Consider the following 46,275-nt stretch of genomic DNA (forward strand, 5'->3'; position numbering starts at 1 on the left):
AGACCGACATGACGAAGCGCCCGCGCGACGGGGCGCGTCCTGATGCCACTGCGTAGTCCCTAATGTGTATCGGTCTCCAAGGTCTCATCTGCTTGAAAAGGATACCCAGAATACGGTACACTATCCCTATGAGAGCTTTTCTTGCGTTTGTCCTGCTCACACTGTTGCTGACTGGTTGTGCTCAAGCTGAGGTTCAACCCTCGCCTGCACCGTCACCAACAAGTGCCGTTCGTCCAACCGACCCGGTGCCCGGGCCGCCGCCGCCCGAGGAGCCGGTTGGTACCGCGCAGTTGTTGCCGGCCCCGCTCTATGTGTTGGAAAGCGGTCAGATTGCCCGTATCGAGCGCGATATGGTTACACGGGCGGTGGTGACGGCTGAACGTGTTGAGCTTCCTGGGGTCGAAGCTGTTGCTGAATTTACTGTTGCGAGTGATGGCACCCTGGCGTATATTGTGGGTGATGTGACTGCCGACCGCCTAGTTTTGACCGATGGCCGCGGCGAAGATCTGCGCGTCATCTATGAAGAGGTGCAGCACGAACTGAGCGACCTGCTCTTTACGCCTGATAGCAGCGCAATCATCTTCCGCCTGCTCAATAATCGGCAGCCTGCCGATCCCAATATGCCGAGTGGCATCTATCGTTTGCCGCGTGAGGGTGGTTCGCTTGAACTGTTACGCCCTGATGACCCAGTTGATGATCCGGTCAATCCGGCGCGTACGGTCAGTGGCTATCGTCCGGTCGCCTTTGCGCCTGATCGCACGGCGTTGCTCGTCGAGGTCTTTGCCCTCTTTTATGATGATTGTACGCTGGGCGTGATGGCTAGTGACGGCGGTGAGGTGACGCGCATCACTGTGCCTGAGGGGGTGCAGGTGCTTTGTGATGAAGCCGTCTGGACCACCGCGAGTGATGCGGTGCTCTTGCTTGCTGTGCGGGTGGATGGCGACCAGGGCCAGGATGGCCCGACCCTCTGGCGTGCACAACGCGGTGATGGGGTGGCCGTGCCTTGGCTGACCCAGGCGGATATCTTTGCGCGTGCGCCGCTGAGTTTGCCTGGACAAGCTGTGCAATTTTTTCTGGCGCAGCTTCAACGTGATCTGGCCGGTTCGATTACGGGGGCGACCTTTACCCCGGTGCGGCTTGATTCCCCCGAGGCAAGCCCGACGCCGTTTGGACCTTCGTTTGCGCGTCGGCTGGATGGGGTGCTCTGGGCACCTGATGGGTCAGGTGCGCTTGTGGCGCTTGGCTCCTTTGTCGAGGGCGAGGATAACCGCCCGCTGCTGCGCTGGTTGCCGCGAGAAGGATCGCCGGTCGATCTGCCGACGGCACGGATGTTTATCAATGGCCTTGCCTGGGCCCCAGAAGAATAGATGCAACACCTCTATCTCCATATTCCCTTTTGCCATCGTCGTTGCAGCTATTGCGATTTTAATACGTATGCCAATATGGAGCACCGGATCGAGGCCTATGTCGAGGCGCTCTGCACTGAGTTGCGGATGCGTGCCGCGCAGGATCACGTTCCGGTGCCCTGTTCGACTGAGGCGGCGGCTTTGCCACCGACCATCTTTTTTGGTGGCGGCACCCCGACGATGCTCTCGTTGGCTCAGTTTGAGCGCATCCTTGAAGCTGCGTCGGCCCTCGTGCCGCTAGAGGGGGCCGAGATTACGAGTGAGGCGAATCCGGGCACGGTGCTCGGGCGTGACTATTTGCGCGGGTTGCGCAGCCTCGGGGTCAACCGGCTCAGCATGGGCGTGCAGAGCCTGCACGATCCGACGCTGCGGGTGCTCGGGCGGATTCATACAGCAGTCGAGGCGCGGCAAAGCTTTGAAGAGGCGCGGGAGGCTGGCTTCACTAATCTGAATCTCGATTTCATCTTTGGTCTGCCAGGGCAAGATCTGGTGCAATGGGAAGCGACGCTCGCTGCGCTTACCACCTGGGGTGCCGAGCACTTCTCGCTCTACTCACTGATCCTTGAAGAGCAGACGCCGCTCTTTGCGCAAGTCACGGCCGGCAATGTGGTGGTGCCTGACGACGATGCGGCCGCCGCGATGTATGAAGCGGCGATGACGCAATTTGCTGCGGCGGGCTATCAGCAGTACGAGATTAGCAACTGGGCACGCATCACACCCGAGGATGGCCGCTTGCCCCGGTATGCCTGTGACCACAACCTGGCTTACTGGCTCAACAGCGACTATCTTGCGGTGGGTGCCGGTGCGCATGGACATCTCTATCCCCGGCGGTATGCCAACATCCTTGGCATTGATGCCTATATCAAGGCGGTTGTGCAGGGCACCTTGCCTGTGGCGACGGTGACAGCATTGACGCCTGAAGATCTGCGGGCCGAAACAGTGATGATGAATTTGCGTCTGAACCAGGGGATCAGCCAGGCGCATTTTATGGCTCGGTGCGGCCTTACGCTTGACGAGGCTTACGGCCCCACCATTGCGCACCTGATCGATCTGGGCGTGCTCGAACGCCACACTGATCGGATCAGACTCACGGCCCGCGGGCGCATGGTCGGCAACCAGGTCTTTGCCAAGTTTGTATGAACTGCCCCACGTTGCAAATCTGCGATCCTTGTGCTAGACTACACGCGGCGGGGGCCGGTAGCTCAGGGGATAGAGCTGCAGTCTTCGGAACTGCGAGTCGGGGGTTCGAATCCCTCCCGGCCCGCCATCACCTCTTTTTGTAGAGACCTCACAGGTCTTGATGATGCCGTCCCAATGCGGACGAGCAGACCTGTGAGGTCTTCTTGGCAAGGTAGTGGCCCTAAAACCTCACAGGCGTCAAAGGGGGGCACCAGAGGGCGTCAAACCGCCCTGATGCCCGGGAGGGCGTCTGAATGACGGGCAGTTTCATCGCGCCATAGGAAACCTGCCAGGTGTGCGCCGGGACACCGCTCCGTTCCCCCAAGGAGTGCGGCGGCGCACACCTGGCAGGTTTGATGGGTTGGCCGCCGCCATGTGGCAATTGCAGGGGAACGCCCGTGACCGAGCAGGTGAAACCCTTTGCCACCTCACAGGTCGCCAAGACCTGTGAGGTCTGACTCAACTGGCCGACCGCCCATGTGATGCTCAGGGTGACAAGGCGGCCTACTCAATGGCGGCTCTTGCTAATCCGCATACACGACCCGCTCTTCCCTCCCTCTTTGATACACTCAAGCAGAATCTGCTGCGTTGCTTGTGCCGTTGCTTGCCAGGTGAAGGTGGCAGCGCGGGCAAACCCACGTTCGCGCAGGCTCGCCCGTAGTGCGGAATCCTGCACAAGTTGGACGATACCTGCGGCCATTGCTTCGGTCGCGGTCGGATCGACCAAGAGCGCGCCATCGCCAGCGACTTCGGGCAGGGCGCTGCTGGTGGAGGTGAGCACCGGCGCCCCGCAGGCCATCGCTTCGAGCACGGGCATGCCAAAGCCTTCGTAGAGCGAGGGGAAGAGAAAGGCCGTGGCCCCGGTCAAGAGGGCGTTCAGGTCGCCGTCGGGTACGTAGCCAGGGAAGCGTACCAACTCGCCGAGATCGAGTTCAGTGACGCGCCGTTCGATCGCCTCGCTGAGCCAACCGCGCTGCCCGGCAAGCACGAGCAGCGGCGGGCCACTCACGCCTGGCTGGGCAAGGTGCGGCAAGGCGCGGGCAAAGGCATCGAGCAGGCGTACGAGATTTTTGCGGGGCTGAATGGTGCCGAGATAGAGCAGGTAGGGCCGGATCTGGTGTGTGCCCGGCACCAGCAAATTGTATCGCGCACATGTCGCCGCCACTTGCGCCGGATCGTCAACCGGCTGAAACGCTTTGCTCAAGCCGTGAGGCACCACATGGATGCGCGACGGATCGGCCCCATAGGTGCGCACCAGATCGGCCCTGGTCGCCTGCGAGATCGCGATCACCTGCCGGGCCGCCCGCAGACTCCAGCGCGTCGTCAGAGCGAGTTCGAGTCGTCGTCGTGCCGTATGTGCCTCGGGGAAGGCGAGGTAGCCAAGGTCGTGGATCGTCACGACGCTCGGGCGGGCGGCGACGAGCGGCACCACATGGGCGGGCACAAAGAGCACATCGGGTTGCTTGATGAGCGTCGTCGGCCCGAGCCGGGCATGGGTCCAGAGCCGTCGCAAGGGAATATCCCGTAGGCCAAAATTAGCCCCGAGCGGAGGCAGGTCGACTGGAATGCCATTGGTGTAGAGCAGATAGTGATGCCACTGGTCAAGCTGCGCCAGGGCCGCGATGACCTCATAGCTATAACGCTCGGTACCTGTGCGATGAGTCGCACTAAGCCGACTGGCATCAACGGCAATGGTTGGCACCTTCATTGAGCAAAAGCTTCCCATCCGCGTTGCAGAACTTCGGCAGACGGATCAGGCTGCGCCGGGTCGAGCCCGAGGCCGCTGATGAGTTGGGCAACCAGCGTCTCTTGCGCCCCGTTGGCCTGAGCCGCCTGGCGCAACGCTGCGGCGACGAGGTGTTTTTGATGGAGACTCAGCAGTTGGCGGGCCTCAGCGAGAAACTGCGTGCAACTGACCTCGCCGAGATAATGCTCGACGCGATCGCGCAACTCACGATCAGACGCCAGACCCTTGGGCCAGAACGGGGCGACCTGCCCGTTGACATAAACACTGCGTGCCCCGGCGAGATGACCGAGCGCCGTCACCAACGCTGCTGCCGGAGAGAGACGCCCCGGTGGATAGATGGCGTCAAGTTCGGTCCATGAACCCATAGTTTCTCCTTTGAGCGCGACACTACATAAAAACCTATGTAGATGCTGGCGAAAACGAGCAGCGCAGCGGCTCGTTTTCGCCAGCATCCATCAACTACCGTAACACCCGTTCGATATGGAGATTCATCTGGGCGAGGCGCGGGACAACATCACCGTAGCCTCGTTCGAGCAAGTGAATACCACGAATATACGAAGTGCCACGTGCAATCGCCGCAGCAATGATATAGGCCAACCCGGCGCGGAGATCGGGGATGGTAATCATTGTTTCGTCTGAAGCGAGGGGTGTTGGCCCGACGATAATCGCGCTATGTTCGTGGTTCTGATTGCTAAAACGGCAGGCCAACCCACCCAGACAGTGGGTAGTTAGCTGGGTATTAGCCCCCAGTTCGTTCAACGCCTTGAGGTAGCCAAAGCGATTCTCGTAGACAGTCTCGTGGATGATCGAAATACCGTGCGCCTGGGTAAGCATGATCGCAAAAGGCTGTTGCCAATCGGTCGAAAACCCAGGGTAGACATCAGTTTCAACCACGGTGGGCGTCAAGGCCCGGCGACGAAAGAAGCGCACCTTGCGCGGTTCGAGCAATTCAAAGCCGCCTCCAACCTGCTGAAAATGGGCCAGGAAATTGCCCAGATGGTTCGGATCAATGCCACTCACTGTAATATCGCCGTCCGACGCGCCGGCGAGGCAAGCCCACGAGGCGGCCTCGATCCGGTCGCCGAGGATCGCCATGCGGGTACCAAGCAACTGCGGCACCCCCTCGATCACGATCTCGCGCCCAGCGGAGGTGAAGATGACCGCCCCCATTGAACGCAGCATCGTAATCAACTCGATAATCTCGGGTTCAATCGCGGCATTAGCAATCAGGCTGCGCCCCTCGGCCATCACACCGAGGAAAAGACAGGTCTCGGTGGCACCGACACTTGGGTAGGGCAGACGGATCTGGGTGCCGCGGAGACGCCCGTGGCGACGGGCCACATACCCTTCTTTCGTAGTTGTCACGGTGCCGCCAAAGTGTTCGATTGCCATCAGGTGAAAATCAACCGGGCGTTCCCCGATTCGGCAGCCACCGACAACCGGCACCGCGACCTCGTCAAAACGGTGCAACAGCGCACCGAGCAACAGGATCGGAATCCGATTGCTACCCGAGTCGGGAATCGGCACCTGTGACGACGTCATGCCAGTCGGATCAATCGTCAACGTCGTGCCATCGGCGTGAATCTTCGCGCCAATCGCTTCAAGCATACTGTGGGTAATCACCACATCACCAATCGGTGGACAATTCAAGAGTTGGGTTGGGGTATCAGCCAGCAGCGCGGCCACCATCGCCTTGGTCGCAAAATTCTTGGCCCCAAGCGCCGTCAGATGGCCCACGACCGGCTCGCCACCACGGATGCGATAGACAAACTCATCACCAGCCATATGGTGTATCTCCTCATATGCAGGCTCGCAACATAGCCTGTCATACCTCTGATCATACACCATTTTGCGCTGAGAACAACTGGTATGCAGTCGCTTAACAGGGCAATTGCAACGTCCACCTGACCGGAGCACCGTCGGGCTGAAGCCCTCGGCGACGGGTCGCGAAGGCCGCCTGCGCGGCCTCATCCAGCCCACGCAGGCGGGCTTGGCACGGAGTAGCCGAGCCGTTGACGGCGACGGTGACCCCGGAGAGCTGACGTTGCATCAGCCCTGAGTCGCCTAAAGCCTACGCCGTTGGCGTTGGGCGACCGCAAGACCGCCCCCATCAGCAAGTCCTTTTTGCTCAATAATAGGGCAACTGTTCATCAAAGCAGGTTCCCTGGTTGCGATGCCAGGCTACGACATGTTTGATGGCTTCGAACGCCTTGGTTCTGGCAGCACGATCTGAATTGAAGCCCTGGTGAGGTTGCACATAGATGTTGGCACTGCGATCGAGCGCCTTGCGTACCATATGGCGGGCCGCCGCATGATCATCGCTAGCGATGTGATCGCCACTCACAACGGTCGCAAATTCTGCCTCTGACGAAAAGACATCGAGCCCCAGGCCCATGATCTTTCCTGCACGATAGAGATCCCACAGGCCTGCCTCGGGCGCAATTTCGCCTCGGGTCACATTGATCAAGATGAGTCCATCACGCGCCTTGGAGAGATAGTCCTTGGAGAAATAGCCAACATTATAAAAAGGACTCGCCTGGTTTCTGGTGAGGTTCATCGCATTCACGATGATATCGCTCGACATGATTGCTTCGTCCTTGGAAACAAACGTGAAACCCTTACCGTACACGGTTTTTAGGGTAGTTTGGCGGAGATCAACGCCCTGAACCGACAAGCCATTGGCGGCGGCCAGTTCATAGACGCGCTTGCCGATCTTGCCAACACCATAGACCGTCAGTATTTTGTGTGGGCCTAGCTCGACGAACGCACGTGAACGCTTGCGGTCGAAGGTCGCCGTCTGATGCATATAATGGTTGAGTTCGCCTGCTGCAGCGTAGAGCAATTTCATGACGGTTTGGGCAACCGCCGTGACACAGTACTCGCGGAGGGAGGCGAGATTGACCGTCGCAGCCAGATGTTCGAGGTGATCATAGCCTGCACTTCGCGTAATCACGCTCTTCTTGGTGCCTGCCAGATAGTTTGCGGGCAGAACCGAGTGGGTTTTGAGCGTGATGAGCCTGGGAAGCCGTGTTTCAGGATGCTCTTCCAGGTAGTCTTGCACCGTGCGTGGCGTCATCAAAGAGGTGTGCGTGGGTGGAAGTTCGCCACGTTCCATTGCCACGAGGGTCGCTTCCCTCAAATGATCGGCCTCGGGGCCAAGCGCCTCGAAGTGGATCAGGTCATAGTCAGTTGCTCGGGCATCATGTTCCTGGAATACGCTCATAAGCACCTCATCAAAGCATAGCTTGGCCGTGCGTCTGGGAGTTGGTTGGCTCCTTACGCCATCAGACACCTTTTTCCACGCTGGTATAGTAGCGGTTTGCTTTGTCCCACGCAAGCGATGCCATCCCCCTGGCTAGGGCGCTTGCAGCTTCCGTGTATGTACCCGCCAGGGCCCCCGCCAGGGCACCCCGCCAGGGGTGGGCCCCCGCGAGGGGTGCCCCTACAGGGCCGAGCGTACGGGCACCCCTCGCGGGGGCCCCTGGCGTGGCTGAACGGACGGTTGCAAAGCCAGACAGAGTGTGGTATTATCTCGCTTGTGCGAAGGCGGGTAGCTCAATTGGCAGAGCAGCGGCCTCCAAATCCGCAGGTTGCAGGTTCGATTCCTGTCCCGCCTGCCAGATCTTCTGCCGGACAAAACCAGTGGGGGTGTGGCGGAGCCCGGTTTATCGCGTCGGTCTTGAAAACCGAAGGGCGTAGCAATGCGTCCCGTGGGTTCGAATCCCACCGCCCCCTCCAGTTTTAGCTTGTTGCGTACGTACGGGGAGGTCGCATAGAGGCCTAGTGCGGCGGTTTGCTAAACCGCTATGGGAGCAATCCCATCGAGGGTTCGAATCCCTCCCTCCCCGCCAAGCTGTGGAACAAAGAAGGCGTGATGCAGAAACTCCTGCATCACGCCTTCTTTTTAGATTTTTGTCACCAGTTGATCAGTACGAGATGATGACGCGCGTGCCCAGGTCGGCCCAACCGTAGAGCCACTCGGCATCATCGATGCGCAGGTTGATGCAGCCGTGTGAGGCACGGATGCCCGTGCCGTGGTTGTCGTGCCAGTAGGTGCCGTGTAGGGCTACGCCGCCGACAACGTATTGTACCCACGGAATGTTGGGGACTTCCCAGCACTCGCCACCCATGCAGTCGGCCATCGTCTGCATCGGGTATTTGAGGTAGATCGCATATTCGCCGACCGGCGTGTTGAAGCCGTCACGTCCGGTGGCAACGGGTGCGCGGAAAACGAGCAGATCCCCTTCGTAGGCGCTCAGCCACTGCTCGCTGAGGCTCACTTCGATGCGGCGTTCCCAGATGGCGGGGTGCCAGGTCAGCGTGCCGGGCATCTGAGTGACCGGGGCGATGTTCACCCCACGGATTTGGGCCAGTTGCCGACCGAGATCGCTCAGTTGAACCTCGTGCAGCGAGTTGATCCGGTAGCCCGTTGAAGCGCGCATGCTCTGGAAGAAGCTCGGCAGATCCTCGGGAAAATAGATAAACTTGGCTCGCTCGAAATACTGGACGAGCCGCCCGCCCTCGTCAACGGTTTCGCTCAACGGGAAACCAAAGATGCGCATGCCACCCCGCTTTTCCCAGGCTTTGTGAAACTCGCCCCAGAGGGTGTGGCCTGTTTCGGGGAAGTAGCGCACGCCTGTTTGTGGATCTTCAAGTGGTGCAGGGAAGCCCTGGTAGGCCAGCAGATCGCGCCCCAGTAACCCGAGTTGCACCTGTTCGTCGGCAGGCAGTTCGGGATGATACTCGAAGCGCGCGCGCTCGAAGTACTGAACAATGCGCCCATCTTCGACAAACTCTTCGGTGAGCGGATAGCCAAAGGTGTGGATTTGACCATTGGCTCGCCAGAAGTTGAGAAAGCCACTGCGGTTGCTAACGTGATGCCCCGTCTGCGCAAAATAGACGGTCTGCATCTGCGGCAACTGTTCCGCATTCACGATGCCCGCCTGCTGGAACTGGCTAGCCCGGAATGCCGTCTCGTGTGCCTGGGCCGCAGCCAACGCAGCTCGGGCCTCACGGTAGCTCACCGGGGGCACAAAATCAGCCCGTGGGTGACGCGCTTCAAGATGCTGCGTCCAGAGCATACTACTTATAATAGCAGCAATAACGAGTAACGGAACGGCCAGTGGAAGCAAACGGCGAGCGCGCATACTATGTTTCCTTGGGATAAAGCCATGCGAGGATAGTCGTTGTTTTTCTATTATATAGAAAGTAAACGCTTTTGACTAGGGTTTATGGTGCAAGATCTTGCACATACGGTGGTTTTTTGACGCAAAGGCGCAGAGGCGCGAAGGTTTGGAGGGACTTGCATGCGCAACTTTGCGCCCTTGCATCTTTGCGTCAATGCGCGTCAACCGTATGTGCAAGGTCTTGGCTCTAGGCTCAAGCGCTCGTGGCGACAATTTGTGGACACCTGGATGCTATGATGGGGACATCCCCGATTTGTTCATCATATGGCGACAGGAGTCAACGATGCGCTGGCTAGTTGGTGGGATGTTTCCACGGATGCGATACGTGGCGAGCGTGATGCTCTTGCTTAGCGGGTTGTTGCTGGCGGGCCATGCGGATCCGCTGGTACGCGCCGAACCGTTGCTTCCGACAGCTACGTTGCTGGTGACAACCACTGCCGATAGCGGCCCTGGTTCGTTGCGCCAGGCGATCGTTGATGCCAATGCGAACCTCGGGCTAGACACGATCACCTTCGCCATTGGCACAACGGGTTCTCAGCAAACTATGCAACCCTCTTCTTCCCTGCCCATGATCACCGACCCTGTGACGATTGACGGCTGGAGCCAGGGCGGCGCAAGCTATACCGGCCCACCGCTGATCGAACTCAACGGCGCATTGGCGGGTGCTCAGGCCGTCGGCCTGACCATTACTGGCGGCGGTAGCGTCGTGCGTGGGTTGGTGGTCAATGGCTTTGCGACCGGCAACTTCGCCGGAGGCATCCGCCTGCAAACAGGCGGCGGCAACTGGATTTACGGCAACTACATCGGTACAAACTTCGCCGGGGATACCCGCGTCGCCAACACGCGCGGCATCTGGATTGACGGCGGCTCTAGCCACAACCGCATTGGCACCAACGCCGACGGTGTGAATGATGTGGCCGAACGCAACGTCGTCTCGGCCAACGCCGCGCAGAATATCTGGATCTATCAGCCCGCCACCGCGGGCAACCTGATCATGGGCAATTACATCGGCCTAAATGCAGCGGGAACCGCGGCTGTTGGTACAAACAATCAAACGGTTGCCGCCACCGGCATCCTGGTGCAGGAAGCCAGCTACACTGTCATTGGCACGGATGGCGATGGGCAGGGCGATGCGCTGGAAGGCAACGTCATCAGCGGCAGTATCCATAACATCAATCTGACTGGCACTAGTGTCAACATGAGCCACCACAACCGCATTTCCGGCAACCTGATTGGCACGAATGCCAGCGGCACAGTCAGCGTGGGCATTCAGGTGGAAGGGGTGCGCGTCTACGTCACCGAGAACAACATCATCGGCACCGATGGCGACGGCGTTTCCGACGAATTGGAAGGCAACCTGATTTCCGGCAACAGCGATTGGGGCATCTTGCTCCAGCAAACCGGCGCACTGAACAATGTCGTCGCTGGCAACAAGATTGGCACCGACATCACCGGGATGCTCTCCATTCGCAACGGTTATGGCGGCTCGCCCCGCGCCGGTATCGTGCTGGGCGGCTACGGCAACCTGGTGGGCAGTAACGTCGATGGCGTCAGCGACGACCTCGAGCGCAATCTCATCTCTGGCAACGCCAACAACGGCACCAGTGGCATCTTCTCGCAGTTCGTCAGCGTGACCGGCGCCATGCCCAACACCATCGCCGGCAACTGGATCGGCGTGGACGCCACCGGCCTGGCGGCGCTGCCCAACAACGTCGGCATCAGCGGCGCATCGCAGGGTCTCCTGGTGCGCGACAACGTGATTGCCGCCAACACCTTTGAAGGCATCAGCCTGAACCTGACCACTTCCACCCTGACCGGCAACCTGATCGGCGTGGGCACCGACGGCGTGACAGCGCTGGGCAACGGTCATCATGGCATAAGCCTGAACGGCAGCGACAATCAGATCGGCGGCATCGGCCCCGGCGAAGCCAACCTCATCGCCAACAATGGCACATCGGCAGCCTTCTACAACGGCATCCTGGTGAACGCCACGGCCGTACGCAACACCATGCGCGGCAACCGCATTTTTGCCAATGCACGCCTGGGCATTGACCTGCTGCAACCGGCAGGCGTTAATGTCAACGACCCCGACGACCCGGACACCGGCGGCAACAATCTACAAAATTACCCGGTCATCACCTTCGCCCAAGCCTACGCCGACGGCACAACCGTGATTGAAGGTACGCTGGACAGCAACCCCAACACCACCTTCACCCTGGACTTTTACTACAGTTCCGAGGCCGACCCCACTGGCTACGGCGAAGGGGAGTTCTACCTGGGCGCGGGCAGTGCCACCACCGACGCCAATGGGGACGCTGAATTTGATGTCACTCTGCCCGTGACTCTTTCGCCCAATCAGTTCGTCAGCGCCACCGCCACCCACGCCGACGGCAGCACTTCCGAGTTTTCGCTCGCTTTTGCCGCCGGGGGCGTGCTGGATGTGCCTCTTGAGGGGTTGACGTTGCAAGTCATGCCGCCCATCTACGAAGATGTACCGGCGCAGTTCAGCGCCAGCGTCAACGCTGGCACAGGGGTGAGTTACGCTTGGGACTTTGGCGATGGGCAGTTGGGCAGCGGCGCGGTTGTGGCCCACACCTTTACTACGCCGGGAACCTACACGGTGACCGTGACGGCCACAAACAACAGCAGCAGCGCCATCACCAGCACCCTGGTCAGTGTGTTGGAACCGGCCAACATCAACGGCGTCGTCTGGCTGGATCGCGACGGCGACGGCTACTTCGGCCTGGGCGAGTCTGCCATCTTCAATTCGATAGGACAGGGCTATCTCATCACGGCCACACTGCAAGCGCCACCCAGCACCGTGCTGAACGCGAATATCGTCAACGGCAGCTACCAAATCTTCACGCCGCAGGCCGGGGTCTACCTGGTGGAGGCCACCAACCTCTACATCTGCTCCATCATCACCAACTGCAACGCCAGCCCCAGTCCGGTGGCGGTAGCCATGGGTGAAGATGGCGGCACGGAGATCAACTTCGGTCTCATGCCGATCTCTTTTGTGCCTCAGCCGGATGACGATGGCTACATCGTTGGCCGCGCCTGGGTGGACAGCAACGCCAATGGGTACCCTGACCCCGGCGAGACGCCTCTCAACGGCCGCACCGTGCGCCTGCTGGACGTCAACGGCAATCAACTCGCCACCCACGTCACCGGCTCAAGCTGGGGCCATGGGGCCTACGCCTTCCGCATCACGGAGCCTGGCCTGTACCGGGTGCAGATGGACGCGCCGGGCGGCTTCTTCCCCGCCAGCCGCGAAGTCGAGGTCTACGTGGCAGGCATGAATATGCTCAGCGCCCAGCTGCCCTTTGCCGCCGGTGGGACGATTGGTGGGCAGGTCACCGGCAGCGGCGGCGCCGGGCTGGGCGGCGTGCCCTTCAATCTGCAACCGGGCAACCGACAAACCCTTTCCTTGGGTGGCGCTTACGGCTTTGCCGGTCTGGACAATGGCAATTACACGCTGCAGATCACTCCGCCGCCCAACTACGTCACCGCCGATGGCGTCACGCAGCGCTTTGTACCGGCGACGCTCAACGGCAGCGCCGTGGAGAACTGGACGCTGCTAAAGAAGGGGGAACTCACCATCAAGGCGGTACAGATTGTCAATGGGCAGGCGCTGCCCATTGACTTCCTGCCCTTCGAACTGCTGCTGAACGGCAGCCAGGCGCGGGTCGTCTTTACCAACGCTCAGGGGGAGGCGCTGGTGGAGGGGCTGGCGCCCGGCACGTATATCGTGCAGCCCTTTGATGACTTAGGCAGCCTGGTCCCCGGATTGCAACTGACCCCGCCGACGCGTACCGTGGTGATCAGCAATGACACATTCGCCAGCGCCAGCTTCAGCGGAACGCTCTCGCGCTCGCTCAATATGTACTGCCAGTTGCCGGGCACCTTCGGCCAGGGCTTCGCCTGCAACTACGAAGTGCGCACCCTCAGCGGCAGCCTGATCGAAACCGGTTATCTGCCGCCCAGCCAACCCGCCACCAGCAACTGGAACCTGAACCCGGCCACGCTGGAGGTGCGTCTGATCCCCGACCCGAATGTGCCGGGTCAGGAAAGCTGGCCCACCTACAGCCAGATCGTCGTCATCGCCAACAACACCCACGTTGATGTGCGCTACCCCTGGAACCCGAGCAACCCGCAGACCATCGCCGGCTACGCCTTCTGGGATCGCTGCGCCCCGCTGGGTGTGCGCGCCAACAGCAACAGTTGCACCGAGTCCAATGTGCCCAGCAACAATGACATCCCGGTGACGCTGTACAACCAGCTTGGCGTCGCGATCACCAGTACCCTGACCACCCAGGGCACTGGCTGGAACAGCGGCTACTTCAGCTTTCCCAACCTGCCCGTCCCCGGCACCTACCGGGTGCGACTGAACCTGCCGCCGGGCTACGCGCCGACGACCGCAGTGGAAAGATGGTACACTCTGACGGGCGCCGCCCCCGCACCGGAGCTGCTGGAGGTGGGCTACCAACGCAACGAAAACCAGGTGCTAAGTGGCCGCGTCTTCTGGGACACGGATGCCAACGGCGTCTTCGACGAGGCGTGGGACGACCCCATCGCCGACGCGGCGTTGGTCATCACCACACCGGGCGGCCAGGCGGTCGCCAACCTCACTACCGGCTCCAACGGCGGCTACACCCGGTCGCCCATCACCAGCGGCGAGTATCGGGTCACGCTGACCCACGCCGGGCAAAGCTGGACGCGCGACGCCTCTGTGCCGCTGAACGGCGGCGTGCCGCTGGTTGATTTTCCGGTGCCGCCGGAGGACAACCGGCCGCGGGTGTTGGTCTTCATTGATGGCAACCACAACGGCGTGGCCGACGCGGGCGAGCAGCGGCTGGCGGACGTCTCTGTGCGGCTGCGCGACGCGGCCTGCGGCAGCAGCGGCGCGAACTTGCAGACCGTCAACAGCGACAGCGGCGGCGTGGCCGTCTTCAACCCGCCGCCCGGTGGCTTCTTCCCCGTCTGCGCCCAGATCACCGCCGGACTGCCGGTTGATCTCCTGCCGGCCAATCCGACGGGCGTCAACGTGCCGCGCAGCGGCGGCGCGCCGGTAGCGCTGGCCGTCCAGCCAGCCAACACCCTGCTCGTGCGCGCCTTTCTGGACGGCAACGGCAACGGCAGCCGCGAGGCGGGCGAACCGTATTTGAGCGGCGGCAGCGCAACCGTCAACAGCGTGACGCAGAGCCTCAGCAGCAGCGGGGCGACGTTCTACCTGCCCGGCGGCAGCTATCCGGTGCAGTTCACGCCACCGGCGGGTTACGCCTCCCTGTGGTCGGTGCCCATCGGCCCGATCGTCACCAACAACGCCGCGCAGACGCTGCTCATCCCCCTGCGCGACGCCGGCAGCGTGAGTGGCAAGATATGGCCGCCCGGCGGCGGCTTTTACGCCGGCGGCGGTTCGCCGTCCGCCGGATTGACGGTGCAGTTACAAAACACCGCCAGCAACGCCATCGTGGAAACCAGCAGCGACGCCAACGGCAACTTCAGCTTCAGCAACCTGGCCCCGGCCACCTACCGCCTGCGCCTGCCCGCGCCGCCGCCCGGCTACGTGGCCGACAGCGAGCCGCTGATCACCTACCAGAGCGGGCAAATCCTGAGCAACAACAATCTGAACCTGGTCCCCACCGGCCACGTGGTGGGCGTGGTCTACAGCGACAACAACGGCAACGGCCAGTGGGACGGCAACGAACAAAGCGTCAGCCAATACAGCGTGCGCCTCGTAGGCGCAGGCGGGCAGCAAATCGCCATCGTCGCCCCCGACGCGGCCGGTTACTTCCGCTTTGAGGGGCTGACGGCCAACACGCCTTACGCGCTGCAACTGGTCGGCATGCCGTCCGGCGCGTTCCTCGCCAGCTCGCCTGGCGTCTTCACCGTAGGCGCAAACCCGACGACGGTGCAGCTTGGCATCGGCGTAGTGGGGGCCGCCTTCGGGCCTACCTTCCAGGTGGGCGGCACAGTGAAATATCAACAAGGCGACGTCCTGATCCCCATTGCCGGGGCGCGAGTGGTGCGCTATGCCTATCAGGCTGGGGGAAATGGCTGCAATGTGACCAATCCCGTTGTCCTGGCCGACACCTTCACTGATAGTGAAGGCCTTTTCCGGATGCAAGGAAACGGTCACTGCCTGAAAGTTGTGGATGTGCCGGGACTGGTGGACACGCCACATTATCAACATGTTTGCACCAGCGAAAATCCTTACGCCGGACAATGTGTAATAGTCTACGGCGTGTGGACTTCCATGGCCTACATCACCCTGAGCCCGGCTGAGCCGCCACTGCGGGCCGGCGCCAACAACACGGCGCAGCTTGCCTGGAGCACCTTCCGCGACGACAACGGCAACGGCTATCGCGACGCCGACGAGCCAGGTCTGGCGGGCGTGACGCTGGCGGGCGGTGGCAGCAGCGGCGTCTCTGGGCAGACGGGTTGGGGGCAACCCTTGAGCCTGGGCGATGGGCTGCACACGCTGACCATCGCGCCGCCTTCGGGCTACGTGGTCAACGGCCCGGCGACGCGCCAGATCGCCGTGCAGGGCACCGACGTTGAGCTGCCCGCCATCCCCCTGCGCCCGGCGGGGCTGACCCTGGTGCAGGCGTTCGTGGATCTGGATGGTGACGGCGAGCAAGACGAACGTGAGGCAGGTGTGGGTGGTGTAAGCGTAATCCTGAACGGATCGGCGTCGGCCAATGGCGTAACGTCGCCCGATGGCCGCATCCAGTTTGCGGGCCTACCCGACGGCGGTTACACCGCGACGGCGGCGCCGCCGCCTGGCTTTGCTGGCGTCCCCACACGTGCCGTCACGCTGGCACAGGGCGGCGTGCTCCAGCTTGCCTTGCAACTGACGGGCCAGGTCAGCGGGGTGGCGTATCGAGATTGGGACGGCGACGGCCACCAGCAACCGGACGAGCCGCGGGTGGGCTTGCCCCTGACGATGACCCTGAGCAGCGGCACCGGGACGCAACTAGCTGCGAGCATGGGCGGCCTAGGCCTCTTCTTGGGTACCCCGTCCGGCACCTACACCCTGGCCGCCACGACGCCGACCGTACAAGGGCAGCCCATCACCCTGGCCGCCGATGAAGGCCAGGGTGCGGCCCTGGCTGTGGTTGGGCCGGGCGAGGTACGCGGCACGGCCTGGCTCGATGAGAACCGTGACGGCCAGCGCCAGCGGTGGGAAAGCCCGCTCGCCGGCATCGCGATTACCCTCGGCGCACAGACGACCGTTACCGATCGTGACGGGCGCTATCTGTTGGGAGAAATCCGCCCAGGTACCTACACACTCGCCGCGAACCTCCCGCAGGGGCTTGCGGTCAGCCTGGAACCGATCACGATCAGCGACACGCGCGGGCTTGCCCTTGGCCTCGCCGTCACACCAGCGCCCCCGGGCGTGCGGTATCGTATCTTCTTGCCAACCCTCGCTGCCCGGTAAGTAGTCTGTCAGCTACATTAATACCCCACCGCCATCCACCGCAGTAGGGGCGCAGCAGCCCATGGCCCCCGTCGACAACCGGCCCCTCGCCTTGCTGCTGCGCCCCCGGGCAACGTTGCGCCGTTGCGCCGTTGCGTCAAAAATCGGGCTTCCGGTCGTGTTGCGGACAAGAGTACCCCATGGTATACTCATCCCGGTATTCATGGGGACGTGGCGGAATTGGCAGACGCGCATGACTTAGGATCATGTGCCGCAAGGCGTGCGGGTTCAACTCCCGCTGTCCCCACCATAGCAAACCTGGGCCACTGCGCCTCTGGGGTGGTCTGCAGCTGTTGATCGTGGGGCGAAGGCGGGTTGCAGACAAGTCAGGTGCAACCCGCCTTCGCCCCTCACGCTCTCAGGTGCAATCACATGACGATTCTTGTCACCGGCGGCGCCGGTTTCATCGGGAGCCACGTGGTCGATGCGTTGTTGCAACGTGGTGAGCAGGTTGTCTGCCTCGATAATTTTGTGCCCTATTACGATCCCGCCCGCAAGCGCCACAATCTGCAGTGGGCCAGCCAACAGCCTGGCTTTACCCTGGTCGAAGCCGATCTCCGTGATGCAACGGCGCTCGCGGCGCTCTTTGAGCGCTATGCTCCCTCGCGGATCGTCCATTTGGCCGCACTCCCCGGGCCACGCCCTTCGATTGAAAATCCGTCCCTCTATGAGCAGGTTAATGTCGGGGGGACGGTCAATCTGTTGCAAGTTGCATGTCGCTACAAGGTTCGCAATCTTGTGCTCGCATCAACCTCGTCGGTCTATGGCAAGACCGAGCAGATCCCGTTTGTCGAGAGCGATGCAACCGATCGTCCGCTTTCACCCTATGCGGCAACGAAAAAAGCCGCCGAGGTGCTCGCCTATACGTTCCATAGCCTCTATGGTTTGCCTGTCTCGGTCGTGCGCTTTTTTACCGTCTATGGTCCGCGAGGGCGTCCCGATATGACGCCCTATCTCTTTGTCGAGAAGATGGTGCGCCAGCAACCTTTTGTGCTCTTCAATGGTGGGGTGCAACTCTTTCGCGATTATACGTATATTGATGATATCGTTGGCGGCGTTCTGGCTGCGCTCGACCAACCGCATCCCTACGAGATCTTCAATCTCGGCAATGCGAGCCCTGTCGAGATGCAGCAGTTTGTGCGCTTGCTCGAAACAATCACGGGCCTGCAGGCGCAGATCGAGGTGCGTCCGTTGCCCGCGACCGAGCCACCGCTGACCTTTGCTGACACGAGCAAGGCCGCTCGCCTGCTTGGCTATGCCAGCAGTACCAGCGTGGAAGAGGGTCTCGAACGCTTCTGGCACTGGTATCGTGAGGTTGTCCTCTAGGAAATTCTATGCAGATCTTCGTGACTGGCGGGGCCGGTTTCATTGGCTCACATCTCGTCAAGCATCTGGTCCAGCAAGGCCACACAGTGCATGTCTTTGACGATCTGAGCAGTGGTCGTCCCGAGCGGATCAGCGGGTATGGCGAGGCCGTGCAGTTTACGCGAGGCGATGTCCGCGATGCCAAGGGGGTCGCAGCGGCGATGCACGGGGCCGACCTGGTCTTCCACCTCGCCGCGATGGTCTCGGTGGTCGCGTCGGTTGACCACCCGCCCGAGGCCTATGCGACCAATGTGCTGGGAACAGTGCATGTGCTCGAGGCGGCCCGTCGTCACGGGGTGCAACGGGTCGTGCAGGCTTCGACCTGTGCCGTCTATGGCAATCCCGAGCAGTTGCCGGTGAGCGAGCAAACTCCGGTGCAGCCGCTCTCACCGTATGCCAGCACCAAGCTTGCCGCTGAACAGGTCGGCCAGTTGTACCAGCATCTGTATGGGCTAGCGACCGTCGCGCTGCGCTTTTTCAATGTCTATGGGCCGGGGCAAGATCCGGCCTCACCCTATGCGGCCGTGGTGCCCCGTTTTGTCGCTGCACTCCGGGATGGTGAGCAGCCACGTATCTTTGGTGATGGCTTGCAATCACGCGATTTCATTTTTGTCGGCGATGTCGTGCAGGCGCTCTGGACGGCGGCACGCAGTGATCATGTGGCCGGGGACGTCTTCAATATTGGCACCGGACGCCAGGCGAGTGTGCGTGAACTGGCTTTGTTGATCGGGGCTGCGTTGCAGGTCAAGGTCGAGCCGATCTTTTTGCCCCCACGTCCTGGCGAAGTGCGCCACTCGCGGGCCGATGTGACGCTCTTCGCGGAACGCACGGGCTACCATGCGACCACTACGCTAGCCGAGGGCCTCAACGCAACAGTCGTTGCAAGGCTTTGATCGGCAAGGGCAGCGGCATCATCACGAGGGCGCGGTTGAAGCCGAGGTTCGCCCAGGTTGCGAGCGTTGCGTCCGGTGCTTCAGCCAGATCATGCCAGTGCGCATGGATCGACAGATCAAAGTCGGCCCGGCTGCGCCCCACGTCGGCCAGCGTTGCCTCGAGGATCGCCAGCAACTGCGGAAATCGGTCGCGGAAGCGCCATTCCACATTGAACCCGCCCGCGTACCGTGCGGCCAGGCGGGTCAACGCTGGGCTGCGCCCGCCCACAATGATGCGCGGCGGCGCATCAAGCCGAGGCGACGCAATCGCCCCCTTCAATTGATAGTGTTGCCCGGCAAAATCCACCGGCTCGCCCGTCCAGAGCGCCGGAATGATCTGGAGAGCCTCTTCGAGGCGGCCTGTCCGGGTGGCACGATCACCCTGGTCAATGCCAAAAGAGATCTGTTCAGCAGCAAGCCCGCCCGCGCCGAGACCGAGTTCCAGGCGACCATCGGCGAGTTCGTGTAACGTGGCGGCAACCTTCGCCAGTCGTGCGGGGTGACGGTTGGTATTATTCGCCACCAGCGGTCCAAGGCGGATCGAGCGTGTCGCTTCGGCCAGACCGGCGAGGGTTGTCCAGCCCTCGAGCACCGACTCACGCGGATCGTTCCACGACACATAATGATCCCAGACCCAGAGCGAATCGCAGCCAAGCGACTCGGCGGCCAGGGCTGCCGAACGGACTTCTACGTACCGCACACCAAACGTGGGAAGACAAAGGCCCAGGGGTAACATATGCTCTCCTTGCCTGGTTTTGCATGTGGTATACTCATCAATGCTGTGCTGCGTCGAGCAGCAACGGTGCTCTCGCATCCAGTGAAAGGTAATCGAAGGTAATCAAGGTAACTTATGAGTCAGTCACGTTCCAAAAATCCTGCCCCTCAACAACCGGCGAATCGCCTGCCCGGTGTCTTCTCGGCCGTCATTGTGGTGCTTGTCCTCATTCTTGTTGGTGCGATCCTGCTCAACCGTTCTGGTGGAGAAAGCGCCTCGGTCGCACCCACGGCTGAACCCTCTGTTCCTGGCGAGGTTCAGGCGACCCTGCCAACGGCTACCACCTACACCTTCAGTGCGCCGCCACCTCTCACAATCGATCCCGCAAAGAATTACCTGGCGACGATCATTACCCCGCGTGGGGCGGTTATCGTTGAACTCTTGCCCGACATTGCGCCACAGACGGTCAATAACTTTGTCTTTTTGGCCCGCAACAACTTCTATAATGGACTGACCTGGCACCGCGTACTGCCTGGCTTTATGGCCCAGGGTGGCGACCCTTCGGGTGATGGGACAGGCGGCCCCGGGTATAGCATTCCTGCTGAATTCACCGATCAGATTCTCTTTGATCAACCCGGCCTGCTCGCGATGGCTCGTTCGGCTGATCCCGATAGTGCTGGCTCGCAGTTCTTTATCACGACCGGGGCTGCGCCACACCTTAATAGTCAGTATACAATCTTTGGGCGCGTCATTGAAGGCCAGGAGATCGTCAATGGCATTCCGCTCCGTGACCCGCAGAACCCTGCCGACCTCAGCCGTCCCGGTGAGATGATCCTCGGGATAACGATTAGCGAAGAGTGAGCCGATGCTCCCGATCCCTCCGTTAACAACGATCAGCGTCTTTCGCCGCAACTACGGGCTGCGGTATACGGATTTGCCCGTGGATCACCGTGACGAGCACGACGTGCTGATTGATTGTACCGGCAGCTATACCCGCCCCACGCATTATGATCTCCGCCCTGGTGATCTCGTGCGCTGGAAACATGAAGACCGTTTTCTTGAAGCCGTCATTCAAGCTGTCTCGCGTGAGCCTGAAGCAGTGCGGGTGCGCCTGACAGGGGCACACCTGTTGCCCGAAGATTTCTTTCCGTATTAGGCTTTGTTCGCCTCTTTTGAGTAGCTTGCGGGAGGTAGGAGCTTGCAGCGCACGTATCATCGTTGGTACAGTCCGTCACTTGGGCGTGATATGGAACTGGTCGTGTTTGGGCATGGCGGGGCACCGGTGATTGTCTTTCCGACCTCACACGGGCGTTTCTATGAGTTTGAAGATCGTCATATGGTCACTGCGCTTGAGTATCAGATCAACGCAGGTTGGTTTCAACTCTTCTGTGTTGATAGTGTTTTTGGGGAGAGTTGGTACAATTATGCCGTTGATACTGATGCGCGGATGTGGCGTGAAGAGCAGTACGAACACTATTTATTGACCGAGTTGCTGCCGTTGATTCGTGGTCTGAATCCGAATCATTTCTTGATCGCCACCGGATGTTCGTTTGGGGCGACCGAGGCCGTCATTTTTGCCCTGCGTCACCCTGGCGTTGTCAATCGCGTCATTGGCATGAGTGGTCTCTATGACCTGCGTCGCTTCTTTAGCCACTATACCCAGGGTCTCTATTTTCATAATCCAGTTGACTTTGTGCCGAATATCGCTGATGCCTGGACGTTGGATCGCTTGCGCTCGACCGAGATCATCCTGGTGACCGGGCGCGACGACCCCAATGCCTGGTCGAACGAATTGCTCTCGGGGCAACTCTGGGAGCGGGGCGTCGGCAATGCGCTCCGCCTCTGGGATGGCTGGTGCCACGACTGGCCTTATTGGATGCAGATGATCAATCGGTATATTGGTGGTCATCCCTAAAGGAGTGCCTATGCCTTCCCCTTCCCAACTTGCAGAACTGCAAGCCGCAGTTACGGCACGACGCGAGACGTTGATCGATTTTTTACGTGAACTCTGTGCGATCCCGAGTATGGAGAGCCAGCTCGGGGCAGTCGGTGAGCGGGTGGCCGCCGAAATGCGCACCCTCGGTTTCGAAGACGTGCGCTTTGATGTGATGGGCAACATCCTCGGGCGCATGGGTCACGGGCCAACGGTGATTGTCTACGATAGCCACCTTGATACGGTTGGCATCGGCGACCCGAACGCATGGCAATGGGACCCTTTTGAGGGCAAAATCGAGGATGGTGTGCTCTATGCACGCGGGGCCTGCGATGAGAAGGGTTCGACCCCTGGCATGATCTACGGCATTGCCTTGGGCGTGGAACTCGGCCTGATTGATCCTGACCGCTTTACCATGTACTACTTTGGCAACATGGAAGAGTGGTGCGACGGCATTGCCCCCAATAGCTTTGTTGAAGTTGATCCCAAAATTCGCCCTGATTTTGTCGTCATCGGCGAACCAACATGCATGCAGGTCTACCGCGGCCACAAAGGGCGGCTCGAACTAAAGATCACCGCCCGCGGCAAGAGTGCCCACGCTGCCTCGAACCACCTTGGCGACAACGCGATTTACAAGTTGCTCCCGATCATCCAGGCGATCAGCACGCTGGAACCTGAACTCGGCGATCACCCCTTCCTCGGGCACGGCAAAATCACCGTCAGTGACATGCACGTCAAAACACCTTCGCTCAACGCCGTCCCCGACGAAGCAACGATCTTTATTGACCGGCGCATGACCTTTGGTGAAACCAAAACGATGGTCGTTGCGCAACTCGAAGCGCTAATCCCTGCCGAGCAGCGCGACAGCATCGTCATTGAAGAACTCTTCTATGATGAGCCGAGCTACACCGGTTTTGTTTTCCCCGTCGACAAATACTTCCCGGCGTGGGCCATCGAAGAAGACCATGCCCTGGTGCAGGCCGGCCTGCACGCCCGCGAAGCCATCAGTCTACCCCCCGCAGCGGCAGGCAAATGGAACTTTAGCACCAACGGCATCTACTGGGCGGGCAAGGCCGGTATTCCCTCGATCGGCTTTGGCCCTGGCGACGAAGTTACTGCCCACACCACCAACGACAGCGTTAGCCTCGACGAGGTAGTGCAAGCAACCGCCTTTTATGCCTTATTGCCGGCCTTGCTCTAAGACAGGGATTTAGAAGATAGAAAAGAGGAAGTAGGGTGTGAGACCGCACAGGTCTTGAAGACCTGTGTGATCTTAGGCAGGTTTTGTTTCTTATCTCAGGCCTCTCGGGAGAATGACACCTCATGCAAACCAACCTACGCGGACGCGACCTCATCACGACCCAGGAATGGACGAAGGACGAAATTGATACAATCCTCGATCTGGCGATGGATCTCAAACGCGCTCGGGCTGTCGGGCGCGAGCATAGCTACCTGCGCGACAAGGTGCTCGGCATGCTCTTCTTCTTTAGCAGCACGCGCACCCGGGCGAGTTTCGAGGCAGGCATTGCCCAACTCGGCGGCCACGGGGCCTTCATTGATAGCGTCACAACGCAGATCAGCCACGGCGATACGGCCCGCGAAATTGGCGAGATCTATGGGCGCTACTTCGATGGCATTGCGATTCGCCAGTGTGACTGGGGGGTTGGCAATGCCTATATCCGTGAGGTCGCCGCGGCAAGCCGGGTCCCGGTCTTGAATATGCAGTGCGATATCTATCACCCCTTTCAGATCCTCGCCGATCTGCTGACGATCATCGAGAAGAAAGGTGATCCGCGCGGCAAGACGATTGCCGTGAGTTGGGCGTATGCCAGTAGCTACCAGAAGCCGCTCAGCGTGCCCCAGGATCTCATCCTGCTGATGGGCCGGTATGGGATGAATGTGCGCCTCGTGCATCCCCCCGAGTATGCGCTCATGCCAGAGATTGTCGACCAGGCCCGCGAAAATGCGCGACGGGCTGGCGGAAGCTTCCAAGTCATGGACAATATGGATGATGGCTTTGCCGGAGCCGATATTGTCTACCCCAAGAGCTGGGGGTGTTGGCTGACAACCGAAGATACTGCGACCAGTGCGGCGATTGGACACAAGTATACCAACTGGATCGCCGACGAACGACGGATGGCCCTCGCCCAATCCGATGCGATCTATATGCACTGCCTCCCCGCCGACCGCAATATCGAGGTTACCGATGCGGTGCTTGATGGGCCACAATCGGTTGTGTATGATGAGGCTGAAAATCGTCTGCATGTGCAGAAAGCCGTGATGGCCTTGACAATGCGCTAGGACGGAGGGAATTCTCTTATGGCCGATCTTACCGTCGAAGTCTGCGGCCTCCGCTTTCGCAATCCGGTCTTGCCAGCGGCAGGGCCAAATGTGCGCGATGGGCGCATGCTGACCGAAGCTGCGCACGGTGGCGCAGGTGGGCTCGTTGCCAAGACGATCTCGGTTGATGCGGCCCCTGTGCCGATGCCGCATATGGCCGAAGTACGCGGCAGCATGCTCAATACCGAGCTCTGGTCGGAAATGCCGCCCGAACGCTGGCTCACCTATGAATACGCGGTGGCCCGACGCGCCGCCGACGAGGCCGGGATTCCCTTGATCCTCAGCCTCGGCTATAGCGGCGAGGAGATCGCCCAGCTTGCACCGCTGGTGCGCCCGTGGGCCGACGCGGTCGAGCTTTCGACCCACTATCTCGGCGAGGATGCGACGCCGATGATCCAGGCCATTGCCGCCGCCAAAGCCGCCCTTGATGTGCCTGTTTTTGTGAAGATGAGCCCACTTGGGCGCGAGATGCGAGCCGCAGCACGGGCAGCGCAGGACGCCGGGGCCGACGGGATTGTGGCAACCAATTCGCTTGGTCCGGCCTTCGGGCTCGATATCGAGACGGGCTACCCCTTGTTGGGGGGCAGCGATGGCTATGGCTGGCTCTCGGGGCCGGCGATCAAGCCGCTGTCGGTGCGGTGTGTCTATGACATTGCACAAGCAGTTGACCTGCCAATCATTGGGGTCGGTGGAATCAACCGGGGTGAGGATGCGGTCGAATTCCTGATGGCCGGCGCGAGTCTCGTCCAGGTCTGTACCGCCGCCATCATCCGCGGCTCGACCGTCTATGGTAAAATTGCTAGCCAGCTTGGCGACTGGCTTGACCAGCACGGCTATCAATCAACCTACGCTATTCGTGGTCTGGCTGTCAAGAAAGCCCTTCAGTAGGGTGAACGAAGTGGTCTGATGATGCGGAAACCTGCCAGGTGTGCGCCGCCGCGCTCCGTAGGCGGACGGAGCGGTGTCCCGGCACACACCTGGCAGGTTTGAGGTGAAACCCTTTGACGGGAGGTGTCCGTCGCGTCCCGATACGCTGAATTATTTCCTATTTCCTATTTCCTATTTTCTATTTCCTATTTCCTATTTCCTATCATACACCTGAGGGCGACCGCCTCCAGGCACACAGGAGGAGCCAGACGATGGCCGATCTTTCGGTTGAACTCTGTGGGTTAACCTTGCGCACGCCAATTATGCCCGGTTCGGGACCGAATGTGGCCGATGGAACACTATTGCGTGCTGCTGCCGAGGGTGGGGCAGGTGCGCTCGTAACCCATACCGTTTCGACGTTGCCGGCCCCCGCGTTGACGCCCTACCGCGAGGTGCGCGGCGGGATGCTCAATAATCAACTCTGGTCAGCCCACCCCGTTGAACGCTGGATCGACCGTGATTACGGCGAGGCCCGTGAGGCGGCGCACGCAGCTGGCATTCCACTTATCATCAATATCGGGTATACCACCGCCGAAATCGCCGCACTTACCCCAAAAGTCGCTCGTTTTGCCGATGCGCTTGAGATCTCACTCCACTATGCACGCACCTCGGGCGATCTCATGACTGATCCGGCGACGGCAGCCTATGCCGCCGCCCATCAACCCGCCGATTATCTGAGTCGCAGCCCCGCGATGCTCGTTGAGACGATCCGTATGGCGAAGCGCCTCGCGCCCCTCCCCCTCTTCGTCAAACTCCCTATCCTCGGCAACGAACTGGTGGCGATTGCACGGGCATGCGAAGAAGCAGGGGCTGATGCCATTGTCGCGGTCAATGCCTTTGGCCCGTGTATGAGCATTGATATTGAGGCCGCCGAGCCAGTGCTGACTGGCGATGGGATGGGTTGGTTGTCGGGACAGGCGCTCAAGCCGCTCGCTTTGCGTTGCATCTTTGATCTCGCTCGCGCCGTCTCGCTGCCCATCATCGGCTGTGGTGGGGTCAGTCGCCCCGAAGATGCCGTTGAAATGCTGATGGCGGGAGCTAGTGCCGTGCAAGTCTGCACCACTGCCCTTCAGCGCGGACCAAGAATCTACGGCAGCCTGGCGTCAGGCGTAGAGGCCTGGCTTGATCAGCGAGGCTATGCCTCGGTGCAAGATATTGTCGGCCTCGGTGTGCAGCGCTGGCGCACCCTCGTCGCGCATCGCCAGAGCGTGCCTGTGCTCTATCAGGAGGAGGAGTGCATTGGCTGCAAGCTCTGTGAACGTAGTTGCCATTATGATGCTATTTATATGGTTGATAAACTTGCCGAATTTAATCCTGAGCGCTGTTTTGGCTGTGGCCTCTGTGTGACGCGCTGCCCAACCGATGCGCTGTTGATGCCGCAGGTGACCCATAGCGGGGTGCTGCATCCGCTGTTTGGCACATCGGTGGAAGCCGGACGTGGTGGTGCCGGCCATGTTGTTGAAACCACAGGGAGGCAGGTATGACTCTCTCGCTGCGTACCCCCGCCCATCTGCTGGCCGAAGATGATGACACCCTCCTGGCGACAGGCATTGCCGTGATTTGGGCCGATCCCGCTGGTTGGGGTGGCTGCTTTGAACCAGAGCCACCCGTTGAGGCGCTGCGTGAGGCGCTTGCCGCCGCCCCACGCCGGGTGCGCCTCGCCACTGAGGACGGACGCTTGCTCACCGTCACCCTCAGCTTTTCCACCTTCCTCGCCGACGGCGTTCATCCCATCAACATCGAAGGCCACGGTACCTTTGATACCGCTGCCTTCCACGCCTTTTCCGCGGCAGCGTTGGAAAATGAGTCGTCTGGGAAAGAAGTTTCCTGATGATTTGACGCAAAGGCGCAAAGGCGCAAAGGGTTTTGTGACATTCCAGGGTGCGCAAGCGAGGAGAAATCTATGGATCCAGAAATAACCTATACCCTGATCGTCAATGGTCGCCCCTGCGAGGTTGCGGTCACACCTAAAACCACGTTGATGCAGGTACTCCGTGAGCATCTCCATCTGACGGGAACCAAGGATGGCTGTTCGACGGGCCATTGTGGCAGTTGCATGGTGCTCAAAGATGGCGAGCCGGTACGCTCGTGTCTGGTGCCGATGCAACGTGCTGACAACGCAACGATTACGACGATCGAGGGGGTGCGCCAGCCTGATGGCAGCCTCCATCCCGTGCAGCAAGCCTATCTTGACCAGGGGGCGACCCAGTGTGGTTTCTGTACGCCTGGTTTTATTATATCAAGTATAGCCTTGTTAGAAAAGAACCCTGCTCCAACCCTTGCGCAGATCAATGCGGCGCATCGCTGGAACATCTGCCGTTGCACGGGCTACAACGCGATTATTCGCGCCGTGCAGCAAGTGGCGGGGCAGCCCTTGCCGCCGCCGCCGCCGGTCAAAGCACCGCTGCAGGTGGTCAGCCAGTATGTGCCGCGGCCCGATGGTGAAACGAAGGTAGATGGCACAGGCCGCTATGCCGCCGATCTCTTTGTCGAGGGCATGTTGCATGCGAAAACGCTGCGGAGTAGCGAACCCCATGCGCGGATCGTGCAGATCGATGCAACTGCCGCCCGCAATCTGCCCGGGGTCGTGGCCGTTTTGACCGCCGACGACATCCCAGGGCGCAAAGACTGCGGCGTCCACGAGATTGACTGGCCGGTGCTCTGTTACGATAAAGTGCGCTATGTTGGCGATGCACTTGCGCTGGTGATCGCTGCGAGCGAGGCGGTCGCCGAGGCTGCCCTTGGTTTGATCAATGTGACCTATGAACCACTGCCGCTTGTCACTGGCCCCAAAGAGGCTGCGCTTCCCGGTGCCCCACTGATCCACGAGGGCCGCGCGCAAGGCAATGTCCTGGCGCACTACAACCTTGAACTCGGTGATGTCGAGGCCGGCTTTGTGGCCGCCGATCTCATCGTCGAGCGTGAATACCGCACCCAGACCGTTGAACACGCTTTTATCGAACCCGAGGCGGGCCTGGCGGTGCCCGACGCCAATGGCCGCATCACCGTCTACTGTGGTGGGCAGATCCCCTTCAACGACCGCAAACAGATCGCGGCGACGCTCAAGCTTCCCGAAGAACGGATTCGCGTCGTCAATTGTCTGATCGGCGGGGCCTTCGGCGGCAAAGAGGACGTCTCGGTACAGATCCTGGCGGCGCTGGGCGCACAGGCCACCGGTCGCCCAGTAAAAATGGTCTTTAGCCGGGAAGAGTCATTGCGAGTGCATCCCAAACGCCACGCCACGATCATCAGGATGAAGACCGGGGCGAAACGTGACGGCACCCTGGTCGCGCACGAGGTCGAGATCTATGGCGACGGCGGTGCCTACGCAAGCCTCAGCGGGCACGTGATGCTGCGCGCCACGACGCACGCCGCTGGCCCCTACGAGGTCGCGAACGCACGGGTCAATACCTATGCGATGTACACCAACAATGTGCCTTCCGGGGCCTTTCGTGGCTTTGGGGTCACGCAGAGCGGCTTTGCCATGGAGTGCCAACTCGATGTGCTGGCGGAAGAACTCGGCCTCGCGCCACTTGACATCAGGCGCAAAAACATCCTGGCCTATGGCAAACAGACCCTGGCCGGTCAGGTGCTCACCGAAAGCTGCGGTCTCGGCGAGTGCCTCGAGCGCGTTGCCGCCGAGGTAGCGCAGCGACCCGTGGTTGCCGTGGAAGGTGACAAACGGTGGGCCTGGGGCCTTGCCTGCGCGTACAAGAACACCGGCTATGGCAGCGGGGCCTACGATGCCGCCGGGGCCGAAGTTGAACTCTTTGCCGACGGACGCGCCATTGTGCGGGCAGGTGCCGCGGAAATTGGGCAAGGTTTGCCAACCGTGCTGGCCCAGATTGCCGCCGAAGAACTCGGCGTACCGTATGCTCAGGTCGAGGTGTTGCTCGCCGATACTGATCTGACCCCCGACGGCCAGGCGACGACCGCCTCGCGTCAGACCTACGTGACGGGCAATGCGGTGCGGCACGCCTGCCAAGAACTACGCATCCTGTTGCGCGGGACTGCCGCCGAGATGCTTGATGCCGCCCCTGACAGCCTAATCTTTGCCGAAGGATGCGTACGCAGCAGCACCAACAGTGCCCCGCTGAGCGAAGTCGTGCGCGTCGCCCGCCACGAAGGGCGTACCCCCAAAATCGCCTACCAATACGTTGCCCCCAAAGTCGCCCAGTACCAGCATGTCGCCTTTGGCTTTGCGGCCCAGGCCGTGCTTGTTGAAGTTGACGTCAAAACGGGCGAAACCCGGGTTCTGGACGTCATTGCGGCCAGCGACGTCGGGCGAGCGATCAACCCATTGGGCTTGCAAGGCCAGATCGAAGGCAGCATCTCGATGGGCCTGGGCATGGCCTTGCAAGAGAACTTCATCATGGAAGAAGGCCAGGTCAAAACCGACACCCTGCACAAGTGCAAACTCCCGCAGATCAACCAGACCCCGAATGTCACCCTCTTCTTTGTTGAAGACGAAACCCAGGAAGGCCCGTACGGCGCCAAAGGCGTCGGCGAACTCAACTCGATCCCAACAGCGCCGGCGATCATCAACGCCATCTACAACGCCACCGGCATCCGCTGCTACAGCCTACCTGCCCACAAAACCTGGCTGAAAGCGGCCCTAGCGACAACACCTTGGAAAGAAGGTTGACCCGTGTTGACGCAAAGGCGCAACGGCGCAACGCATTACGCTCATCGGAGTGCCGACTTATGGTCTTCCAGAAATGAATCCGGTCTCGCCCGCGCAGGCGGGCTTCGCTTCCCATAGCCGAGGGCTTCAGCCCCACGGCATCGGGCGGATAGCGGATCATTTACTGCAAAACCATCAGTCGGCGTCCGGCTCAGCCGACTGATGAGTTTTAAGAATTCCATCAGGGAGTGCCGACTTCAGTCGGCGTCCGGCTCAGCCGACTGAAGTCGGCACTCCGGTTTGCCTGATTTCATGTTTAAAAACCATACGTCGGCACTCCGAATCGAGAGTAATGCTGATCCGATCCTTTTGAACCATGTCAAGCAGCGGGGTGATCATCAAGCTTAAGCGCACCTTGTTCAAGCGTCTGCTCAGCAGAAGCTTGCATCGCTTCAGGTCGGAAATTAAGCACCAGGACTTCGCGGTTTTCGACACGGGAGGTGCCGTTTTTTTCGGCTTTCATACCTGAAAACGAGCGAACTGGCAAAATATAGTATGCTTGCGCTTGAAAGATGTCTCTGATTTCGGGGATATCATAGGAAGAAATAATCCATTTGCCCTTGATCTGTTTTAAGCTATCATACAATGCATAGTGTGAGGCCCAATCACGCATATTATGAGCATAATTACAACCATTGCCAGGATAAGGAGGGTCAACATAAAAAACGGTGGTGGGACTATCGTATTGTTTCAGACAATCACGCCAATCGAGATTCTCGATAATGACGGTACGAAGGCGTTGATGCACTGGTTCAATGCGACTACGAAGGGTCTTCAGCGCACCAAACAGACGGTTGCCATGACCACCATCACTGACACTCGTTTGAAACCGTGGATAGGCTAACTCCCCACCCCATCCTGCCATAATCAAGTAATAAAAACGATGCGCCCGCTGCACATCAGTTAGCTGGGAAGGCTCAACTGAGGCTAAACGGACATACTCGGCACGTGAGACTAATTCTAAGTCAAATGCTTCAATGAGTGCTTCCGGTTGGTACTTTACAACCCGAAAAAAGGTGATAAGATCCTCATCTTTGTCATTGAGCACTTCAACGGGGCTTGGTGGCTTCCCAAAAAGAACCCAGGAGGCACCAGCAAAGACATCGACAAAACAGGTATGGGCAGGAATCAAAGGGACGATATATTTGCGTAGTCTGGATTTACCTCCGACCCATTTGAAGGGACTATTGATTGCTTTGTAGTGATCATCACGTTCCGTCATGAAGGTATCCCTTTTTCATTTTGTCTCTAATAGAGACAATTTACCATGGATCTGCTTGCATGTCAAACCCAATGCCAACCCAACTGTTTGGAACAAAACTTCGCAGCTTGCGAATGCAACAAGGCCTTACGTTACAACAACTCGCCCACAAACTTGGTCTGACGGCACATGGCTACATCAGTGAGCTTGAAGCCGGTAAAAAGGCTCCAACGCTTGATTTTGTCCTTGGTGTAGCTCGTCTATTTAAGCTAAGCACTGATCAACTCCTGAAAGATGAGCTTGAGTTGCCTGAGCATAGCATAGCACAAACGCAACCTGACTCTTTGGCTTTTATTGAGCGCCCTCCAACTGCTGATGAAATTGAGCGGCTTCGGCTCATGTTGAGTACGTTTCAGGATGGTAGTGGTATGGTGAAAGCTGGGCCTTCAACGCTCCCCGGATGGCGTGATTTTGAACGAGTTGTCTCCACAGTCTTGCTTGGTGAAGCACCTGAGAATAAGGCTGTTTTTGATGTGCTGCTGCAAGATCGAGCGAAACCACAGCTTCGTTATGGGTTGTCTTGCAAAATGCGCAGCGAATTACATCGTGTCACACGCCCCCAACGTGATGGGCGTGTCACGATTGAAGAGTCTAATTCGGCTGGTGAATTCAAGGCTGCTATCAGAGCACAAGGGATTACGGATGCCGAATATCACTTGCGTGCTCAGGAAATAGGCCTGACTCTGTTGGAAGTTATTAAGCAACGTAAGGAACGTGCCAGCATCTACAACAATGGTACCGTCGATATTGAGCATAGCTATTACCTTGTGCTCTTGTGGAGTCGTCGTGGGAGTTATCAGTTATTTCAGTTCAGCCTCCATATGCCACAGGCTGATACGTTGCACTGGTACTATCCCCATCCAGAGTCTCGGCATCTAAATGGCGACGATGCTGATGCAAATCGCATCTTTGAATGGTATCCTGACTCTGGTGGTCAATTGAAATATTACCCTCATGCCACGGAAGCTGTCTGGCAATCGGATATCTTTCATCTTGAACCGTTGAACCATGTGAAAGGATACGGGTTAGCCGAGAAAGCTGCGACCTATTTTCCTGAGGCTTGGTATAAGGGCAAGGAGTTAGGAGATAGGAGTTAGGAAACAGGCCGAGCACATCAGGACGCGATGGACAACTCCGAAGGCTAAAGCAGCCTGAAACCTCGTCTAACGTAACGCAAGGAACAAGCATATGCTCATTACAAATGCGACCGTCGTGACATGCGATGCCGAGCAGCGGGTGATCCCTGCTGGTGCGGTCTATTATGAAGATGACTTGATCGTGGCCGTTGGTTCGATGGCTGAGCTTGAGGCGGCCTATCCTGCGGCTGAGCGGCTTGATGCGCAGGGCAAACTGGTGATGCCAGGGATGATCTGTGCGCATACCCATTTTTATGGAGCCTTCGCACGCGGTATGGCGATTCCAGGCCCCGCCCCGGCTAATTTTATGCAGGTGCTTGCGCAACTCTGGTGGAAGCTGGATCGGGCGTTGACGCTCGAAGATTGCCGGTATAGTGCGCTCGTTGGCCTGGTGGACGCGATCCGCCACGGGACAACGACGTTGATCGATCATCACGCCAGCCCGTCGGCGATTGATGGGTCGCTCGATGCGCTGGCAGAAGCGGTGACGGCGTCGGGGCTGCGCGTGGCGCTCTGTTATGAGGTGACGGATCGCAATGGGCCCGAGGGCAGCGCCGCCGGGTTGGCCGAGAATGTGCGGTTTCTGCGCCGGTTGCGTGAGCGACCCGAGGCAAAGCTTGGGGCCGCCCTGGGTTTGCACGCTTCGTTTACCCTGGATGAGGCAACGCTCACCCGTTGCGCCGAGGCAGCGCACGACCTTGAGGCGTGTGTGCATATTCATCTCGGAGAAGACCCGGCGGATCAGGCCGATAGCCTGGCGCGTTGTGGCAAACGGGTCGCCGCCCGCCTCAATGACTATGGCTTGCTTGGGCCAAAGACTTTGGCTGCCCACGCCATCCACGTTGATCAGAGCGAACTTGAGTTGCTACAGGCCACTGGCACCATGCTGAGCCATCAGCCGCGCAGCAATATGAATAACGCCGTTGGCACCGCCGCCATCGAGCAGATGCTGGCGCTGGGCTTGACCGTCGGGCTTGGCAACGATGGCTTCACGAACAACATGTTCACCGAAATCCACGCTGCCTACCTGCTGCACCGCGCCAGTAGCGGCGATCCACGCACCTTGCCAGGGGATCGCCTGCTTGACATGGCCGTCGCAACCAACGCCCGGATTGCCTCACGTTTCTTCCCGCAGGCAGTTGGCGTCCTGGCACCAGGGGCCGCCGCCGATCTGATTCTCTTGGACTACTATCCCTATACCCCACTCACCAGTGGCAACTACCCCTGGCAAATCATCTTTGGACTTGACGGCAGCCAGGTGACGCACACGATCTGTGGCGGCCAGATGCTGATGCGTGACCGCGAAATCCTCACCCTGGACGAAATTGCCCTTGCCGCCCATGCCCAGCGCCTTGCCCCGACGATCTGGGCGCGGGTCGCATCCCTATGACGGGGAGAAGTGTATGCGCCGAGGCCAGCTATGCTGGCCTCGGCGCATACAGTAACTGGTTTATCAGCTAACGCAATTCATACGTCAACTGCACCTGCGCAGTGATGACCTGCTCGCCGGGTTGGACTGGGACTGGAGCACCCATAGCTTCGCCGCGGGCACTCATCGCCATGTCGAGCATCGGGAAGGGCGAGGCCGAGCCGACGTTTTCGGTGATGACCAGCACTGTTCCGAGGGTTGCACCACTGGTACGCGCCATCTGATCAGCCCGGTCGCGCCCATCAAGAATGGCCGCATCGCGAGCCTGGGCCTGGGCCGTCTTGAGATCGCTCAGGCCAAAGTTGATCCCGTAGATGCGATTGGCCCCTGACTGCACAACCTGATCGAGCAGCGTGCCGGCATTATCGAGATCGCGGATCGTCACCATCACCATGTTGCTGACTTGATACCCTGTCACCGCACGGCCATTGGTATCATAGGTTGGTGAAATCGAGAAGCCGCTCGTCTGCAGATCTTTGTCGTCAATGCCAAGCTGTTTCATCTGATCGATGATCGCCTGGGCCTGCGCCGTATTCTGCGCCAGAGCCTCCTGGGTCGTTGGTGCGCTTGTCTCGACCCCAATCTGGACGGTTGCCATATCGGGGGCCACCCGAACTTCGCCATTGCCAATCACCGTAATCTGGCGCATCCCGGCAACTCCTGCTTGCGCCTGCGCCGGGGTTGGTTGTTGCAGACTCATCGCGGCAAAGGCTCCGCCGACAAGGGCCAACACCAGCACGGCCCCGAGTAAAACCCCAATTAGGGTTGTTGAACGTGTTTGCATGATTATTTCTCCTCTTCCATTTGAAATTCCTGGGGGCATGGGCGGCGCCGTGGGGGCACGCCGCCGCCGTGCCCCTACCGCGTAGGTGCAACGGTTGGTAGTTCGCCGGTCGGGTTTTCACAAAGCCGGAAGGCATCTCGGCTATCGACGCGGTAATCGTAGAAGACACCGGCCACATCAAAAACAACATGGTAACCCTCAACGAGCGCCTGGGTATACATCATGCCCGGCTCGGGGCACCCCAGTGAGCCATCCGACCAGACGACAGCCTCGTCGCGGATCACGACAATCGCCTCGCGCTCGGCACCTGTCCGTGCGATCACATCGGCCAGCAAGCGTTCAAGCAACTCGGCTGGCGCTTCGCCCGTGACAGGCAGGGCCGTTGGCGGCACCGGCACCGGGGTTGCTTGTGGCTGCGGTGGAAGCGTTGCCTCGGGGACGGGTGCGGCCTCGGGGATGGGCGTGGCGGTGGCTGGCTGACGCTCAACTATGGTTGGCACGCCCGGGACTGCACCGGTATCGACGCTGCCACATGCGGTGAGTACAAACAGGGCGCTCATTATCAGACCAAATAAACGCATAGCAGTCCTCTCTTTCCTATGCTTTCCTTCATAGAGTAAGACGTGATCCTACGCTGTTTCGTTCCGCTGGATGCTTGCCGAGGCGGGCATCCAGCGGATAAATCCGGTTGACAGGCCGTCCCGGCGCGGTCTGGGTGCCCGTGGGCGCAGGTATGACGTATCTTTTTGCCCCTACGAGCGGTAGATCACTCGGGAGGTAGAAAGAGGTGTTATGCTGATCCGCCTTGTGATAGCCTGGTTGTTAGGCATTGTTGTTGCTGATATGCTAACCCCATCGCTGGTGTTGATGTGGAGCATTGCGGGGGGGGCGTTGGTCGGTGTGGGTCTGTTTCATCGGCAGCCGAACTTACGCCTGATAGCCCTGCTGGCCCTGGTGGGGAGCCTGGGCGGGCTTCGCTATCAGACGGCGATCCCTCCCCCTGGGGCGGATCATGTTGCGATGCTGATTGGCCGTGGCGAGCAGACCATGATTGGCTGGGTTGCCGCTGATCCACGGCGCAGCGATGATGGGCAACGGCTTGTCTTGCAGATAGAGGCAGTCCGCGTAGGAAACGAGGCTCGTCGGGCGGAGGGCCTAGTGCAACTTACGGTGGCACCGTATCCTGCTTACCACTATGGGCAGCGTCTGTTCGTCACTGGAGCCTTGCAACAACCGCGGCTTGCCGAACGCCCAGGAAGCTTCGATTACCGCGCTTATCTGGCGCACCGAGGCATCTTTGCGATCCTCAACCAGCCAGCGAAGCTTACCGTGCTCGAGGGTGACGTAGGGGTACCCCCACTCCGCATGCTCCTGCAATTTCGCGAGCACTGCCGCCAGTTGATGATCCGCATGCTCCCTGAACCACAGGCGGCCATCGGGGTCGGCATTCTGCTAGGCATTCAATCAAGCATCCCAGACGAGACCTACACCACCTTTTCGGTGACGGGCACCAGCCACATTCTCGTCGTCTCGGGCTGGAACTTCACGATTGTTGCCACGTTGCTTGCGGGAGTCGCCACACGGCTACGCATGGGACGTGGATCTGCGCTTGGTCTCGCCCTGAGCGTCATGTGGATCTACGCCTTTTTTACCGGGGCCTCTGCGGCGGTCTTACGAGCCGCAGTCATGGCAAGCCTGGCAGCAATTGGGCGAGCGGCGGATCGTGAGCGCGAACCGTGGCACCTGCTCGCTGGCGGGTGTGGTCTGCTTACCATCGCCGACCCGCATGCCCTCTGGGATGTTGGCTTTCAACTCTCGGCGCTGGCGACGGCGAGTCTGTTTGCGTTTGCCCGACCCATTGAGCAACGTCTCGCCCGTCACCGTCCGTTTACGTGGGCAGTCTTTGCCCCGCTCAGTGAAGCCTTCACGGCCACGATGGCGGCACAGGTACTGACCTTACCCTTGATCCTCTACCAATTTGGCAACCTGAGCCTCGTTGCCCCGCTCGCCAACATTCTGCTGGTGCCGATCGTCCCGTATGCGATGGCCGCGTGCACCCTGGCCCTGCTCGCCGGATTGCTCTGGCTCCCGCTGGGGCAACTCCTTGGCCCGCTCGCGTGGCTCCCGGTCGCGTGGTTGACCGAAGGCGCGCGGGTACTTGCCATGCCCGCGTGGGCGGCGACCCAGATTCCACCCTTTCCGCTCTGGATCATGCTCGGCTACTATGGGCTTATTCTTGCAGGCTGGATGCGGCGCCTACGCAGCGTGCCTTAAGCGGATTTAGCAACCCAAAAGGCCAGCATGTGCTGGCCTTTTGGGTACAGACAAGGTTTCAGAAAGAGCCTTTGCGTGGGGCAGTTGGAGTGCCGACTTCAGTCGGCTTCCCACTCAGCTGACTGATGGTCTTCCAGAAATGAATCCGGTCTCGCCCGCGCAGGCGGGCTTCGCTTCCCCGAGCCGAGGGCTTCAGCCCCACGGCATCGGGCGGATAGCGGATCATTTCCTGCAAAACCATAAGTCGGCACTCCAAACGGTCAAGCAAGCATACCCCATGCCGAAACATGTCTAACACGCGAAGTAGATGAGCGTCTAATCCGGAACAGGATAGGGGCCGTCCCCGCGACGCAACGGCTCAATGAAATGATCGCGAAGGCGGATCCCAAGGAGCTCAATCGCTGTAGCTAGAAACGCGGGCACATTGACGGTACCCATCAAGATCACATCTTCGAGCAGTAGCGTCTCTTCATCGAGGAAACGGAGCACATGGCGAGGATTATTCCGCGAAAAGAGCTGGCTAAAGAAATCGGCCCCGCGCTCACGCCCGGTATCAAGCACCTTGAGCAAGACACTATCCATCGCCGCATGGCGATTCCATGCCCGTTCGCGGTAGAAAGGCTGCCCCGTCAAGGCCATACTCGCGGCAATTCGCGCGGACTGGCGTTGGATGCGTTGGAAGGTATACCCAGTCGAAGCCTTGGTTTGCCCTCCGGCAGTGCCAATATTGAGCACATGGGGGCTAGGTCGGCGTACCAAGGGCGCATCACTCATCGGAATAACCCCGAATTCGCAATGCTCAATCGCATAACTGGTCAAGCCAAGGCGTTCGCTGATATAGTGTTTAAGTTGGCGGTCATACTCCTCTTGCGGCACCAGCGTCGGCGAAAAATAGGTAAACTCAACCAGGGCCGTATAGGGATCAAAGGGCAGCACATAGACAAAGCGGACATCGTGCTCTTGCGGGACACGGAAATCCATAAAAGTTGGCGCTGCTGGCTCAAAAGCCGGCGCAGGCGTCCGAATGACCCAGCCCTTGAAATGCTGAAGCCAGTAGGTATAACCGGGTAGTTGGGGTTGCGGGCGCATAATGCTATTGAATGCCCAGTTCCCCTGATAGGGTTGCCCATCAACCCAGACCGTCACCCCATCGGGCTGATCTTCAATGCGATCCACCGACCCGTGCAGACGAGTAATCTGAGGCTGGGTTTGCAGCCACTGCTCGAGGAACTGATAAAAATCGAGCCCCTGGATCATCTTATAGCGATAGGGCGCAATCGCGAGACGCTGCGAATGCGTCTCACTATGAAACCAGAGATGTTCCCAACTGCGGAACACCACCGGCTCAAAGGCACCGTCGCCCACCTCCCAAAAGCACCAGGTACGGTCGTTGCGAACCTTGACTTCGCGATCAACCAGAAGGATACGGTGATTATGCAGACCTGCTTTACCAAGATGATACGCCAGGCTCAGGCCTGACGCACCACCGCCAGCGATAATAGAGTCAAAACGTTGCACAGAAGAAGCCTCATTTCAGCATCATGTCTTATCCGCCTTTACTTAGTGTAGCAAGAAACTCGATATTCGTCTTGGTCTTGGACATCCGGGTCAGCATCAACTCAGTGCCTTCGTTATCACCGAGCATACTTACCATCCGGCGCAGCGTCCAGACCTGGCGGAGAGCATCGGGCGGCAGCAACAACTCTTCGCGGCGGGTACTCGAGCGCTGAATATCGAGCGCGGGGAAGATCCGCTTCTCGGCGAGCTTGCGGTCGAGGTGCAGTTCCATATTGCCGGTGCCTTTAAACTCTTCGTAGATGACATCGTCCATGCGACTACCGGTATCAACCAGGCAGGTAGCAATAATCGTCAGCGAGCCACCGTCCTCGATATTACGTGCGGCCCCAAAGAAGCGTTTGGGCGGATAGAGCGCGACGGGATCGATGCCGCCAGAGAGGGTGCGGCCACTGGGGGGCATATCGAGGTTATAGGCGCGGGCGAGGCGGGTAATCGAGTCCATCAAAATCACCACATCCTGGCCGCCTTCCACGAGGCGTTTTGCTCGCTCGAGGGTCATCTCGGCGACCTTGGTATGATCCTCAACCGGCTCATCAAACGTCGAAGAGATCACATCGCCCTTAACCGAGCGACGCATATCAGTCACCTCTTCGGGGCGTTCGCCAATGAGGAGCACCATCAAATGGCAATCGGCATAATTGGTCGAAATGCCATTGGCGATAGCCTTGAGCAGCATCGTCTTGCCGGCTTTGGGGGGTGACACAATCAAACCACGTTGACCGCGCCCAATCGGGGCAATCAGGTCAACTAGGCGTGTATGCAACAAATTCGGCTCGGTTTCAAGCTTAATCTGCTGATTGGGGAAGATCGGAGTCAACTGATCAAACAGGGGGCGTTTGCGCGCTGTCTCGGGATCAACGCCATTGATCAATTCAACCCGGAGGAGCGAATAGAAGCGCTCGCTCTCTTTAGGAGGGCGAATCTGGCCCCAGATGCGATCACCGGTACGCAGCCCAAAACGTCGAATCTGTGATTGCGAGACATAGACATCATCCGCGCCAGGCAGCATCCGTTCGCCACGCAGAAAACCAAAGCCATCGGACACAACATCAAGAATACCATCACTAAACGTATTGCCCTGCTCTTCTGACTGAGCCTGGAGCAATTTGAAGATAAGATCCTGCTTTTTGAGACCGCTATAGCCTGTAATATCAAGCTTGCGAGCCATTTCGCGCAGATCATGCAGCGTTTTCAGCTCTAATTCACCAACGTTCACGATCGTGCTCTCCTTGGGGTTGGTCACATGCATCACATAGATTTGGTGGGAAGAAGATCGGGCGAGGATGTCGCACCATACACGAAGAGACGCAGAGGCACCGTGGCGTGAGAGCGCGCCGCGTCACCTGCGGGTGCGCCAGAGGCGCAGGGGCGATAGACCCCAACGAACAGAGTGGAGACACAAGGGCTCAAGAGCCGTAGTATGGCTCTACACATACACGTAACCAGCTACAGAGGTTATCTGATTGCACAAAAGAGCCAAGGGAAAAAGGGAACCAATGGGGGACAATCGAGGCTGCCAGTTTACCAGGATTTCGCTGGTGCATAGACAGAACAAGCATCGGGCAGTCTGATTTCTCGGGATAGTATAGCATAGGTATGCACATTGCGCAATAGGATTGTTGGGTCGTTGTATCTTTTGCGCAGCGTGGTGCAGATGTTTTAAGCAATGGATTCGCTACTTAAAACATCCGCACCGCATTGTGTAACCACCCATCGCCTTCGGCATCATAGTGTTCGGGATGGGAATCAGGCGGGGGTTGAATCAGCCGGGCAAAGGGATGCATGTGCTTGTTATGAGTCAATTGCCATTGAAGCGCGACCTGAATAAATTGCCAGGGCGGCATGGTTGCGATCAGTTGAAGATTTTCGAGCGGGGTAGCTTCTTCATCCAGGAAACGCAAGATCCGCTGAATCGGGTTATGCTCGAACATGTTAGTAAAGACCGATTTGAGTTCTTCACCATAGTGATCCATCATTTCGAGCATAATGGTATCGAGGAGGCGATAGCGGCGGGCATCTTCAGGCACATCAAAGGGATGCCCATAGTAGATGAGGGACTGGATAAGCGCGGCAGTATCTTGCTGGATGCGCACAAAGGCATACCCGGTCGTTGGCTTGACGCGCCCACCTTTGGTCCCAATGGTCATCACGCGTTCACCAATGCGCCGCGGGAAGGGCTGATCGGTTGCGGGAATGACGCCCTGTTCTTCAGCGACAATCTGATAGGCCGTGACGTCCAAGACATGCGCCAGGTATTCATGCAAGGCTTCGGCATACGCCTGATTGCTAAAGCGCTGATCAGAGAAGACGGTGAATTCGACCAGCGCACGGCGCGGTGAGAAAGGCAGAACATAGAAGAAGCGCGTTTCACCCGCCTGTGGGGTGCGAAAGTCCATCAAGGTCGCGGCGTTGGGGCGAAAGACATCGGTAGCCGTTTCGATCTCCCAGCCCTTGAAATGGAGTTGGAGGTACTGGTAACGCTCGTCATCTAGGCGTTCGCTCGGGCGGAAAATGCTATCAAAGACCCATGTGCCGGTGTAGATCTGATCACCAACAATGACCTGCGCAACCTGTGGGCCATCAATGATCTGCTCGACATGGCCTTGCAGCAAGGTCACATGTGGGCAAGCCTGCAACGCGGCGTGAACAAACTGATAGAAATCGATACCGCGGATCATCTGATAGCGATAGTTGTGCAGATCAAGTACCTGACCACGTTCATCATCAGCCAGATGCAACTGTTCCCACGACCGATAGACAATCGGTTCAAACGGGGTGGGTTGGTCAGTCCAGAAAGCCCAGGTACGGTCATTGCGCTGCTTGTTGCCTTTGTCAATGACCAGGATCGAGGAGTCACGCAGGGGGCTGTTGATCAACTGGTAGGCAAGGCTCAGCCCGGCTGCCCCACCGCCCGCAATAATGAAGTCATAGTGTGTCATATGCCAATGCTCCTCACACGTTTTGCGCTGATCGCCACAAGGTCATGATACTACATAGGCACCCCTCTATGCCTTGAGTCTCAGGGCTGATTAGCGACCAGGTGATCGTCTTAGACGCAATACCTTGCAAAGAAGACGGTTTTTTTGACGCAAAGGCGCAAAGGTGCAATTGACGCAAAGGCGCAAAGGCGCGAAGGCGTAACGTTATTGGAGACAACGGGGCACCCGCAAGGGGTGCCCTTGCGGATGCCTTGGCGGGGTGCATACCCGGAAGATGCAATCGCCCTGACAGAACAGGTCAAACCCCTCCACAGAACAGGTGAAACCAGGGTACAATAAAGATATGGGACAGAAGGGAGAGAGAAAAATGACCTTGAATAATGCAAGCTTTCCCATTGTCGAGGCTCGTAATCTGAATGGACGAACGCTCACACTTCCCGCAGGTTTTGGCGGCGAGCGCAACCTGGCGCTGGTTGCCTTTCAGCGTTGGCATCAGGTACAGGTTGATTCCTGGTTTCCTTATCTTGATCAGCAAATGGCTACTTACCCTGGTTTGCGTGTCTATGAGTTGCCGATTATTAGCAACTTTTATAACCTTGCCCGCCCCTTTATTGATGGGGGCATGGCTTCCACGATTGCCAATGCAGTGGTTCGTGATCGTACCCTGACGGTCTATACCGACGTCAACCGGGTTCGTTCGGCGCTGCAGATCAAGTCAACAGCGTCAATTACGCTGTTGCTGGTTAACCGCGAGGGCGCAATCTTCTGGCGCGAGAGTGGGGCGTATAGCCCAGCCCGTGCTGCGGCCCTCGAGCGTGCCTTAGCGTAGGCTTTCTTTTGCTGAAAAAGCCAGCTTTGCTGGCTTTTTCAGCAAAAATGATGAAGGGTATGAGGGCAAGCACACCTACCACAAGGCGACGCGTGCGATGGCGATGTCGGCATGAAACTGACGCCCGTAGGCGACGATGCCGAGGCGGGTGAGGGCACCGGGGTTGAGGGGCGTTTCGAGCCATTTGGGGGTAAAGGCCGTGAAGGGCAGTTCGACCAGGTGCCACTGTGCGAGGGCGCGAAACTCGGCCCAGTAGAATTGTTGTGGCCGACGGCAGGCAGTGGTGCGCAGGTGAACCCGGTAGGTTTCGCCGTTGCCCCACACGCTCAGACGTATGCCCGTATATGCCTGTGCATCAAGCGGGTGCCCGGTTGCGTCAAGGGGCAAGGCCATCTGTACAAAGCCGCCCTGGTTTTCGAGGCGAACTTCGCCGCGTAAACGGAGACAGCGCTGTCCTTCGATGGTGTCAATGGTGACCTCTTCCCGCGAGAGGCCGCCCATGACGCGATCACTAAACCCGCGCCATTGACCGGGTGCCGCCGGATCTTGCAGGTCGCTGAGAAGGTGTGGAGTTGATTTCAATTGGGCCTTCCTTTGTCGTGCTAATCTTCCTCGAAACCAGCCTGTTCAAACTTCAGCAACTTCAGCGTCCGACTGTTTTCGGTGACGGTGCGCACGACGTGATGTGGTGCCAACGTCGGGTTCGCGGGTGAAGAGTTGACGTACGTAGCGTACCACACAACCTGCGCCGGTGACATCGCGGTCGCGTTCATCGGCGATGCCGGTCGCGAAAGCGTCGCCCTTCGGCGCATTCTGCCGGTGGCACTTCGACCAAAGCTAGGATAAAGGCGTCGGGCTTGTTGAGCGCGGTCAGGCTCTCGTTCTTGGCGACGATCACGCTCGTGGCACTGTGGATGCGGCCTTTGACCTCGATGAAGCGCAGCCGGCCCTCGGCAGGGAACGCGGGACTCGATGCCATCGCCACACTGCCTCTTCCTGAAATTGGAGCTCAACGACAGGCTGATTCCAGTAGATGATCTCCTTGGTCAGGCGCTCCTGGGCGTCCATCAGCGTCTTGGTGACGAGCTCCTCTTTCCGACGGCGCACTTCACAAAGTGAAGCGGCACCAACGCACTGATGGCGTGCACGGGTGTAACGATACACATCCCTCACCGGCGAAAAGGCTATGGTATAGTGAAATAAGATACAATTTATTCCTTTGCCATAAACATTAATGGACAATCGTCAATCAGCACGCGCCTCTGCGCCCAGCAATGTGCCGACAGGGTTCCCCCCTGCCTCACTTGCCGAGTTAACCCATCTCAATACGTCCGATATATTGGCCGCGTTTGGAGTACAACGGGAGTGGCCGTTGCGTGGCCTGTTCGAAATCCTCTGTCGCCCTACGGCACAGCGCTTTGCCTGCGAAGTCGCGGCGCTCGACCAACTGGTGGGTTCCGCCGGTCTGGTGGCTGGTGGGGCCTGGATGGTTGGTCGGTGGGCCGAACGGTTCACGGTGCTGGGCGATCCGTTGCCTGATGGGCCGTTGTTGCTGGTGGCGAACCATCCCGGGATGCTTGATGCGATGGCGCTCTTTGCCGGGATTCAGCGTGAAGACCTGCGCGTGCCGGCGATTACCCGGCCCTTCCTGCGCTGCTTGCCAAACATCAGGTCGGTCTTGATCCCGGTGGGTGGGCAACCGGGCGAGCGGGTGGCAGTGTTGCGCACAGCGGCGCGGCATATGCGGGAGGGTGGGGCGATCCTGACCTTTCCCGCCGGTCGGATTGAGCCTGATCCGCTGATTGATGCACGTGCAATCACGGATCTAGCCCACTGGTCGGCAAGCGTTGGCCTCTTTGCGCGTCTGGGTGGTCAGATTCCGGTTGTGCCGGTGATTGTGGGTGGTGTGATTGCCCCTGAAGCGCTGCGGCATCCGATCGTTCGTTTGCGCCGTCGTCCCGAGGATCAGCGCTGGCTTGCCGCGATCTGGCAGTTGTTGCGCCCACAACTGAGGCGGGTACATGTGCGTGTTAGCTTTGGGCGTCCATTGTCAGCGACGCTTCCCGACCTTGGTGCTGCCGTACAGTCCGAGGCGCGCCGTCTCATCGAAGGGTTGCGTCAAGCATGAAGCATGTTCTTGCCCGTCTTCGGCGTGGCTCGCCCCTGGCAATTGTGTTCGCTTCTGTTTTTATCGATATGTTGGGCTACGGCATGATTGTGCCGCTGCTGCCGTTTCTGGTGCGTGAATATTCGGCAAGTGCGCTGCTGGTTGGTCTGCTTAGTGCGCTCTATGCGCTGATGCAGCTTTTTATGGCCCCTCTGCTTGGGGCCGTTTCCGATCGCATCGGGCGTCGTCCGGTGCTGATTGGCTGTATCGCTGGCTCGGGTGTGGCCTACCTGTTGCTCGGGCTGTCGGATACGCTGGGGTTGCTCTTTCTGGCGATTGGCCTGGGCGGCATGGCCGGCGCGAGTATTCCAACGGCTCAGGCCTATATTGCCGATACGACCAAGCCGGAGGATCGGGCGCGTGGGTTGGGGTTGATCGGGGCTGCTTTCGGGTTGGGTCTTATGCTGGGTCCGGCCCTGGGTGGGCTTTTGAGTAGCTACGGTCTCGCAGTGCCGGCCCTGGCTGCGGCGGCGTTTGCGGCCCTCAATACCCTCTATGCTCTGATCGTTTTGCCCGAGTCGCTCCCACCCGAGCGACGGAGCCATCAGCCGTTGCACTTGCTCAACTTGACTGCGCAACTGGCCGAGGCGCTGACCCTGCGCCGGATCAGGTTGCTGCTGGTGGCGATCTTTTTGCTGAACCTGGCCTTTGCCGGGTTGCAGAGCAACTTTCCGCTGTTCAGTACGGTACGCTTCGGCTGGGACGTGCTGCAGAACGGAATCTTCTTTGCGTTTGTCGGTGTGTGTGCCGTCGTGACGCAGGGCTTTCTGATCGGTAAACTTCAGCCGGTGTGGGGGGAGGCGCCGCTGGTGCTGGCAGGGTTGGGGTTAATGACCATCGGGTTGCTGTTGATCGCGCTGGCACCGCAGGCCTGGTTGCTCTATCCGCTGGTGGGCATCATGGCGGTCGGGTTGGGTTTGGCCATCCCCTCGTTGTCCGCGCTGGTCTCACAGCGCGCCGGTGAACAGCGCCAGGGGGCGGTGATGGGCGGTACCCAGGCACTCTTGAGCCTGACCCTGATCATCGGGCCGCTGCTGGCAGGGTTGGCGTTTGATCTGGCCGGGCCAGGTGCCCCGTATCTGCTCGGCAGTGGGTTGGCCGGCCTGGCGTTCCTTGTCGCAGCAGCCACGTTGCGCCCGCTGCGGTCTTCAAGGGAACAGGCCGCTTCGAAAGGCTAGACTAGGAAATAGGAAATAGGAAATAGGAAATAGGAAATAGCTGAGCGCATCAAACCTTTGCGCCTCCGCGCCTTTGCGTCAAACTACGGCTGTTTTTTGTCAGAAAGCCCATAGATGAAATGAGGACCCCCCATGCTTGAGAGTTTGCGAGCTAGTGTGAAGATTGTTGCCAGCGCCACGCTTCCGACCCGTTATGGCATGTTTCAGATGCATGTGTATGTTGACGATAGTGGGTTGGAGCATGTCGCGCTGGTCGTCGGTGATCTCGCCGGTTCCGCACCGGTGCTGGTACGGTTGCACTCTGAGTGTCTGACCGGCGACGTATTTGGGTCGCAACGTTGTGATTGCGGCGAGCAGTTGCAGCAGAGCATGAGCGAACTCCAGGCGGCGCAGCGGGGGGTGTTACTCTATCTGCGTCAGGAGGGGCGTGGCATCGGGTTGGTGAATAAGATTCGTGCGTATGCGCTGCAAGATGCCGATGGTCTGGATACAGTTGATGCCAATCGGGCCCTGGGGTTGCCTGACGATATGCGCGAGTATAGTCGGGCCGCCGCCATTCTGGCCGACCTCGGTGTGGAGCGGGTGGCGCTGATGACCAATAATCCGTTGAAGATCCAGGATCTGCAACAGCACGGGATCGTTGTTGTCGAGCGTTGTGCGGCACACGTGCCGCCGAATGTCCACAACCAGCCCTATCTTCAGACCAAACGCGAACGCATGGGGCATTTGATGTGACGGCTCCCAGGGCTAAAGCACCTGGGCTTCAGAGTGTGCCGCCCCACACTCATCAAGCTACGATCTAAGGT

36 protein-coding genes and 5 tRNA genes are annotated in these 46,275 nt (G+C 59.4%); 26 read left to right on the forward strand and 15 right to left on the reverse strand.

Annotated features, from left to right (window positions below):
* The first annotated feature begins 128 nt into the window (after nucleotides 1-128).
* The 3 genes from EKD05_RS19505 to EKD05_RS19515 all read left to right on the forward strand — a co-directional run bounded on the left by EKD05_RS19505 (nucleotide 129) and on the right by EKD05_RS19515 (nucleotide 2,673).
* A complete protein-coding gene (locus EKD05_RS19505) occupies nucleotides 129-1,367 on the forward strand; it encodes a hypothetical protein (RefSeq protein ID WP_129676208.1) in 1,239 nt (412 codons plus the stop codon).
* Nucleotides 1,368-2,546 (forward strand): radical SAM family heme chaperone HemW, encoded by a 1,179-nt coding sequence (gene hemW / locus EKD05_RS19510; RefSeq protein ID WP_129676211.1) that lies wholly within the window; start codon nucleotides 1,368-1,370, stop codon nucleotides 2,544-2,546.
* Between the two features lie 51 nt (nucleotides 2,547-2,597).
* Nucleotides 2,598-2,673: transfer RNA gene (locus EKD05_RS19515), tRNA-Arg, on the forward strand.
* Between the two features lie 420 nt (nucleotides 2,674-3,093).
* Here the strand turns inward: EKD05_RS19515 and EKD05_RS19520 are convergent.
* From EKD05_RS19520 to EKD05_RS19535, 5 genes are all read right to left on the reverse strand, one after another.
* The gene (locus tag EKD05_RS19520) at nucleotides 3,094-4,293 is read right to left on the reverse strand and encodes a glycosyltransferase family 1 protein (RefSeq protein WP_129676214.1); all 1,200 of its coding nucleotides are present in this window, start codon (nucleotides 4,291-4,293) and stop codon (nucleotides 3,094-3,096) included.
* Nucleotides 4,290-4,697 (reverse strand): hypothetical protein, encoded by a 408-nt coding sequence (locus EKD05_RS19525; protein WP_129676218.1) that lies wholly within the window; start codon nucleotides 4,695-4,697, stop codon nucleotides 4,290-4,292. Before EKD05_RS19525 ends, EKD05_RS19520 begins: the two co-directional genes overlap by 4 nt.
* Before the next feature lie 94 nt (nucleotides 4,698-4,791).
* Nucleotides 4,792-6,117, reverse strand: coding sequence for a UDP-N-acetylglucosamine 1-carboxyvinyltransferase (murA, locus tag EKD05_RS19530; RefSeq protein WP_129676221.1), 1,326 nt, complete (start codon nucleotides 6,115-6,117; stop codon nucleotides 4,792-4,794).
* A 94-nt stretch (nucleotides 6,118-6,211) separates the two neighbouring features.
* A complete protein-coding gene (locus EKD05_RS25935; RefSeq protein ID WP_165360833.1) occupies nucleotides 6,212-6,382 on the reverse strand; it encodes a hypothetical protein in 171 nt (56 codons plus the stop codon).
* A 78-nt stretch (nucleotides 6,383-6,460) separates the two neighbouring features.
* On the reverse strand, nucleotides 6,461-7,555 hold the full coding sequence (locus EKD05_RS19535; RefSeq protein WP_129676224.1) for an NAD(P)-dependent oxidoreductase: 1,095 nt from the start codon (nucleotides 7,553-7,555) through the stop codon (nucleotides 6,461-6,463).
* A 321-nt stretch (nucleotides 7,556-7,876) separates the two neighbouring features.
* Between EKD05_RS19535 and EKD05_RS19540 the strand changes: the two genes are divergently transcribed.
* From EKD05_RS19540 to EKD05_RS19550, 3 genes are all read left to right on the forward strand, one after another.
* Nucleotides 7,877-7,952: transfer RNA gene (locus EKD05_RS19540), tRNA-Trp, on the forward strand.
* Between the two features lie 24 nt (nucleotides 7,953-7,976).
* Nucleotides 7,977-8,070 (forward strand) — tRNA-Ser (locus EKD05_RS19545).
* A gap of 23 nt (nucleotides 8,071-8,093) precedes the next feature.
* Nucleotides 8,094-8,183, forward strand: a tRNA-Ser gene (locus tag EKD05_RS19550).
* A gap of 75 nt (nucleotides 8,184-8,258) precedes the next feature.
* On the opposite strand, the gene EKD05_RS19555 is transcribed toward EKD05_RS19550, so the two are convergent.
* On the reverse strand, nucleotides 8,259-9,479 hold the full coding sequence (locus tag EKD05_RS19555; protein WP_129676227.1) for a L,D-transpeptidase: 1,221 nt from the start codon (nucleotides 9,477-9,479) through the stop codon (nucleotides 8,259-8,261).
* A 322-nt stretch (nucleotides 9,480-9,801) separates the two neighbouring features.
* Here EKD05_RS19555 and EKD05_RS19560 point away from each other — a divergent pair, with 322 nt between their 5' ends.
* From EKD05_RS19560 to EKD05_RS19575, 4 genes are all read left to right on the forward strand, one after another.
* Complete coding sequence (locus tag EKD05_RS19560) at nucleotides 9,802-16,959, forward strand: SdrD B-like domain-containing protein (protein WP_129676230.1); 7,158 nt, start codon at nucleotides 9,802-9,804, stop codon at nucleotides 16,957-16,959.
* A 204-nt stretch (nucleotides 16,960-17,163) separates the two neighbouring features.
* Nucleotides 17,164-17,248, forward strand: a tRNA-Leu gene (locus EKD05_RS19565).
* A gap of 122 nt (nucleotides 17,249-17,370) precedes the next feature.
* Nucleotides 17,371-18,324, forward strand: a complete 954-nt coding sequence (locus EKD05_RS19570; RefSeq protein WP_129676233.1) for an NAD-dependent epimerase/dehydratase family protein — start codon at nucleotides 17,371-17,373, stop codon at nucleotides 18,322-18,324.
* A gap of 8 nt (nucleotides 18,325-18,332) precedes the next feature.
* Nucleotides 18,333-19,256 carry an NAD-dependent epimerase/dehydratase family protein gene (locus tag EKD05_RS19575; protein ID WP_129676236.1) on the forward strand — a complete coding sequence of 308 codons (924 nt, stop codon included), beginning with the start codon at nucleotides 18,333-18,335 and terminating at the stop codon, nucleotides 19,254-19,256.
* Here the strand turns inward: EKD05_RS19575 and EKD05_RS19580 are convergent.
* On the reverse strand, nucleotides 19,228-20,031 hold the full coding sequence (locus EKD05_RS19580; protein ID WP_165360834.1) for an LLM class flavin-dependent oxidoreductase: 804 nt from the start codon (nucleotides 20,029-20,031) through the stop codon (nucleotides 19,228-19,230). The genes EKD05_RS19575 and EKD05_RS19580 overlap by 29 nt on opposite strands.
* Nucleotides 20,032-20,145: 114 nt before the next feature.
* Between EKD05_RS19580 and EKD05_RS19585 the strand changes: the two genes are divergently transcribed.
* From EKD05_RS19585 to EKD05_RS19625, 9 genes are all read left to right on the forward strand, one after another.
* Nucleotides 20,146-20,871, forward strand: coding sequence for a peptidylprolyl isomerase (locus EKD05_RS19585; protein ID WP_129676242.1), 726 nt, complete (start codon nucleotides 20,146-20,148; stop codon nucleotides 20,869-20,871).
* Nucleotides 20,872-20,875: 4 nt separating this feature from the next.
* A complete protein-coding gene (locus EKD05_RS19590) occupies nucleotides 20,876-21,166 on the forward strand; it encodes a hypothetical protein (RefSeq protein WP_129676245.1) in 291 nt (96 codons plus the stop codon).
* A 42-nt stretch (nucleotides 21,167-21,208) separates the two neighbouring features.
* Nucleotides 21,209-21,925 carry an esterase family protein gene (locus EKD05_RS19595; protein ID WP_129676248.1) on the forward strand — a complete coding sequence of 239 codons (717 nt, stop codon included), beginning with the start codon at nucleotides 21,209-21,211 and terminating at the stop codon, nucleotides 21,923-21,925.
* Nucleotides 21,926-21,935: 10 nt separating this feature from the next.
* The gene (locus EKD05_RS19600; RefSeq protein ID WP_129676251.1) at nucleotides 21,936-23,144 is read left to right on the forward strand and encodes a YgeY family selenium metabolism-linked hydrolase; all 1,209 of its coding nucleotides are present in this window, start codon (nucleotides 21,936-21,938) and stop codon (nucleotides 23,142-23,144) included.
* 122 nt (nucleotides 23,145-23,266) lie between these two features.
* The gene (locus tag EKD05_RS19605; protein WP_129676254.1) at nucleotides 23,267-24,244 is read left to right on the forward strand and encodes an ornithine carbamoyltransferase; all 978 of its coding nucleotides are present in this window, start codon (nucleotides 23,267-23,269) and stop codon (nucleotides 24,242-24,244) included.
* A gap of 18 nt (nucleotides 24,245-24,262) precedes the next feature.
* Nucleotides 24,263-25,171: a dihydroorotate dehydrogenase gene (locus tag EKD05_RS19610; RefSeq protein ID WP_129676257.1), complete on the forward strand. Its 909-nt coding sequence runs from the start codon at nucleotides 24,263-24,265 to the stop codon at nucleotides 25,169-25,171.
* Nucleotides 25,172-25,422: 251 nt separating this feature from the next.
* On the forward strand, nucleotides 25,423-26,694 hold the full coding sequence (locus EKD05_RS19615) for a 4Fe-4S binding protein (RefSeq protein WP_129676259.1): 1,272 nt from the start codon (nucleotides 25,423-25,425) through the stop codon (nucleotides 26,692-26,694).
* On the forward strand, nucleotides 26,691-27,041 hold the full coding sequence (locus tag EKD05_RS19620) for a hypothetical protein (protein ID WP_129676262.1): 351 nt from the start codon (nucleotides 26,691-26,693) through the stop codon (nucleotides 27,039-27,041). Before EKD05_RS19615 ends, EKD05_RS19620 begins: the two co-directional genes overlap by 4 nt.
* Before the next feature lie 72 nt (nucleotides 27,042-27,113).
* Nucleotides 27,114-29,855 (forward strand): molybdopterin cofactor-binding domain-containing protein, encoded by a 2,742-nt coding sequence (locus tag EKD05_RS19625; protein ID WP_129676265.1) that lies wholly within the window; start codon nucleotides 27,114-27,116, stop codon nucleotides 29,853-29,855.
* 358 nt (nucleotides 29,856-30,213) lie between these two features.
* Here EKD05_RS19625 and EKD05_RS19630 read toward each other — a convergent pair whose 3' ends face one another.
* The gene (locus EKD05_RS19630) at nucleotides 30,214-31,116 is read right to left on the reverse strand and encodes a DNA adenine methylase (RefSeq protein ID WP_129676268.1); all 903 of its coding nucleotides are present in this window, start codon (nucleotides 31,114-31,116) and stop codon (nucleotides 30,214-30,216) included.
* A gap of 59 nt (nucleotides 31,117-31,175) precedes the next feature.
* On the opposite strand from EKD05_RS19630, the gene EKD05_RS19635 reads away from it, so the two are divergent.
* Complete coding sequence (locus EKD05_RS19635) at nucleotides 31,176-32,252, forward strand: helix-turn-helix domain-containing protein (RefSeq protein WP_129676271.1); 1,077 nt, start codon at nucleotides 31,176-31,178, stop codon at nucleotides 32,250-32,252.
* A 91-nt stretch (nucleotides 32,253-32,343) separates the two neighbouring features.
* A complete protein-coding gene (gene ssnA, locus EKD05_RS19640) occupies nucleotides 32,344-33,681 on the forward strand; it encodes a putative aminohydrolase SsnA (RefSeq protein ID WP_129676274.1) in 1,338 nt (445 codons plus the stop codon).
* Between the two features lie 67 nt (nucleotides 33,682-33,748).
* Here ssnA and EKD05_RS19645 read toward each other — a convergent pair whose 3' ends face one another.
* Nucleotides 33,749-34,504, reverse strand: a complete 756-nt coding sequence (locus EKD05_RS19645) for an SIMPL domain-containing protein (RefSeq protein ID WP_129676277.1) — start codon at nucleotides 34,502-34,504, stop codon at nucleotides 33,749-33,751.
* A 74-nt stretch (nucleotides 34,505-34,578) separates the two neighbouring features.
* Nucleotides 34,579-35,085 (reverse strand): hypothetical protein, encoded by a 507-nt coding sequence (locus EKD05_RS19650; RefSeq protein ID WP_129676280.1) that lies wholly within the window; start codon nucleotides 35,083-35,085, stop codon nucleotides 34,579-34,581.
* 211 nt (nucleotides 35,086-35,296) lie between these two features.
* On the opposite strand from EKD05_RS19650, the gene EKD05_RS19655 reads away from it, so the two are divergent.
* A complete protein-coding gene (locus tag EKD05_RS19655; RefSeq protein ID WP_129676283.1) occupies nucleotides 35,297-36,778 on the forward strand; it encodes a ComEC/Rec2 family competence protein in 1,482 nt (493 codons plus the stop codon).
* 315 nt (nucleotides 36,779-37,093) lie between these two features.
* Here the strand turns inward: EKD05_RS19655 and EKD05_RS19660 are convergent, their stop codons facing one another.
* From EKD05_RS19660 to EKD05_RS19670, 3 genes are all read right to left on the reverse strand, one after another.
* Complete coding sequence (locus EKD05_RS19660) at nucleotides 37,094-38,296, reverse strand: lycopene cyclase family protein (RefSeq protein WP_129676286.1); 1,203 nt, start codon at nucleotides 38,294-38,296, stop codon at nucleotides 37,094-37,096.
* Between the two features lie 28 nt (nucleotides 38,297-38,324).
* Nucleotides 38,325-39,572, reverse strand: a complete 1,248-nt coding sequence (rho, locus tag EKD05_RS19665) for a transcription termination factor Rho (RefSeq protein WP_129676289.1) — start codon at nucleotides 39,570-39,572, stop codon at nucleotides 38,325-38,327.
* 463 nt (nucleotides 39,573-40,035) lie between these two features.
* On the reverse strand, nucleotides 40,036-41,295 hold the full coding sequence (locus EKD05_RS19670) for a lycopene cyclase family protein (RefSeq protein ID WP_129676292.1): 1,260 nt from the start codon (nucleotides 41,293-41,295) through the stop codon (nucleotides 40,036-40,038).
* Nucleotides 41,296-41,662: 367 nt separating this feature from the next.
* On the opposite strand from EKD05_RS19670, the gene EKD05_RS19675 reads away from it, so the two are divergent.
* Nucleotides 41,663-42,124 carry a hypothetical protein gene (locus EKD05_RS19675; RefSeq protein ID WP_129676295.1) on the forward strand — a complete coding sequence of 154 codons (462 nt, stop codon included), beginning with the start codon at nucleotides 41,663-41,665 and terminating at the stop codon, nucleotides 42,122-42,124.
* A gap of 75 nt (nucleotides 42,125-42,199) precedes the next feature.
* On the opposite strand, the gene EKD05_RS19680 is transcribed toward EKD05_RS19675, so the two are convergent.
* Together EKD05_RS19680 and EKD05_RS26845 are read right to left on the reverse strand one after the other, a co-directional pair.
* On the reverse strand, nucleotides 42,200-42,706 hold the full coding sequence (locus EKD05_RS19680; protein WP_129676298.1) for a CIA30 family protein: 507 nt from the start codon (nucleotides 42,704-42,706) through the stop codon (nucleotides 42,200-42,202).
* Nucleotides 42,707-42,893: 187 nt separating this feature from the next.
* Complete coding sequence (locus tag EKD05_RS26845) at nucleotides 42,894-43,103, reverse strand: DUF3883 domain-containing protein (protein ID WP_240695866.1); 210 nt, start codon at nucleotides 43,101-43,103, stop codon at nucleotides 42,894-42,896.
* Between the two features lie 255 nt (nucleotides 43,104-43,358).
* On the opposite strand from EKD05_RS26845, the gene EKD05_RS19690 reads away from it, so the two are divergent.
* The 3 genes from EKD05_RS19690 (at nucleotide 43,359) to ribA (ending at nucleotide 46,204) form a co-directional block, all read left to right on the forward strand.
* Complete coding sequence (locus EKD05_RS19690) at nucleotides 43,359-44,252, forward strand: 1-acyl-sn-glycerol-3-phosphate acyltransferase (protein ID WP_129676301.1); 894 nt, start codon at nucleotides 43,359-43,361, stop codon at nucleotides 44,250-44,252.
* Nucleotides 44,249-45,469 (forward strand): MFS transporter, encoded by a 1,221-nt coding sequence (locus tag EKD05_RS19695; RefSeq protein ID WP_129676303.1) that lies wholly within the window; start codon nucleotides 44,249-44,251, stop codon nucleotides 45,467-45,469. The genes EKD05_RS19690 and EKD05_RS19695 overlap by 4 nt, the downstream gene beginning before the upstream one ends.
* Before the next feature lie 132 nt (nucleotides 45,470-45,601).
* Nucleotides 45,602-46,204 (forward strand): GTP cyclohydrolase II, encoded by a 603-nt coding sequence (gene ribA / locus EKD05_RS19700; RefSeq protein WP_129676306.1) that lies wholly within the window; start codon nucleotides 45,602-45,604, stop codon nucleotides 46,202-46,204.
* The last annotated feature ends 71 nt before the right edge of the window (nucleotides 46,205-46,275 follow it).

This window comes from Candidatus Chloroploca sp. Khr17 (assembly GCF_004138165.1).
In the GTDB taxonomy this organism is placed as follows: domain Bacteria; phylum Chloroflexota; class Chloroflexia; order Chloroflexales; family Chloroflexaceae; genus Chloroploca.

Coding starts and splice junctions, on each gene's coding strand:
- EKD05_RS19505 (WP_129676208.1), top strand. CDS start 129: ATGAGAGCTTTTCTTGCGTTTGTCCTGCTCACACTGTTGCTGACTGGT.
- hemW (WP_129676211.1), top strand. CDS start 1,368: ATGCAACACCTCTATCTCCATATTCCCTTTTGCCATCGTCGTTGCAGC.
- EKD05_RS19520 (WP_129676214.1), bottom strand. CDS start 4,293: ATGAAGGTGCCAACCATTGCCGTTGATGCCAGTCGGCTTAGTGCGACT.
- EKD05_RS19525 (WP_129676218.1), bottom strand. CDS start 4,697: ATGGGTTCATGGACCGAACTTGACGCCATCTATCCACCGGGGCGTCTC.
- murA (WP_129676221.1), bottom strand. CDS start 6,117: ATGGCTGGTGATGAGTTTGTCTATCGCATCCGTGGTGGCGAGCCGGTC.
- EKD05_RS25935 (WP_165360833.1), bottom strand. CDS start 6,382: ATGCAACGTCAGCTCTCCGGGGTCACCGTCGCCGTCAACGGCTCGGCT.
- EKD05_RS19535 (WP_129676224.1), bottom strand. CDS start 7,555: ATGAGCGTATTCCAGGAACATGATGCCCGAGCAACTGACTATGACCTG.
- EKD05_RS19555 (WP_129676227.1), bottom strand. CDS start 9,479: ATGCGCGCTCGCCGTTTGCTTCCACTGGCCGTTCCGTTACTCGTTATT.
- EKD05_RS19560 (WP_129676230.1), top strand. CDS start 9,802: ATGCGCTGGCTAGTTGGTGGGATGTTTCCACGGATGCGATACGTGGCG.
- EKD05_RS19570 (WP_129676233.1), top strand. CDS start 17,371: ATGACGATTCTTGTCACCGGCGGCGCCGGTTTCATCGGGAGCCACGTG.
- EKD05_RS19575 (WP_129676236.1), top strand. CDS start 18,333: ATGCAGATCTTCGTGACTGGCGGGGCCGGTTTCATTGGCTCACATCTC.
- EKD05_RS19580 (WP_165360834.1), bottom strand. CDS start 20,031: ATGTTACCCCTGGGCCTTTGTCTTCCCACGTTTGGTGTGCGGTACGTA.
- EKD05_RS19585 (WP_129676242.1), top strand. CDS start 20,146: ATGAGTCAGTCACGTTCCAAAAATCCTGCCCCTCAACAACCGGCGAAT.
- EKD05_RS19590 (WP_129676245.1), top strand. CDS start 20,876: ATGCTCCCGATCCCTCCGTTAACAACGATCAGCGTCTTTCGCCGCAAC.
- EKD05_RS19600 (WP_129676251.1), top strand. CDS start 21,936: ATGCCTTCCCCTTCCCAACTTGCAGAACTGCAAGCCGCAGTTACGGCA.
- EKD05_RS19605 (WP_129676254.1), top strand. CDS start 23,267: ATGCAAACCAACCTACGCGGACGCGACCTCATCACGACCCAGGAATGG.
- EKD05_RS19610 (WP_129676257.1), top strand. CDS start 24,263: ATGGCCGATCTTACCGTCGAAGTCTGCGGCCTCCGCTTTCGCAATCCG.
- EKD05_RS19615 (WP_129676259.1), top strand. CDS start 25,423: ATGGCCGATCTTTCGGTTGAACTCTGTGGGTTAACCTTGCGCACGCCA.
- EKD05_RS19620 (WP_129676262.1), top strand. CDS start 26,691: ATGACTCTCTCGCTGCGTACCCCCGCCCATCTGCTGGCCGAAGATGAT.
- EKD05_RS19625 (WP_129676265.1), top strand. CDS start 27,114: ATGGATCCAGAAATAACCTATACCCTGATCGTCAATGGTCGCCCCTGC.
- EKD05_RS19630 (WP_129676268.1), bottom strand. CDS start 31,116: ATGACGGAACGTGATGATCACTACAAAGCAATCAATAGTCCCTTCAAA.
- EKD05_RS19635 (WP_129676271.1), top strand. CDS start 31,176: ATGTCAAACCCAATGCCAACCCAACTGTTTGGAACAAAACTTCGCAGC.
- ssnA (WP_129676274.1), top strand. CDS start 32,344: ATGCTCATTACAAATGCGACCGTCGTGACATGCGATGCCGAGCAGCGG.
- EKD05_RS19645 (WP_129676277.1), bottom strand. CDS start 34,504: ATGCAAACACGTTCAACAACCCTAATTGGGGTTTTACTCGGGGCCGTG.
- EKD05_RS19650 (WP_129676280.1), bottom strand. CDS start 35,085: ATGCGTTTATTTGGTCTGATAATGAGCGCCCTGTTTGTACTCACCGCA.
- EKD05_RS19655 (WP_129676283.1), top strand. CDS start 35,297: ATGCTGATCCGCCTTGTGATAGCCTGGTTGTTAGGCATTGTTGTTGCT.
- EKD05_RS19670 (WP_129676292.1), bottom strand. CDS start 41,295: ATGACACACTATGACTTCATTATTGCGGGCGGTGGGGCAGCCGGGCTG.
- EKD05_RS19675 (WP_129676295.1), top strand. CDS start 41,663: ATGACCTTGAATAATGCAAGCTTTCCCATTGTCGAGGCTCGTAATCTG.
- EKD05_RS26845 (WP_240695866.1), bottom strand. CDS start 43,103: ATGGCATCGAGTCCCGCGTTCCCTGCCGAGGGCCGGCTGCGCTTCATC.
- EKD05_RS19690 (WP_129676301.1), top strand. CDS start 43,359: ATGGACAATCGTCAATCAGCACGCGCCTCTGCGCCCAGCAATGTGCCG.
- EKD05_RS19695 (WP_129676303.1), top strand. CDS start 44,249: ATGAAGCATGTTCTTGCCCGTCTTCGGCGTGGCTCGCCCCTGGCAATT.
- ribA (WP_129676306.1), top strand. CDS start 45,602: ATGCTTGAGAGTTTGCGAGCTAGTGTGAAGATTGTTGCCAGCGCCACG.